We start from the raw sequence: 55,907 nt of genomic DNA on the forward strand, positions 1-55,907 counted from the left end.
TTCCCCACGATGTAGGCGACACTCACCACCGCACGGGTGATCGCCTTCGCCTGACAGATTTCTAAAAAATTCCATTTTTGCCGGGAACCAACTGGCTATTGGCGCGTTTGGTGGGGTTCGATCGAGCGCATTGCGGTCGACCGGGAGGAAGCGATGGATCAATTGCATTTCTTTTCGCCCGTGCGGATTTCGCGCGGGCAGGGACACCCTTTGGAAGAAATCGATAGTGTTGCCGAAGCCATGATGTTCTTGCGGAAATGGCCGACGGGACGGCGCGGTCCGGTTTATCAGTGCGCGCTGAATTGTTGCTCGGCCGCCTTGTCGGGCCAGATGTCGGCCGAGGAAGCAAGGAAAGCGTTCACCGGCTTTGCCCGCATCACGCGTCTTCTCGATGACGACATGGCGTTGCCGGTGCCCGGCGAAAGCAAGGCAAGCGTACACGCGTTGCGGCGATAGGCTGTTGTCCTGACGGTCCCCACAAGGTCCCGCGCTGCAAGGCGCGGGACCTTGTGCCGCGCTCGGTTTGACGCATCGAAAGTTCGTCCTGCATGGCACACTTTCACAGCGGACGGTCGTTCATGCTTACTTCGGTCACGAGCTTGCGGCGAAGCGCCATGGTGTAGTCGTCTGGCCCCTTTGGCGTCATGACGAAGGCTTGGGAACCGCCAATCACCGATTTGGCAAAATAGGATGCCAGAGGTTCGCCGGGATTCTCATCCTCCGTCGGGATGGCGATGGCGTTGATCGTATATCCCTTGGCTATGGCGTTCGACCTGCTCGGCTGGACGGGAAGCCCGTCGTTGTTCTCGCCGTTGGAAGAGATATCGATGACTTTCTTGGCCGCCTTTCCCGGGAACCGGTCGAGCAGGAGACTGCCGATGTCGATAGCCGAGGAAACGGATGTTCCGCCACGCCCTCTGCGGATGAAGCCGGTATCGCCTTTCCTGCTGATCACCGCTGCCGCCGCTTTGGCATCTTCCAGTCCGCAGATGCTTGTCCAGGGCAGCACGACGCGTGCGTGTCCGGGGCTCGACCATTCAAAATAGGCAACGCCGATGCAGCCAACGTAATTCCGGCTGATAGCGGCGATGATCTCTGGCGAGGTGAGTGCCGCGGCATGTCCCTCGCGTTGCATATCGGCGATCTTTGGATCGATCGACGACGAGAAGTCGACCGCGAACACGATGGCGACGTCAACGTTCGCGGCATGGGCAGAGATCGCCCAAAACATCGAAGCTGCGACTATTCCTGTCACTCTCGAGATTGAACTGACCGGCGTCAGAATGCCCCAACCTTTCGTCCGTACCCGTTCACGAAAGGATAGGGGGGCGGCGTCCTGATGATATACACTGCCAAACATGTCATTCTCCATCTCGACATCCGGTCGTTTCAAAAAGCGAGCTCAACATGTGGAAATTTGGCGGGGCGCCTTGGCATCCACCCCGAACAGCAGCAGATCGGCCTTGGTCCACAAAAGATAACAGCCGAGCAAGGTCAGCGGCATGGCGAGTGCCGCGAAGGACCCGCCCGACCAGACCTCCGGCAGAGCTCGGCCGAGGGCGACGGTCGTCGCCAGCATTGCCGGCAACCGGCTGGCGAGCACCGCACTGCGGAACGGATCGGGCCAAGCGGCCGGCCACATCGGAATTGGCGTGCCGGGCCTGTGGAAGGTGCTGCCGAATTTGCCCAGGGCATGGAGCAGGCCAGAGGTCGCCGCAAGCAATGGATCGCCGAGCAGCAACAGGGCAATACCGAGTCCGATCGCACCCAGACCCGACAGGAAGTCGCCCAGACGGTTGAGGGTGGGATCGGGAGCATCCGGCCTTGCCCAGGCCCGGTGATAGGCCTCGCCGCCCCAGAAGAAGACCAGGGTGGTCAAGGTCAGCGCAACAGTGCCATGGCTGCCGGCGAAATATTCGATCACCGCCATGGTGACGCTGCTTCCCTCATGCAAGCCGACCGGCGCGGTAGCAATCTGGATCGCGAGACCGACAATGAGGCCGAGCGCGTTACCGCTGTTGTAATAGCCGCCCGGTCCCTTCATGCGGGCGCGAAGCGCCGAAACCAAATGTGCGATAGGAAGAAGGATCGTCCGCGCGTTCATCACTGCGCCCCCACGACAAGTCCTGCCGCCATCGGCAAGGCCACCGCCGCCTGGCTGATCGACGCCACTGGCCCCGTGTCGGGCGGCAGCCGGGGCCGGAATAGGTTTCGCATCACCGGCAAGGGTCATCACATTCCTCCACTGGACCTGAATTGTTGGGGTGACGATCGCCTGCCCAATTTGCGGCGGCAGCTGCAAAGGCAGGGGCCCCGTCGGAGGGTTGAACCGAAGCGGTTCGCAAGGACGTGCGTGCCTGCGGCGCTCGGTTCGACAGTGCCACGGACAGGATCGCACCCAGAATGATGGCGGCACCCAATGCGCTCGCGGACGAGCTCCGCTCGCCGAGAAAGATCGCCGCGCCCAGCGCCCCGAAAACGCTTTCTGCGCTGACGATCACGGCGGCGTGGCTGGCCGGCGTAAAGCGGAGGGCAACCGTCTGTATGCCGAAGGCAATCGCAGTGGAGAACACGCCGAGGATCGCCAGTTCCGGGCCGGCTGCGAATGCGGCGGCCAACGACAGATTGCCTTGCATTGCGCCGAGCGGCAGGGCGAAGGCTGCGGCGCCGAAGAACTGTGTCGCGGCTGCGGTGAACGGCCGCGCATGCACCTGCATGTGCCGGCCCAGCTCGACTGCCCAGAGCGCATAGCAGGCAGCCGAGAGGACAGCGGTGAGATCGCCACTGCTGAACCCGGCAATCCCATCCGACAACAGCAGGGCTCCAACAACGGTCAGCCCGGCGGCGACCGTGAGACTCGGCGTCGGACGTTCGCCTATGAGAAACCAGGCGGCCAGCGGTGTCATTACCGTTGCCGTGCTGACCAGGAAGCTCGCATTGGTGACGGAGGCGCCGAGATAGCAAAGCTGCTGGAGCGTGATGGAGATGGCAAACAGCGCGCACACCTTGGCCAAGCTGGAAAAATAGTCCGGCCCGAGCGGAAGCCGCCTCTCCATCAAGACAAAGGGCAACACAAGCAGGCCGCCGATCAGGCAGCGCAGACCCACCGCACTCAGCGCGTCGAGATGCACAAGCACCATCTTTTGCGAGACATTGCCGAAGCCCCACAAAGCGGCTGCGAATAGCAGCAGCAAATTGGCTCTTGTCCTGGACACGCGTCCCCCTCGAACCAAGCCTTTCGTTGACTTGGTCACTTTAATTTAGCAAAGCCTAAACAGCCTGCCGTTACGGCAGCGCTTGAGCGCGAAGGCCGACTGTTGCGAAGCGTTAGTTTTGAGTTAGGATTTCGTCAGGCTGGGATAGCAAATGCAAAGTGAGGACAGGGGCGCTGCAAATAGAATCTCACTCTTCGGCGGTTTCCGGATTGAAAATGAAACGGCCGGTCCGCTTCGGCTGACCGGGAAACGAGGGCCGGCAATCATCGCCTATCTGGCCCGGTGTCCGGGCATGGCGGCGACGCGGGAGAGGCTGGCTGACCTCCTATGGGGCGACAGTGACGGCGAACATTCGCGCAACAGCCTTCGGCAAGCCCTCAGTGTCCTGCGTCAGGATCTGGCGCGAGAAGGGGTGGATCTCATCCATTCCAGCGGTGAGCTGATCGCCCTGAGGCCAGAGGCCTTTCAAATCGACGTGGAGAAGTTCGAAACGGGTCTCTCGGCCCGTTCCGCTCAGGACCTCGCGAAGGCCTTGGCGAACTACACCGGGCCCTTCCTCGACGGGCTTTATCTGGGAAGCAATGCGTTCGATGACTGGATCACATCGGAACGCGACAGGCTGCTCGGCCGCGCGCTTGAGTCCTTCGAAAAACTGGCCCGTCTCGTCGACCCCGATGCCGGGCTGATCCTGGCCGATCGTATTCTGAGCATGGAACCGACACGGGAAGAATCCTATCGGCTCAAGATGGAATTGCTGCTCGCATGCGGGCAACGCGACAGGGCAATCAGGACATACGAAGCTTGCAGAAGCATGCTGAAGAAGGAGTTCGGCGTCGAAGCCGGCCCTGAAACGCGGGCGCTTTGGCAATCTCTGTTGCTTGCCGCCGATGACGCTTCAAATGTGCAGTCGACAAGTGGTGTTCCGGCCAGCCAGCGCCTTGGGCGTCCGTCCATCAGCGTTGCCGACTTCGTCAATCTGACTGGAAAGCAAGGCGACGACTTTTTCGCCAAGGGACTTGTCCAGGACATCACGACGGCCCTTTCCGAAGTGGCCGATTATGTCGTGCTCGCCGCGCTTCCGCCCGAGAAGAGCGGCCCAGGCGAAGAAGCCAAGACGCCAGGGACACTCCGGGCGCGATATATGCTCAGCGGCAGCGTCCAGAGATCTGGCAATGGGTTGAGGGTAAATGTCCAGCTCGTCGACGCCGCCGGCGGCCACCACGTCTGGGCCCAGAAGTTCGACGGCCACTCCGAGAACGCGCTCGAATTCCAGGACAGGATCGCACAGTCTGTTGTTCTTGCCGTGATCCTCGAACTTCAACTGACCAACTGGAAGGTTCGAGACAAAAGCCCGCCGGGGACCCCTGAAGTGCGCAGGCTGGTCAACGAAGCCCTCATGAAATATTTTGAGATGACTCGGGACTCACTTTTGATCGGGATTGAGCTTGCCGAGAAGGCCTTCTCGATAGGTCCCGACAACGCTCGTGCAAAGCGGACGCTCTCGATCGTAATATCCATGGGCGTGGCGTTTGGTGCGCTGCCTCGGGAGCGAGGGGTGATCGAGCGTGCGGTCGAGCTTGCGGAAGCTGCGGTGCGCGCGGTGCCGGACGATGAAATTGCCCGATGTATCTTGTCGTTCGCTCTCGAAAGTTGCGGTCGTATCGACGAGGCGATCGCCGAATGCCGCCACGCGATCAGCCTCAACCCAAGCTACCCGACTGGCCACGGCGATATTTCGATGCTCTTTGCGTTGCGCGGACAGGTCGACGAAGCGGTGCGCGAGGCCAACGAAGCAATCCGGCTCGGAACGCACGATGTGATCGACTTCTGGCGCCACCACGGCCTGGTTGTGGCGCTCTTCGCTGGCGGAGACAACCAGCGGGCGCTCGAAGCCGCCCGCAAAGTGGTCAGGACAAAGCCGGGCTTCGTTCGCGGCGCCCTTTATTGGGCCGCGACCGCGTCGGCCACCGGAAACAACGAAGAAGCGTCCCGGGCCATCCACCATTGCCTGTCACAACTTCCGCATCTCAATCTGAGCAATGTCTGCCCTGGCTTTGTGCCGCGCTACGTGAAGGATCATCATCATTCCCGGTTCCTTGAGATGCTGTCGAGGGCTGGCCTTCCCAGTTCCTAGCCACATCATTGGCGTAGACACCGTCATACGAAGCTGGAGGGTTCCGTCCTCCGCCCAGGCATCGAAAGCAGATGACGCGTTGGCAATTCCGGTCAGGTCGACCTATAAGCTACCTTGCGATTGAGGTATTCGGCGCCGCACGCCGTCGCGCCGGCCAGGTCATCCGGCCGATTTGCGGCGGGGGCTTGTCATGGCACGTGATAGCGTTCACTCGACGCGTGTCCAACTTATTGAAGCTATAAAAGATGCAAGATTATCAAAGGCTTAGGATAGCCATAGCCCCCATGATGGATGGGGCGGAGACCTAAATAAAATCAGTTAGTTATGAGATGCCGTGTGCAAAAATCGCACACGAAAGTTCTGCTTCTCTTCTTTTTTCGTTCCCACGACTTAGCCTCCGACAGCCGCATTCGGGCGCTCGTCTGCCGCCGATTTCGACCGCTCCTTTGCGGATTTTCGCCGGGATATCCGTGAACCTCACTGTGCTCCGCGGCGTCCAGCTTGCCCACCGGGGTGAGCGAGTCCGGAGAGCGCTTCCGCCTTTCCCCACTCACTGAACTGACAGTTCCGGCTTCGCTGCTACGGCTGAGTCGTGTCGGCAATTCTCACAGCGGCGGGAGTTTCCCGCCTCGGCATTTGACAGACTAAATTTGCGCTGGGTCAAAGCTCGTCCCGTCCATCTGACTACAAGATGTTTCGAAGGATGGCAGTTGGCCATTCGACGATGGAGGCGATTCTGATGAAACTGATGGCATCTCTGTCCCTGGCAACCTACCCAGAAGCGAACTCCGCGAAAATCGCGGCGAACGCGGTCGCTGTCGTCAAGAAAATCGACGCGGCGCTGCACGCCGTTGCCATCGACGTCGACATTCCCGACGTTTCGAACGCGCTTTCAAATTATTTGCTGGACCTTCCCTACAAGATACAAGAGGCCGAGGCGACCAGTCGCAAGCGCGGTAAAGTTCTGCTCGAGGCAATTAACCAAGAGGCCGAGCGCGCCGGTGTGACCCTCACCACGCAGGAGTTGACCGCACCACCGGCCTTGATGGGCAATGTTGCCGCAGAGCACTCCCGCTATTTCGACATCTGCCTGGTCGGCTGGGCCCCCGCCAACCAGACCGCACGGATTCTGGCCGAGGCGATACTGTTCGGCTCTGGTCGACCGACCCTGCTTCTTCCCGACTCCACGGACGTCGGGGTGCTTGGACATGTCGTTATCGCCTGGGACGGCAGCAGAGTGGCCGCACGGGCGGTCGCCGACGCGTGGGCGTTTCTTGAACGTGCCGCGACGATCACTGTTGTGACCGTGACCGACGAAAAGCCGCTTCCGGGACAGGGCATCGGCGAACGCCTTGCACTGGGCTTGAGGACGCGTGGTCTGGTGGCGGAGGCTGCCTCTATCCAGGTAGGGGACAGTTCAATCGGAACAGCGCTTCAGCAGCATGCTCTCAAGATCGGCGGCAACCTGCTCGTCATGGGCGGATACGGCCACTCCCGCGTCAGGGACTTCGTGCTTGGCGGTGCCACCGAAGGCATTCTCGCGGATCTGCGCCTGCCTGTCCTCCTGTCGCATTAGGTCGTGGCGAGATGAGACGTGGCACGGATCCAATCTTGCGTTTCCACGGCGCGGCCCACGGCGTCACCGGCTCATGTTATGAGATCGAGACGCCGCATTCGCGCATCCTCATCGACTGCGGCCTGTTCCAGGGGTCGAAGTCGGAACGGGAATTGAACTACGGTGCGTTCCCGTTTCCCCCGGACGCGATTGACGCTGTCATCCTGACGCACGCGCATATCGATCACAGCGGCCTTCTGCCGAAACTGGTCAAACACGGCTTTTCTGGTCCCATCCATACGACCCGCGCCTCCATCGATCTTTGCTCGGTCATGCTGCCGGATTCGGCGCACATCCAGGAAATGGTGGTCGAGCACCTGAACCGTCGCAACGCGCAGCGCGGTCGCCCGCCCGTCGTGCCGATCTACAGTCAGCAGGATGCCGCCGCGTGCATGGCCTTGTTCCGAGCTTTGGAATATGGCGAATGGACCACGGTCGCCGAAGGCCTTCGCGCCCGCTTCTGGAATGCTGGCCACCTCCTTGGTTCGGCATCGGTAGAGCTTGAGATCGACCGACATGATGCGCCGCTGCGCATCATGTTTTCGGGCGACATCGGTCCAGGCCACAAGCTGCTTCAGACCGATCCCGAGGGGCCGGCCGGCGTGGACTATCTGATCTGCGAATCGACCTATGGCGACCGCGACCGGCCGGACGTCTCGCCCGAACAGCGGCGATCCCAGCTTGGTGACATCGTGCGTGGCGCCGCCGCGGCAGGCGGCCCGCTTATCATTCCGTCCTTCGCTGTCGAAAGGACGCAAGAACTGCTGGTCGACCTGTATTTGCTCATGAAAGCGGGGGAGGTGCCGTCAGCTCCGGTCTTCGTTGACTCGCCGCTGGCGACACGCGCCAGTGCGATTTTCGAGCGCCATGCCAACGAGATCGAACATGGTGACGTGCTGCGCCAGGCCCTCAACTCGAAGGAACTCCGCTTCACGGAGACGGTGGAGCAGAGCAAGGCGATCAACCGCCTCACCGGCTTCTTCGTGGTGATCGCCGCCAGCGGCATGTGCGATGCGGGGCGTATCCGCCATCATCTCAAGGCCAATCTCTGGCGCCGGAACGCCACGGTGCTGATGGCCGGATATCAGGCCCAAGGGTCGCTTGGCAGGATCCTGCTCGACGGCGCGCAGCGCGTGCGCATCCAGGGTGAGGAAGTCGAGGTCAAGGCACGTATCAGCTGTTCGACCTCTATTCCGGCCACGCCGATGCCAGTGAACTGGTTGCCTGGCTCAAGGCCCGAACTCCAGTGAAGCAGCAGGTGTTCCTGACGCATGGAGAGGAAGCTGGACTCGGGGGCCTGCGCGTAAGGCTTGCAGGACTGATACCCGACGACAAGATCATCATCCCGAGGCTGGACGATGCTTTCCAATTGACCCCCGGTCGCAGTTTGCCGGTCGAGGTCAACGAGCCCCGCCGTTTGAGGCCGGAAAAGATTGCCCGCCTGGACTGGCACAATGACCTTTCGAAGCTTCTGCTGGATGTAAACGAGGCGGTCAGCGCCGCGGCCGACGAACGGAGTCGCGCAGCTGTCATCAGACGCATGCGCAGGGCGCTCGACACCGGCGACAGCAGCATCTGAGCAAATGAAGGAGCCTGATGGCCAGCAGTGCGCTGGCGATCAAGAAAGCCAAAATGTCTCAAGCCACCTCATCGACCATTGCCTTGACCGGCCTCAGCGAAGCCGAGGCACAAGCTAGGCTTGTCACCGAAGGGTTCAACGAGTTGCCCAGATCCAACCGTCGGACGCCCTTGCGAATTGCTATCGAGGTCTTGCGCGAGCCGATGCTTGCCCTGCTGTTGGGTGGAGGCTGCGTCTACCTGCTTCTTGGCGATCTTCAGGAGGCGTTGATACTGCTCGCATTTGCCACCTTGTCGGTGGGGATTACCATCGTTCAGGAGGCGCGGACGGAGCGTGTTCTCGAGGCGTTGCGCGACCTGACAAGTCCGCGCGCCCTGGTAATACGCGATGGCGAACGCAGGCGGATTGCGGGTCGCGAGGTGGTGCGCGGCGATACGGTCGTGCTGGGCGAGGGGGATCGGATTCCGGCCGATATCTTGCTCATTCAGAGTCGAGATATCCAGACCGATGAGTCCCTGCTGACAGGAGAATCCGTGCCGGTGCGAAAGATTGCTGCCGGGCAAGGCGATCTGCCAGCCGAATGCAGGCCGGGGGGTGACGACCTGCCTTTCGCATTTTCTGGATCACTCGTCGTTCGCGGTTCAGGCATCGGCGAAGTTCTGGCAACCGGGCCGCTAAGCCAAATCGGTGCGATCGGGCAATCGCTTAGCACAATGGAGACCGAAGCACCCCGCCTGCAGCGACAGACAAAACGCCTTGTCGCCATCTTCGCGCTGGTCGGCGGCGCGGTCAGTGTTCTCGCGGTCGTGCTTTATGGCCTGCTGCGTGGCGGATGGCTCGATGCGGTGTTGGCCGGTATTGCGCTCGGCATGTCGATGCTGCCCGAGGAATTTCCCATGGTGCTGACAATCTTCATGGCCATGGGCGCATGGCGCATCTCGCAGGCGCGCGTGCTCACGCGTCGTGCAGCAGCGATCGAGACGCTCGGCTCGGCAACGGTCCTTTGCACCGACAAGACCGGAACGCTGACCGAGAACCGAATGACAATTGCAGAACTGAGAACGCCCGATGGCAAACTGTTTCGCTTGCTGAACAATTCAAACACAGAGATGCCGGCGGCATTTGGGGAGTTGGTCGAGATCGGCATGCTAGCCAGTGCCGAGATCCCCTTTGATCCGATGGAAAGGGCATTTCACAAACTCGCGCAGGAGCGATTGCCCAAGCGCGCCGACAGCGCCGATCGGAAACTGGCCCGCGCCTATGGGTTGCGTCCTGACCTGTTGGCAATGTCGAATACCTGGCAATCGTCGTCTGGAGGTGGCGACTGCCTGATTGCCGCCAAAGGTTCGCCGGAGGCCATCGCGGCACTCTGCCGTCTACCTGCGGATCGTGTCGCTTCGGTCAAGGATGTTGTGGACGCCATGGCAACGGAAGGACTGCGCGTCCTAGGCGTTGCGCGTTCCAGCCATGCTGGCGATCAACTGCCGGACAAGCAGACTGGTTTCGAGTTCGAATTCATGGGCCTGGTCGGACTTACCGATCCCCTACGTTCAGGGGTTCCGGACGCGGTGAGCAATTGCCGCTCCGCCGGAATTAGAGTGATCATGATAACCGGGGACTATCCCGCGACCGCGACAGCAATCGCCAGGCAGGCTGGGCTCGATTTCAACGATGTCGTCACCGGTGAAGAGCTCAAGACACTGGATGACGCAGCCCTGTCGGCGCGTGTGAAAACTGCAGCGGTGTTCGCGCGGATCATGCCCGAGCAGAAATTGGCAATCGTCAGAGCCTTGAAGGCCAACGGCGAGATTGTCGCCATGACGGGAGACGGCGTCAACGATGCTCCGTCGCTGAAAGCCGCAAACATTGGCATTGCCATGGGCGGTCGCGGCACGGATGTCGCGCGGGAGGCGTCGTCCATCGTCCTCCTCGACGACGATTTCGGGTCGATAGTCAAAGCCATCCGGCTGGGCCGCCGCATCTACGACGCCTTGCACTGGGGAATGCCGGAAGACGAGATTCGAGCCCTGACGTTCTTCTCGCTGGTGCTGACGATCGTTGGGTTGATTTTCGTCAACCGTACGTTCAGCGAGTTGCTGCTGACTGCTCTTTTCCGGCCAAATCGATCGCTTGCTTTTGTCGTCGTGGTGGTTGCAGCGGCGCTGGGCGGGACGCTTCTGTGGCCGCTCGCGAGTAATCTCTTCCAGTTCGGACCGCTGCACCTGGACGACCTGGCCGTGACGCTTGCGGCCGGGTTGGCAGTGCTGGTCTGCCTTGAGTTCCTGAAACATTTCTGGCGGGAGCGGCTGAAAACCTGATCATTGATGCAAGTCTGCCCGCGATTCCGACCAGGGCGAACGCCCAGCTTGCGGAGTGCGCGCTTTGACGGTCGGGCCGAGCAGTGATGAACCGAAAGGCGAACGATGCGTTGGTGCCATGTCTGAGGCGCAATCCGCAGGCTTTCGCAAAATGAGCAACGGAGTCAAAATCAGATGACCGAACATTCGGCAACATCAGTCAACACCAAACGGTTGTCCGAACAGGAGTTGCGCGACATTGACGCCTATTGGCGAGCTGCGAACTATCTGACGATCGGCCAGATCTACCTGCTCGACAATCCGCTGCTGCGTGAACCGTTGCGGTTGGAGCACGTCAAGCCGCGTCTCCTCGGCCACTGGGGAACGTCGCCCGGCCTGAGCTTCATCTATGCGCACCTCAATCGCGCGATCCGGCTCAGGGACGCAGATGTGATCTATGTCTGCGGCCCCGGCCATGGCGGCCCGGCAATGGTGGCCAATACCTATCTGGAAGGCACCTACGGCGAGCTCAATCCCGACATTGCGATGGACGAGCAGGGGATTCGCAAGCTGTTCCGGCAGTTTTCGTTTCCCGGCGGTATACCGAGCCATGCCGCACCAGATGTGCCCGGCTCGATCCATGAGGGTGGCGAGTTAGGCTATTCGCTGTCGCACGCCTATGGCGCAGCCTTTGACAATCCGGATCTTGTGGTTGCCTGCGTCGTCGGCGACGGCGAGGCTGAAACGGGGCCACTGGCGGCCGCATGGCATTCCAACAAATTCCTCAATCCCGCGCGCGACGGGGCGGTGCTGCCGATCCTGCATCTGAACGGTTACAAGATCGCCAATCCAACCATTCTGGCCCGCATCCCCGAAGATGAATTGCGCGCGCTGTTTGCCGGCTACGGCTATGAGCCGCTGTTCGTGGAAGGCCACGAGCCGACCCTGATGCATCAGCGAATGGCGAGCGTGCTCGACGATGCGCTTGATCGGATCCAGGCTATCCAGCATGCCGCACGCAACGGTCCTGCGGCGACCGCGTCACGACCAAAATGGCCGATGATCGTGCTTCGCAGCCCCAAGGGCTGGACCGGCCCGAAAGAGGTTGACGGTTTGAAGACCGAGGGTTTCTGGCGCTCGCATCAGGTTCCCTTGTCAGGCCTTGCGGAAAACCCCGCGCATCTCAAACTGCTCGAGGAGTGGCTGAAAAGCTATCGACCGGAAGAATTGTTCGACGCCGCTGGCGCCCCTGTCGCCTCGATCCGCGCCACCGCACCCCAGGCGACGCGGCGCATGAGCGCCAACCCGCATGCCAATGGCGGCCTGCTGCGCAGGTCACTCGAATTGCCCGCGTTGCATGACCACGCCGTTGCGCTCGAGCGCCCTGGCGCCGTCAAGGCTGAGTCGACGCGGGTCATGGGCAGTTTCCTGCGTGATGTCATGCAGTTGAACGAGGCCGCGAAGAACTTCCGGATCGTCGGCCCGGACGAGACTGCCTCGAACCGCCTTCAGGATGTGTTCGAAGTGACGGAGCGTGGCTGGATGGAAAAGATCCTGCCCGAAGACGTTCACCTCGGGCGCGAGGGCAGGGTTCTGGAAATCCTCTCCGAGCACACCTGCCAGGGCTGGCTCGAAGGCTACCTGCTCACCGGGCGGCACGGTCTGTTCTCCTGCTACGAGGCATTTATCCATATCGTAGATTCCATGTTCAACCAGCATGCGAAATGGCTGGATGCCTGCCACGATATCCCATGGCGGCGGCCGATCGCATCGCTGAACTATCTGTTGTCCAGCCATGTCTGGCATCAGGAACACAATGGCTTCAGCCATCAGGACCCTGGCTTCATCGACGTCGCCCTCAACAAGAAGGCCGACATTGTGCGGGTCTACCTGCCGCCGGACGCCAACACCTTGCTGTGCGTGACCGACCACGTGCTGCAGACCTGGAACCGCATCAACATCATCGTCGCCGGCAAGCCGCCATCGTGGCAGTGGCTGTCGATGGACAAGGCAATCGTTCACTGCCGGGCAGGGATCGGCATCTGGGACTGGGCGTCAACCGACGATGGGGCCGAGCCCGACGTCGTGATGGCTTGCGCCGGCGACGTCCCGACCCTCGAAACGCTGGCTGCAGTGCAGATCCTCAGGCAACAGGTTCCCCATCTCAGGATCAGGACGGTCAACGTTGTCGATCTGATGACCCTTCAGCCTAAGGAATATCATCCGCACGGCCTGTCGGATCGCGAGTTCGATGCGCTGTTCACTCCGGACAAACCGGTGATCTTTGCCTACCACGGCTATCCCTGGACCATTCACCGCCTCACCTATCGACGTACCAACCACGACAACATCCATGTGCGCGGCTACAACGAGGAGGGCACGACGACAACGCCCTTCGACATGACGGTGCTCAACGGTCTCGACCGTTTCCATATCGTCCAAACCGTCCTTGACTGGGTCCCGCAACTCAAAAGCGTTCGTGTCGCCTTAAAGCAGGCGATGGACGGCAAGCTGCTTGAACATCGAGCCTATATTCGCGCCCATGGCCAGGATATGCCGGAGATCCTTGACTGGAGGTGGGGACAGGATCCTGATGCGGCGCCGAAGCGTCCAGATTGAGCTGATGCCCGTCCGCAAGCACATAGGACGCAAACATATCGGATGGCTTCATGACTGATGCGATCCTTGTCCTGAACGGCGGTTCTTCGAGCCTGAAGTTAGCCGTCTTCGAAGGACGTGACCGACTTCCGCTGCTGCTGCGCGGCAATGTCTCTTCTCTCGGCCATCAACCACGGCTGCGCGTCGAGGCTGCGGCCGGCAGGTCCAAGATCGAAAGGAGCCTGGGCGAAGCACCGATCGATATGGACAAGGCGTTCACGGCGGTCGCCTCTGTGCTCGCAGACAACCACCTCCTGCCTCGCATCGGCAGGGTAGGGCACCGGATCGTTCACGGCGGGCGTGACTTCACAGAAGCGACGCTGCTTGACGAAGACACGCTCAAGGCACTGAGCTTGCTCGAGCCGATGGCGCCCATCCACCAACGGATCAATCTCGAGATTGTCGCGCTGGCCACGAAGCTCTTGCCGCAGGCCCTCCAGATAGGATGCTTTGATACGGCGTTTCATTCAGCCCGGCCGGAGCTCGCCAAAATCTACGGGCTGCCGCGCGCGGTGACCGAGGCGGGCATCATTTCCTACGGGTTTCATGGGCTGTCATACAGCCATATCGCATCGAAGCTGCGTGACCGTTGCGGCGCGGGCGCCGGCGGCCGCACGATCGTTGCCCATCTCGGCAGCGGCGCCAGCCTGTGCGCCATGGACGCCGGACGAAGCATCGCCACGACGATGGGGTTTTCGACCCTGGACGGCCTGGTGATGAGCACGCGTTGCGGTGCGCTCGACCCGGGAGTCATCCTCCACTTGCTGCGGGAACGGCGGCTGTCTGCGGAAGAACTGATCACGCTTCTCTACGAGCAATCCGGCCTGCTCGGCGTGTCTGGAATATCTGGTGATATGCGGACCCTGATCGGCTCAGACGACCCTGCCGCAGCCGAGGCGGTCGACCTTTTCGTCTATCGGATCGGACGCGAGATAGGATCGCTGGCCGCTGCCATGGGAGGTCTGGACACGCTGGTGTTCACTGCCGGCATTGGCGAAAACGCGCCGTTGGTCCGCGAAAGGATCAGCGCGGCCGCGGCCTGGCTTGGCGTCGGTCTCGACGAGGAGCGAAACCGACGAGGCGATGTGGTGGTCAGCGCTGCGGATTCCCGCGTTGATGTGCTTGTCATTCCAGCGGATGAAGAAAGAGCTGTGGCCACCGAGATACTCGACTTTCGACCTGCCGCGCGCGAAACGGCCCGGGAGGGAGCGCGGTAGCTAAGCGGCTGATCGCGCCCCCAACTCCCGCCGCACCAAGACAAGCGTCGCATCGTCGGGATCGGTTGTGACGGTGAAGCCCATGTCGCGCTCGACCTCGATCGCAGCACGGTTTTCACGGCTTTCGATTGACTCGATGGCTTTGAGGCCGAGTTCCTCGGCATATTTCGCAACATAGGCGAGCAGCTCCCAGCCAACGCCCAGATGCTTGCGATCCTGGCGAAGGCAGATCGCGACTTCGCCGTTTCGATCGGCTCGATCGCTTGCCAGCGTCGCAACCGCGATCAGCATCCCGTCCGCCGAGAATGCTAGAAAATTATGGATATGGGCGTCGTCTGAACGCGTCATCGCGACCAGCCGTTCATGCGAGACCTCCTTGACCGCGCCGAGAAAGCGGAAGCGCAGGTCGTCCGGGGTCACATGCGTGAAGAACTCGGCCAGTGTTGGCTCATCCTCAGGGCGCGCGCGGCGCACTTCGAAGCGAAAGCCGGTATGGGTGGTAAGTGTGTTGTCCATCATTATCTGGTCCTTGAACTGAGGCCGGTTCTGCGGCGTCATTGTCGTCTCTCTGCGCAGGCAGGCACCTTCATTCGCTCATGCAGTGGAGCGCGTCCTGCTTGACGATTTCGATGCTGCGCAGGTTGAGCAGGCGGATGACGCCCTTGTCCTTCAGCCGGGTGAAGACCCGCGATACGGTTTCGATGGTCAGGCCGAGATAGTCGCCGATGTCCATACGCGACATTGGCAGTTCGACCTGCCGCAAACCACCCTGACGCTCCGCCATGTCAACCAGGAAGGCGGCTACGCGTTCGATGGCGTTCTGGCGGCCGAGAACCAGCAGGTGTTCCTGCGCTCGGATCAAACCCTTCAGCGCCAAGGGCAATAGTTGGCGGGACATGTCCGCCCCAGCGGTGAGCCGCAAGACGCGGACAGCTGTGGCGTTGATTGCCTCTGCGAAGAAATGATGTGTCGCGTCTGCCTCGAACCCGAATGTCTCTCCGGCGAGGTGAAAGGCGCTGATCTGCCGGCGACCATCGGCAAGCAGACGGTAGATGCGCACGGCACCGAACTCGACTTGATAGAAGGCCCCAGCCTTCTCGCCCTGGGCATAGATTTCAGCGCCGGCGGGAAAAAAGCTCAGTGGCTGCAACGGTGCCGGGTCGAATGCATCCGGCAGGGTTGGCTGCACAGAATGCGACGGGAGTGAAATTCTGGAGGCGGTGTAGGCGTGCATAGCTGTGTTCCCGGTTGTTCCGTGACACAGCAATCGCGCGAATCTGGGGGCCGCGAAATTCGGTTATATCCCTACGGGAAACTACCTAGACGTGCGAATTCTTGATCCACATCAAGGGGCCGGGCGCGCCGGGCGCCTAAGTTCACCTTCGCTTTGGGCGATAGCAATAGGGAGTCGTTTCGAATTCTCGCATCGGAACGGCTGGTGGGCAGCGATGTATCTTCCGCAATTCCTGGTCGGAATGTTTGTCACCGCGACCGTAGTCGCGGTGTGGACCTACGCGGCAACGGGCTCGGTCTGGACAGCACTGGGCTGGGCGATTATCGACCTGGTCGTTCTGCAGGTCGGGTACTTCGTCTTTGTCATCCGCCTGGTTTCCAAAGGCGCGACGGCAGACGCTGAAGCAGACTCCGCGTCACTCAGCCATGTTGCACCGCCCCAAAGAGACGGCCCGTTGCTTTAGCCTATGATCGCGACGCTGCCGTATCAAAATCAATCGCGGCACGCGCCTTGCCATGTTTTGCCAATCTGGGACAAGGTTGAATGCGCATTGCAATCCTGTCTGACATCCATGCCAATCGCGAGGCGTTCGACGCGGTCCTGGAAGCTGTTCACGAACGCGGTAGTCCGGACGAGTTGGTATTGCTCGGCGATCTGGTCGGCTACGGTCCCGATCCCGTCTATGTGATCGAGAAGGTCGCACATCTGATGGCTGACGGCGCGCTTTGCATCAGGGCAACCACGACGAAGCCGTGGCGCTGAACCTGAGCAACATGACTGAGAATGCGCGGTTCGCCGTCCGGTGGACTCGCAAACGCATTGCCTCGGCGCATCTCGATTTCCTGGCGCGATTGCCGCTCTCGCTGCAATCCGAAGACCGCCTTTATGTGCACGCAAGTGCGGAGCGACCGGGAAAGTGGCCCTACATACGCGACGTGGACGCAGCGGAACGCTGCCTCTCGGCAAGCGACGCCCGCTTCGTTTTCTGCGGCCACACCCACATTCCCGCCATCTACTACGCGCTTCCCGGTCGCCGGCCCATGCATTTTCAGCCGTATGACAATGTGGCTGCACCCTTGTCGGAGATGAGGCGCCACCTGGTGATCGCCGGCGCTGTCGGGCAACCCCGCGATGGCAACCCGGCGGCGTGCTTTGTTCTTGTCGACACCCAGCGGCAAGAGGTCACGATGGTTCGTGTTCCCTACGATCACGAAGAAACCGCCCGCAAGATCCAAGCCGCCGGCTTGCCTGGATGGCTTGGCATGCGGCTGAAGATCGGCCGCTAGGCTTCAAGGAGACGTACTTGATGCAAAGGTTTGACGCAGGCGCAGTCATCGATGGTTTCGAGCTGGTCGAAAAGCTCCCCTCCGGCGGCATGGCGGACGGCGTGCCCCGCCTTTTCCGCACCCTCGCCATAGGCGTTTGCAGGGCCGCGGCAGAGCCGGTCCGGCGACGGATCGGGATGGCCGACCACAATCAGGATGCGTCGCGACATGGTCTACTCCCAGGGAGCCTGGCATTGCAGCGTCAAGGCCGTTCGACCCTTGCCACTTGATAGGTGTGCATGGCGCCGTTGCGCTCGATCGACACATACTCACCGGTCACGAACCGTTCGTCGCCGAGATGGAAGCCGATCTCGTCGTCGCGATCGCCATCGGCATAGTCGAAATACCACTGTCCGCCGGGCTTGCGCCTCAGCCGGCCGATCAGATCCTGCTCGCCGGTGCGAAACCGACGAACACGGCAGGAGGCCCTGTGCGATTTCCACTCTTCCGCATCGATCTTTCCTTCGCCGGTCAATGGAGCCAGCACGTCATAGCCTTCTTCACGGTCGCCTTCCGGGTGGCCCTTTTCACGCGCGAGTAGCAGCCGGACATTGCGGAATTTCGGGGTGAGGTCCTTCAAACTGGTCATGGCGAACTCCCTTTACGGAAGTTTCATAGAGCGGTGGCGGGACCTGGCCCTTGATCCGCATCAAAGAAGGCTCGAGAACAACACTTCTATCCAGGACCGAGCAACAGCAGGGCGCAGATACCCATGGTTGCGGCGATCAGGGTTGTGACGGCCAGTGGCAACCAGAACCGGACCGGGCCGGCAAATACTGCAAGCGACAGGCGACCGATGGCGTTTGCTGCCAGCGCCGCGAGCACGGCCTGGCCCACGGTCTCGACGGACACGGAATGCTTGACCAGGCGCAGCGCGCCAAGCACTGAGACATCGACATCGAATGCGCCGGCCAGCGCCGAACTCGCCAACAGACCGCGCCCACCGAATTGAGCGGCCAGCCCGGCACTTGCCGTCGCCACGATCGCAAAGAGCAAGGCGAAGAGCAGCAACGGACCCAGTTCGAATGGATTGCGCGCGATAGCGCTGCCTTCACCGTCCCCGCTGTCGCGAGTCATCAGCAACGCGCCGCAGACGGCGAAGGCGAGCGCCGCGGCAATCGCCGGAATGACGACCGATACGAGCACGCTTGGCTCGACGATCAGAACCACGGAGCAGACGCGGAGCACCGAAACCATTGCAGCCAGGGATGCCGCCCCGGCGAGCGGCAGCGGATTGCTTGCCGAGGTGGCATTGCGGGCAAGCGCCAAGGTCACCGCGGTGGAAGAGACAATCGCCCCGGCGAGCGAGCTGACCAGCAGACCACGCCTATTGCCCAGAAGGCGAACAGCCACATAGCCGGCGAACGATATGGAGGCCATCAGCACCGTCAGGAACCAGACTTCCCAAGGATTGAAACCGCCCCACGGGTCCATCGTCCGGTTTGGCAGCAGCGGCAAGATGATCGCGGTCATCACCGCAAGGATCAGCGCCGACCGGAGTTCGACCCAGGTCAGTCGCTTCAACAGACCGTGCAGGACCTCGCGGCTGGCCAGGATTGCCGCCAGTGCCGCCCCACCGGCGGCAGCAGCCCGATAATCGCCGGCGACGGAAAGCGCGCCAAGGGCAAAAACGCCCAGGCCCGCGATCACGCTGGTGACACTGAAATCCTCGTCATGGGCAGCCTCGCGCGCCTTGTACCAAGCGAAGATTGAGGCAAAGGCGATGAATCCGCCGACCAGCACGGATACCGCGCCGAGTGCATTGGCGAGTGCGGCGAGCACGCCGCCGAGCAGGCCAGATATACCGAATGTCCGGATGCCGGCCGTCCGGCTGCGATCGGGAGCGTCCCGCTCCTGCCAGCCACGCTCCAAGCCGACGAGGAGACCTATTGCGAGGGCCAGTCCGAGCCGGGCGATGAGCGGATCCATTGGCGCGGCGACTTCAGGCGCCGACCGTCGGCAGGCGGTCGCGAACCCACCTGACGATCTGGCCTGCCGTCATTGCACCTGATGTGCGCGCGATTTCGCGCCCGCCGTGAAAAAGGACCATGGTCGGGATGCTGCGAATGCCGAGCCTGGCCGCAACAGCCTGCTCATTGTCGGAATTGAGTTTGATCAGGCGGACATGCGGCTCCAGTTCATTTGCTGCCGCTTCGTAAGCCGGCGCCATCATCTTGCAGGGGCCGCACCACGGTGCCCAGATGTCGACGACAACGGGAAGGCTGCTGCGCGCAATCTGATTATCGAAGATCGCGGCATCGACATCTTCGGGATGCCCGGAAAACAGCCGGTTCCCGCACTTTCCGCATTTCGCCTCCATGGCATTGCGGACCGGCGGCAAGCGGTTGACTCCACCGCATTTGCTGCAAACCACTAGATTCTGCTGTGCCATGGTCATTTACCGATTTTGCTCTCGACCACTATGCGCGCCGCAGATGGCCATCGCCAAGGGTGCGCAACGCGTTCAGGATGACCGCCACGTCAATCCCTTCCTGAAGCAGCGCTCCGGCAACCGGGGTGATCTGCCCCATGGCCGCCGCGATCATTGCCAACCCCGACAGGGCCAGCCCGGCGATGATGCTTTGCAAGGCGATCGATCGCGTTCGCCGTGCAATCCGAACTGCATCGGCGACGGGCTCCAGCCTGTCGGTCAGCACGATAACATCAGCTGCCTCGGAGGAGGCGGTCGCACCGCGTGCGCCCATGGCGATACCGACGGTTGCGGCCGCCAGGGCAGGGGCATCGTTGATGCCGTCGCCGATCATCATCGTCGGCGCCGAGGCTTTCTCGGCTTCGACTTTCGCGACTTTTTCAGCAGGGGTCGCATCGGCGACAATGGCGTCGAGGTCGAGCCTGGCGGCGATGCGCTTGGCTGCTACGCCGTCGTCGCCCGTGAGCATGATCATGCGCGCAATGCCGGCGGAGCGCAGCTTGCCGAGTGCATCATGCGCATCAACACGCAGGGCGTCCCCGAACGTGAAAACACCGGCAAGGCGTCCGCCGAGCGCTACAAAGACCCTGAGCACCGGCTCATCCCGGTATTTTTCCTCGCCGCTTTTCGCCCAGCCGGGCAGCGGCTTGTCGGCGAGAACGAATGCCCGCGATCCCGCCGTGACCGCCATGTTGTCGACCTGGCCCTTCAGGCCCGAACCGCGATGCTCATGAACATCCCGCGGATGCGAAAGCATCAGCTGTCTGCCGCGCGCCGCCCGGATGATCGAGTCGGCGAGCACGTGGTGCGAGGCTTGTTCCAAAGACGCGAGTAGCAGCAGCAGATTGTCGGAGTAGCGACCGGTCGCCACTTCGATTCCGATGAGTTCGGCGCCGCCGATGGTCAAGGTCCCCGTCTTGTCGAAGATCGCGGTTCGGACTTGCGCAAGCGCCTCCAGAGCCGCGCTGCCTTTCATCAGGATGCCGGCGCGCGCGGCGCGGGACACGCCGCCGATAAAGGCAACCGGTGCCGCAAGGATGAGCGGGCAAGGTGTCGCAACGACCAGCACGGCCAGCGCCCGGATTGGATCGCCGGAAATGTACCAGGCGGCACCTGAGACCAGCAACGTGGCTGGCAGCAGGAACAGCGCAAAGCGGTCGGCCATGCGGATGAACGGGGATTTCGCCGTCTGCGCTGCAGCAACCATGCGCACGATCGCGGCATAGGTGCTCTGCTCTGCCAACGCAGATGCCTGCATGCTGAAGGTCTCGCCCGCATTGATGGTGCCGCTGCGCAGCAGATCGCCCGCAGTCCGCCGTTCCGGCAGCGGTTCTCCGCTCACCGCGGACTCGTCGAGAGAGGCCGAAGCATCAAGCAGGATGCCATCGACGGGAAGCAGTTCGCCGGCCCGGACAAGAAGCTCGTCGCCGACGGCAACGTCTTCGACGGAGATGGTCTCGGTCCCCAGCTTTGACGTTCGATGGGCGACACGCGGTGACCGGCCGGTCAATGCCTTGAGGTTCCGTTCCGCACGGCCCCGGGCGAAATCCTCAAGCACCGTGCCGCCGGCATACATGATCGCCACCACCACGGCCGCCAGGGCCTGTCCTAGCAGGAGCGCGGCGGACATCGACACCAAGGCAATCGCATCGACGCCGAAGCGGCCGATCCAGAAATCACGCAGAATGGAAACTGCGAGAGCCGCCACGACGGGCAAGGTCGCCACCGTCCAGATTGTGTCGGCTTCAAGGGGACCGAGCCCGGTTCGCCAGGCTCCTAAACCAACGGCGAGACCCAGAATGGCGATGACCAGCAATGCGCGTCGTAGAGCAGACTCGTTCATCCGATGTCCCTCAAGCTTGATGGCCCCCTTTGGCGCTAGAGTTCGCGGACCGTCTCCTCGAGCAGGCGCCGCACATCATTCGCGACCTGCGCAAGCTCGCGATTGCCGATAGCGCCCATTGAAGCGACCGGATCCACCGCTGCGACCTCCACCTTTCCCGGTCCGACCTCCGTGAAGATGACATTGCAGGGCAGCATGGTTCCGATCTTGTCTTCGGCCTGAAGCGCCCGCCATGCGAAATGCGGATTGCACGCGCCCAGGATCACATAGGGCCTGAATTCTGCGCCAAGCTTGGCCTTCATGGTCTGCTGGACATCGATCGAGGTCAGAACGCCAAACCCCTTGCTTGCGAGCTTGTCGGTCACGTGGTCGATTGCCGCTGTGAACGGCATGGCGACGATCTTGCTGAAATAGTAACTCATCCAACTCTCCAATCGTTGATCGCTACAGCTCGTCGCCACTTTGCGAGCGACCTCGCGCAACAGCTAATCGCGATAACCGGAGAACGCTTTGATCCAACGCAACGAACAGGCAAGATCGACTGGCGATGATCGCCATGAACAGGAGACACTAGGAGTGACGATCCGAAATCTCGACCATGCGTTCGCCCCGAAGTCGGTTGCCATCTTCGGTGCATCAAGGCGTGAAGGCTCGGTCGGCCGGGCCGTGTTCGACAACATCGTCAGCGGCGGCTTCGCGGGCGAGATCTGGCCGGTCAACCCGAAATATTCGCAGGTGGCTGGTAGACGCTGCTACGCGAAGGCGGCCGACCTGCCGGATGTTCCAGATCTTGGTGTCATCGTCACGCCGCCGGACACGGTTCCCGGCATCGTGCGCGAGCTCGGTGACAAGGGCACGCGGGCGGCTGTCGTGATCACCGCCGGGCTTACGCGCGAGAACGGCCTGCGTCAGGCCATGCTCGACGCCGCCAAGCCCAATCTTTTCCGCATCATCGGGCCGAACACGGTCGGTCTGATGATCCCACCTTTGGAAACTCAATGCCGGATTTGCGCATATGGCCGCCAAACCTGGCAATATAGCGCTGCTGTCGCAATCCGGCGCCATTGCCACGTCGCTGATCGACTGGGCGGCCGACAACAATGTCGGCTTCTCGCGGATCGTCTCTTTGGGTGACATGGCGGACGTCGACGTGGGAGATTGTCTCGACATGCTGGCCGGTGATGTGCACACGCGCGCCATCGTGATGTATCTCGAAACTATCCCCAATCCGCGCAAATTCATCTCGGCCGCCCGTGCGGCGGCGCGGGTCAAGCCGGTGATCGCAATTAAATCGGGCCGGCACGAGCAATCGGCCAAAGCGGCTGCAACCCACACCGGAGCGCTATCGGGGGCCGATCGTGTCGTCGATGCGGCATTGCTGCGGGCAGGCATCCTGCGCGTCAAAGGCCTGACCGAGCTGTTTGATGCCGCTGAAACGATCGCCCGCTTCACCCCGCTTAAACGGGCCCGTGTCGGCATCGTCACCAATGGCGGCGGGGCAGGGGTATTGGCCATCGATCAGCTCATCGACAGCAAAGGGAGCGCCTGTGTGAAAACATGGCTGGTGGCAAAGCCGGCCTCGTTGATGTCGAGCACGCCAGCCAGATTTGAAGAGCCGCTGCCATTGTGGACTGTCGGCGCGGCACGGTGGTAGCTGACGATCATGCGCGCAACCGCGGTCATCACCGCCGGCGTCAATTCTCCGGCGGTTGCCATACGATCGAGGAGCTTCGACTGGTCGAAGCGGACCATCTCGATTGCCGCATCGACCATTTGGCCGGTGCCATCGAAAGCCAGTTTGCCGTCTGCTTCGCACGTTATTCGACGCACGCCCAAATAGAGGCCGGGCGCAGTCTTCGAGTTGAGTTCCACCTCTTTTTCGCAAGCGGCAAGCCTGAGGGTCGGCGCCGAGAAATCGACATAGGGCAGCTTGACCGCCCGCTTCATCTTGTAGGCGCGTTCGCCAGTCAGAAAAATGCGCGAGATATGGGTTTCGATCGCCTCGACAGGTCCGGCCGCACCATATGAGGAAGGATCAAGCAGAAACGCGACGGCGGCTTGCTGGTCGTCAACGATCATTTCCGTCTCCTTCGTGTCTGCACCACGCAACATTCGCCCTTCGGGAGCTATTGCTGCAGCGTCTGGATATAACCGGTCAGCTCATGGATCCGTTCCTCGGTGACGATTTCTCCAGCGTTTGGGCCGTATTTTCTGACGTCATCGGGGAGGAACTGGCGGCCCCAGACCGGCATGTCGCGATCGCCATGCTCCGGCACCATGGTGCGGCCGTCGATCATGGCGAAAACGCGCCAGTAGGGGAACGCGCCGCCATTGTCTTTCGAAAGACGCGTGAGGTCAGCCGGCCGCTTCATCAATTCGTCGCCAAGCGGTCCATCGCCCTTGCCTTCGGGACCGTGGCAGACGGCGCAAGAGTTTATGTATTCCGTCTTGCCGTTGCCGAGTTCCTGGGCGGCAGCCGTATTGAAGGTCAAAACTGCCAAGGCCGCTGGGATCAGGAACTTCATCTGCGCTTTCCCGAATGATTGCGGGGACTCTACAGCCCTGCTTTGCCAGCGCGTTGATCCCGATCAAATGCCGGCCGCACGCAAGGTATTTGATTCAGCGCAATGAACGTACCAGCTGCCCTGGCTTACGCTTCAGCAACGATTGGACCTTCACTCGAAATGAGGAGTTGTTGCCGTGACTTTCAAGACACTGCTTACGGTTACCGGACCGAACCAGGGCGAGGGCGATCTGAAACTCGCCGCCGGCCTGTGCGAACAGGTCGGTGCCCATCTCTCCGTGCTCGTTCTCGAGCTGGCCATACCGCCCTCAGGCGGTGCGCATGTGGGCGTCGTTTCACCAGCCTGGTTCGAGGAGCGTCAGGTCGAGGTCGAGAGGCTCAAGAAGCGAATCTCGGCAGTCGGCGCGTTTCTTTCGCAGAGCTCGGTATCGGCTGATCTGAGCGACGACTACCCCGATACAGCCTGGGCGGACGAAGTCATCGGAAGGCGCGCGCGCTACGCCGATCTGACCATTCTTGGCCCGGATCTCCTCACAAGCCCGAGGCTGAGGGATAAAGTCATCCAGGGCGCGTTGTTCTCATCGGGAAAACCTATCCTGCTCGTTCCCGAGGGCGCGCAGCCAACGCTGAAGCCGAAACGCATCCTGGTTGCCTGGGACGCCCGCCTTGAGTCATCGCGCGCCGTTCGCGAGTCGCTCGACATGCTGAAAAGCGCCGAACAAGTTCACCTCGTTATGGTCGACCCGATCGAGGACGAGTTCCATCACGGTGCGGAACCCGGAGCGGATGCCGCGACCTATCTTGCCCGGCACGGCGTGAAGGTTACGGTCGAGCGTCTGCCGAGCGCAAACCATTCGGTCGCCGACGTGCTTCGCCAGCATGCGGGCGACGTTGCAGCTGAGCTGATGGTCATGGGCGCCTATGGTCATTCCCGGCTGCGCGAGCGGATTTTCGGTGGCGTCACCAAGTCAATGCTTGAGGGGCAATCGCTGCCTGTCTTGATGGCTCGATAGCAAACGACGGAAGGAAGAACGGGCCGGCGCGGGGTGCGCCGGCCCGTTCCGTCTCTTGCAACGATTCGTGGCGAACTACTCGCTCGCTTCTCGTCCGGACACCTGTTCAACGAGAATCCGGAAGAAAACGTGCGGTGCGCTGTCAGTTGCGGGAGGGACGAGCGGCTTGAGTGCGCCAGGCTCCCACCAGTCGGAATGCTTGCTCAACACCGACCAGGCATGATCCCGCTGAAGCTTGTGGCCGATGTGATCCGGCAGTTCTTCGTAGCGGCCGTCGGCAACGACGCTTCTCCATCCTCGCCCCTGGCCATGCTCATCCACCTGGACGGACACCAGCGGATTGGCCCGCATCCATTCGATCTTTTTGCCCGGCATGGAAAATGCGTAAAGATGAGCATCCGAATGCGCGTAGTAGAGGGGCACGACGTAGGGCTGCCCATCCTTTGCGCATGCCAGGCGGCCCACGCGATTGGCCGTCAGGATTTTCGTGCATTCCAAGGCAGAAAGAGCGCGGACCAGCATGACGTGATCTCCTATTTCTCTCGGTTATTCCGTGGCGTTGATTTCGTGGCGGTTTTTGAATCGGGGTCGGCTACGTGTTGTCCACTTCGGTGTTGCCCGGCCGTTTGCGACCGGCCAGCCTCGTCGATCGCCGCGACGACATCGCTGTCCGAGAGCTGCGGAAACCGCAGGTAGTGGTAGCTCAGCGCACGGAACTGTCCTGGCTGACTTAGGCAAACCACACGATCCGCTTGCCGGGCCAGTTCAGCGACCGTCTCTTGCGGTGAAACAGGAACAGCCACGATGATTTCTCTCGGTGACCGGCGCTTGAGGGCCCGGATCGCCATTTTCATGGTCGTACCGGTCGCGGCCCCGTCATCGACGATGATCACGGTCCTTCCCGCGATCGAGATTGGTCTGTTCTCGCCTCGATAGGCAACGCGCTGACGTTCGAGTTCGGGACGCTCTTTGGCAATCAAGACACGTAATCCGTCTTCGTCGAGCGCATAGGTCTCGACAATCTCACGGTTCAACACGACCTCCCCGGGGTCGCCATCGACGATTGCGGCAACAGCCAGCTCGGGATTGCCCGGCGCGCCGACCTTGCGGACGATAAGCAAGTCAAGAGGAGCATTGAGAGCTCTGGCCACCTCCACCGCGACAGGCACGCCGCCACGCGGCAATGCCAGCACAACAGGCCGATGCAGATGAAGGTTGGTCAGCTCCAGGCCGAGCTTCACGCCAGCGTCTTTCCGGTCTCGGAACATGGGTCAATCCACCGGCCACAATTTTCTAAGCGACTTCTTCATCGAGTTTCTGACCTGCACGATCTCGCCATGCGAAATATGACGGTCGAGAAGCTTGAAAACCGCGTTGATCGCGACATCGAAATCGATTTCCTCATCGTAGCCGAAACTGTCTCTGACTATGAGAACAAAGTCGCGTTTCGTGCGCTCATGCGCAGGCGCCGATGGATTCCAGCCTTCAAAGTAGATGCCGCGGACCAAAACAGGCAGTTGCGCCGAAAGATCGGCCATTTCCGCTTGCGACAGCCAATCCCGCACCGTGTGCAGAACGGATCTCAGGAGGCGGCACGCGCTCGGTTCGCTCCAGCAAAGATCCTTGGCAAGCTCGTTGACCCACTGCTGTGCCTGTTGGGCAGCGTGCGTGAAGTCAGCAAAGGACGTGTGAGAACTATGACCCATGGCGATGCTCCTCGAAGATTTGAGCTCCATTCTTAGGGCGTCGAAAAGCTTCGAGCCTTGAGCCGGATCAAATTGCTCATAGCCAAAGGGGATGAAGACCGTTTGAGCAGGCGGCGGCTTTAAGCCGCCGGACTTCTGCACCAGCAGGGGAATGATGCGGTCGCTCTTGGCGACCGAAGGCCGACCTGCCGAACCGTAGGGAATGCCCAGCGCATCCCATGTCTCGACCAGCGCGTCCTGCAGTCCCGCGATCAGCGCATCGGTGTGGAACGGCGTCGGGGTGATGCGCAGCCGCTCGGTGCCGCGCGGCACGGTCGGGTAGTTGATCGGCTGGATGTAGATGCCGTGCACGCCGAGCAGGCGGTCGCTGGCCATCTTGCAGGCCTCGGGATCGCCGACCAGCAGCGGCACGATGTGGGTCGGCGAGTCCATCACCGGCAGGCCGGCGGCCGACAGGATCTGCTTGGTTCGGCTCGCCTGCTGCTGCTGGGCGTCGCGCTCGGCCTGCGAGCGCTTGAGATGGCGGATCGACGTGGTGGCGGCGGCCGCGATGGCCGGCGGCAGCGCCGTGGTGAAGATGAAGCCCGGCGCATAGGAGCGCACCGCGTCGATGATGGCGCTGTTGCCGGCGATATAGCCACCCAGCGTGCCGAACGCCTTGGCCAGCGTGCCTTCGATGATGTCGATGCGGTCGGCCAGCCCCTCGCGCTCAGTGATGCCGCCGCCGCGCGGTCCGTACATGCCGACGGCATGGACCTCGTCGATATAGGTCATGGCGTTGTAGCGTTCGGCCAGTTCGACGATCTGCCTGATCGGCGCGATGTCGCCATCCATCGAATAGACGCTTTCGAAGACGATCAGTTTGGCGCGTTCGCGGCCCGCCGCCTGCAGCAGGCTTTCGAGATGCGCGACGTCATTATGGCGGAAGATCTTCTTTTCGGCGCCCGAGCGCCGCACGCCTTCGATCATCGAGGCATGGTTCAACTCGTCCGAAATGATCAGGCAGTTGGGCAAAAGCCGCGCAATGGTCGAGATCGAGGCCTCGTTGGAGACGAAGCCGGAGGTGAAGACCAGGGCTGCTTCCTTGTCGTGCAGGTCGGCCAGTTCGACTTCGAGTTCGACCAGCGGGTTCGAGGTGCCCGAAATGTTGCGGGTGCCGCCGGCGCCCGAACCCATCTTGCCAGCGGTATTCTGAAACGCGGCGATGACGTCGGGATGCTGGCCCATGCCGAGATAGTCGTTGGAGCACCAGACGGTGATTTCCTCGGCGCGGCCGTTGGAACGCCATATTGCGCGCGGAAACTTGCCGACAATCCGCTCGAGATCGGCGAAAACGCGGTAGCGCCGCTCGGCGTGGAGCTGGTCGATCGCTTCCTCGAAGAACCGCTGATAATTCATGTCCAATTTCCTTTGCCTGTTGAGCAATCGTAGGGGCCGCCGCACCGTCCCCGCTGACAGCGCGGCGGCCCCTTACCAAGTCTTGTCGCCTGCATGACATATCGCTCGGCACGCCCGCGTTTGCTCGCGGTTTCTTACGCCGCGCGTCATCAGCTACGCTCAACTTGGCAAGGGTTAACGTAACCGTTTGCGGGAAAAGCCGGCCTTGATTCATGTCAAGATCAGGGCCCCTGAGATGTCATTTTGCTCAGTTCGAGATGAACCGGTGCAATGATCCGTTGCGCAGGACAGAACGCGTTACGCCACCAAAGGTCATTTCCCGGACACGGCTGTGGCCATACCCTCCCAGAACAATCAGATCAGCCGCAATTTCCTGACCAATCCGGAGGAGCAGCTCCGCCGGCTCGGAGTGGCGCGCATCCAAAACTTCCGATCGCGCCTTTACGCCGTGTCGTGTCAGGAAGAACTCGACGTCCGCAACATTTTCCCGAGGTGCGGTATCCCCATTGTCCACGGTGGCGATCACAACATCTCTGGCGTTGATGAGGAGAGGCATGGCGTCGACGATGGCGCGTCGCGCTTCCCGCGTGTCGTTCCATGCTATCAGGATGCTTTCGGCCTTGATCGGGGCAAGAATTTCCGACGCCACAAGTATTGGGCGGCCGGCTGCAAGGATGAGACTTGCCGTGTCCAGGGTGCGGTGATGGTCAACCGCCAGATCGATCGCCAGCGAGCCGGTAACGATCAGGTCGGCGGCGCGTGCGTTGATCGCCAGCTGCCGGGTCGGATTTCCTATTTCGCCGCGCCACGAAGCGCGATTGCTGCCGTTGACGGTGCTTAGAAATTCCTCTCTCAAGCATCTGAGGCGACCTTCAATCTCCTCCACCTGAGACCAGATCGCCTTCGTTGCGGCCTGGTCATCGGTGCCAGTCGGCATGACAAAATGCGGCTCGGCTGCACAGAAGCCGATCAGATCGGCATCATGTCGTTGCGCAAGATCCCAAGCCATGGAGATGCGTGGCGCGGCGATTGTGTCCACGTCCAGTTGAACCATGATCGATTTGAAAGCCATCGCTGCAGCCCTTTTGCGTTAGAGCGAGCTACCACGCAGAGCGGGCAATGACCTTGATGCGTGTCAAACGCGGGAACGATATCGGTGGCGGCCGATAGCATCTGTTGATCAGGATCAACGACCTAGCGACGAACAGTGTTAGCGTCGTATGGCGAACCACTTTTGTTTGCCCCCTCACAATGGAGTATCGATCATGCAGACCCATCCCCCACCGTCGCAATTTGGCATGCAACTATTACCGATGGTTGAGAATGGCCAGAAGGTCGTCCTCGCTGCGGCGTCTCTTCAGGCGCATGCTTTCAAGGCAATGATGCGCTATCACATCGAAACGCTGGGGTTTTTGAGACATCGCTACGAGCAGGATGTAAAGCTGGCCGGTGACCTGATCGACGGCGCTGAGTTCAACGACGCCTTCGACATCTTCTCCACTTTCCTGCAGAATGCGACATTGGAATACACGACCGAAGCCGGCAAGGTCGCGGACCTGACCTCCAAGCTCGCGTCGGAAACGGCCAAGCGCGTGCGCAAGGAAGCCAAAACCGCACTCGAGGACGCAGCGGCGAAGTCAGTCGCGTAGATCGAAAGGCGGAGGCCTGCAGCCATGGGCAGCTATATGGGCAATGAGCGTCGCCGGCGGTGGTGTAGATGGGTTTGCGCACTTGCGGCGGTGCTGCTTGGATCCGTGCCTGCACAGGCCAACAGCCTGACGGAACGCGGCCAGGCATTGGTTGAGTTCAATTGCGCCCGCTGCCACGCTATTGGAAAAACCGATAAAAGCACCCATCCCGACGCGCCGGCATTTCGCACCTTGTCGAAGCTCTATCCGATCACGGATCTCGAGGAAGCCCTCGCCGAGGGCATTTCGACCGGCCATCCGGACATGCCCGAATGGGTTGCGAGCCCTGAGCAGATCGAGGAGATAATCGCTTACATCAGCAGCTTGCAGCAACCGTGATCGAGGTCACAGGCGCAGCGGCCGACCGAGCCTCACGGTTCGCTGCGCGATTGGAGTTCATCCAAGCCGCTCTGTAAGATGCAGTCGACTTCGCAGCCAATCGCGGCAGATCAGAGCAACTCCAGGCTGATCTAGGGCAACATCCGGTCAGCGGCACGGAAGAACGTCCGCGCGTGCGCCACAATCTGGGCCTGGGTAGGATGATCCGCTGGTTCAACGCCGACGATGCGATCCTTCAAGTGGGGATGGTGGTCGCGGATATGCTTGGCCAGTTCGTCCTTTGCCGATCCCGGCCCCATGATAAGCCATTCCTTCGCTGGCCGCAGGGCGTCGAGGACATCGTGATAGAAGGCCGCGTTTTCCGGTGCGCGCTTGCCGTCGACGGTGCCTGCCTTGTTATGGGTCTGATGATGCGCCAGCGTGGTGGCAAGCCTCACGCTTTCGGCTGCCTCACGGTTGAAGAAAAACACCTTCGCTTCGCGATGGTCGAGCCAGGCGACGGCATGTTGGGTCTGCATCTCTATACGTCCTTGAGTGATTGTTGATGAACGCAATTGTCGCGGTGTGCCGTCGACTGCCTCACGCGGATTGGAACTCCAGCGTTGCCAGGATCGAGCCGGGTTCGATAACGGCATTTGCTGTGGCGACAATCGTCGCGCGGCCACCTGCCGGCGCGACAATCTCGTGAAGCGCGTCTTCGACCCGAACTTCGGCTATTCGATCGCCGGCCTTGATTGTGTCGCCGCTGGCAATGAACCAACGCTCCAGGATGCCCTCGGGCAGCATGCTGGACGCCCATAGCGCTTCGTCGACCTTGATGTACTGCATGGCAATCTCCTTCCGCTTCGAATGATAAGCGCTTCGCCAAACTGGGCATTGATCACGATCAAACAGCAGAGGGGACGCAAGCATGCACACGGCGGCCGGCTGTCTTGCAACTCGCACAGTGGCCGGCCTGGCATGGCCGGTCGCCCAGCGGCGCGCGCTTAACGCCTACACAACCAAATGATTGGAACTCGTCCGTTTGGAACGGCCGAAACGCATACTTGCCCACAATCGCATCGCGCAATTTCAGAAATGATCCAGGTCAAAGCGCGCCGCGCTGTTTCCGTCAAAGCTAAGATAATGTGGAACTCTATCCTAAGCGCACCGTATGGTCGCGACCTCGAACTCGCCGTCGTCGACGAGGAGGGGACGCATGCGCTCGTATTTCCGTGCGAAAGGAGTCGAGAAGGCTGGAAGAACGCCACCACCGGCGCCCGTGTGGACATCCGGCCGACGCACTGGCGCGATTGGAAGCCGGAGCAGGCCCAGGCCAAAACTGGCAACTCTCTCGAAGGGTCTCCCTAGGGTCTGGATTCCACGATCAACGCCATGCGCACAAGATGTGACAGGCTGCCCGCGGCCATCTTGCTCATGACATTGGCGCGATGGATCTCGACCGTTCGCGGGCTGATTCCAAGGTCATAGGCGATCGTCTTGTTCGGCAGACCCGACACAAGCCCGTCAAGCACCTGCCGCTCGCGCTCCGACAAGGTTGCCAAACGCCCGCGGATATCCGCAGACTGCGGATGCGCTGCATTGGCCTGGTTGCGGTTGGCCAACGCGGAGTGGATGGCGCCAATCAGCATCTCGTCGTCGAATGGCTTTTCGATGAAATCGGAAGCGCCTTCCTTCATGGCCTGAACGGCGAGCGCCACATCGGCATGGCCCGTCATGACGATGACCGGAATTGTATGACCGCCCGCTCTGAGCTGGCGGAGGAACTCTATGCCATCTATGCCCGGCATGCGGACGTCGGTGACTATGCAGCCGTCGAGACTGCTCGTCGCCGTCAACAGAAAAGCTGTGGCCGATTCGTGCAGGCGTACAGCGAAGTCTGCTGTGGCCAGAAGAAAACCGAGCGACTTGCGAACGTCGACGTCGTCGTCAACCACGTGCACCAGATCACTGTCGGCCATTTGTGACCTCATCTTTCCCGACGATGCGCAAGGTGAACCGGAACGCGGTTCCACCGGCCGGCACCGCCTCGGCCCATATGTGACCGCCATGTGATTCAACAATGGTGCGGCAAATGGAAAGGCCGACACCCATGCCTTGCTTCTTGGTGGTCACAAATGGCTGGAAAAGTTGCGCCGAGACCTCCGGCGCGAGACCTGGGCCTGTATCGATCACGCTTACCTCGGCCATGCCATCGTCCCGGGCAACAGTGGTGACTTTTAGTTCACGGCGCGGCGTGTCCTGCATGGCTTCCACCGCGTTGCGAAGCAGATTGAGCAGAACCTGCTGAATCTGGATACGGTCGGTCAAGACCAGTTCGGCGGCAGGGTCAAGCTTGTAGCTGACGAGGACATTTATCTCCCTTGCACCAACCAAGGCGAGCGACGACGCTTCCTCGATCAGTGCCGGCAGTCGTTCGACCTGGCGCTCGCTTTCGCCTCTTGCAACGAAATCCCTCAGGTGACGGATGACGTCGCCTGCCCGCAAGGCCTGCTCAGCTGCCTTTTCCACGGCATCCCGAAGCATGGGCGCATTCTCGTCTCGACTCATCTCAAGCAGCCGACGACTGCCTTTGAGGTAGTTCGTGATGGCGGTGAGCGGCTGGTTGATCTCATGAGCAAGCGTCGAGGCCATCTCGCCGAGTGCGGTGAACCGCGCCATGTGCAGCAGCTCCTGCTGCTGCTCCTGGATTCTTGCTTCTGCCCGGTGGCGTTCAGTCAAGTCGCGGCAGAAGCCGGTAAAGAAACGTCCGGTCCCCGGATGCATCTCGCCAACGGAAAGCTCCATCGGGAAAGTCGTGCCATCCTTGCGTGCCCCGGTCACGGTGCGGCCGAGCCCGATGATCCGGCGCTCTCCCGTCGTGAGGTAGCGAAGCAGATAGGCGTCATGCTCGTCGCGGTAGGGCGAGGGCATCAGCATTTTCACGTTTTGACCGATGACTTCGCCTGACTGGTAGCCGAACAGCGTTTCGGCAGCGGTGCTGAAGGATTGAATCCCACCCTGTTCGTCGATGACGACCATCGCGTCCGGCACTGTTGCGAGGATCGACCGCAAATGGTCCTCACGCAGCCGAAGTGCTGCGTTTGCAAAGGAGAGTTCGCTGACATCAGTACCTTCAATGAAGATCGCCGTGATCCGGCCATCGTCAGCCTTGACTGGTTGATAGACAAAATCAAGGATGCGCTCTTCGACCGGGCCGTCGGCTATGTTGCGAAGGCCAACCTTCACCCCGTGGCCAATGTAGGGCTCGCCGGTCGTGTACACATGGTCCAGATGTTCGAAAAACTCATTCCCTTCGAGCTCGGGAAAGGCTTCCCGCACCGACTTTCCAATCACTTGCCTGTGGCCAGTCAATCGCTGGTAGGCGGCATTGGTCAGCTCGAAAATGTGATCTGGCTCGCGCAGCAGCGCTATAAAGCCTGGAGCCTGATCGAACATTTGAGACAACAGTGATTTCAGTGTCGTCCCGCCGGGTGATAAACTGAGCGCTTCGTCTTTGATCACCTGAAGTTCCTAGGTTCGAGACGGTGCTACCGGGGCTAACTATCACTTCTCGCCGAACACGCAAAACGGATCGAGCCGAGGTTTTCGAACGCAAATGCAGTTGTCGGGCCTTTGATGCGCATCAAGGCATTGGACGCTGTCGAATGCAATTCATCACGCATTCCATCGTTCAGCGAAAGGCGCCCGCAATGTCTTACAAGTCAATCATCGTCAACCTCGCAATCGATGCGCCTCCCGCACCTATTGTAAAGGTGGGGATCGAGCTCGCGGAACGGTTTGGCGCCCGTCTCATCGGTCTGGCGGCTGCAGATGTCCCGCCACTGGTCGCGACCGGCGACGGTATGGTCTACGAAGGCGAGATCATGCAGATCCAGCGCACGGAAATCGAAAAGCGGCTTGCCGAACTGCAAACCGAATTCGAGAGGCTGGTTCCTGCTTCGATCTTCAGCGAATGGGGGCAAGCCGTTTGCAGCCCGACCCGCTTCCTGAGCATTTCGGCTCGATCTTCCGATCTTATTGTCACCGGCAGCGAGAAAGGGGGAAATGTCTTCCGTGCAGTGGACGTCGGGAGCCTGGTACTTGGGATTGGCCGGCCAGTCCTGGTTGCCGCGAGCAATGTCGAGCATGTCATGGCAAAAACCGTTCTTGTTGCCTGGAAGGACACCAGGGAAGCGCGGCGCGCGATCGTAGATGCGTTGCCCCTTCTGGCCACGGCCAACGAAGTCGTCGTTGCCACAATGGATGCCGACCGCGACAAGAGCATCCGCGACAGCCTTGCCGATGTCGCGATTTTTCTCGAACATCACGGCATCATGGCAGGAACCGAAATGATCGCCGGCGACGCAGACGGCGACCGGTTGCTGACATTTGCGCGGTCGATCCATGCGGACCTGATCGTCTCGGGTGCCTATGGGCACAGCCGTCTGCGGGAATGGGCGTTCGGCGGGATAACCCGCTCGCTGATTGAGGAAAGCGGCATCAACCGCTTCATGTCGTATTGATCGTCGGTCGCATCGGGAATTTCAAATCCGACGCTTGCAGTTCCAGGCTGGAATGATCGCTCTTCGCGAGTCGACTGTTGATCGAGATCAACGCCACCAGCCGCCAACATGGCAATCATGGCCAGCAGGCAGGAGTGATCAACATGACCTTTCTCGATTACCTGATTTCAGTGGACGCCAGAACCGCTTTAATGGGTCGCATGATGCAGAAGCTCGGCGTCGATAGACAATTGAAAGTCGTAGCCGACCATGCCGCCGTCACCAGCCGGGCCGTGGACCGCTGCCGTTCCTGCGGGCATCAGGACGAATGCTCGGTCTGGCTCGATGAACACCAGCAAGCCGATAACCCGCCAGACTATTGCCGCAATGGCGACCTGATCGCTCGACTGCAGCATGCGGCCGGACAACAGTAGTCTTCCGAGTACTCAGCCTGGACGATATCGTGCTGTCCGTGTTTTGACGAGAGTCAACGCGAACCAAGTTTTGCAGTTGATAGGTTTACATTCCACGGGACCAGGGCAGTTTGGACAATCTATTTTTCCTAGAAGCTTTCCTGCTCTTTGTCGCACCAGGGCCAACCAACGCTCTTTTGATGGCGGGGTCGGTCAAGCGAGAGAATGCACTCAAGCTTTTGGCCGCTCAGGCATGCGGATATGGGATCGCATCCGCATGTTGGTTTTCGCTGCGTCCCTTTGTGTCACCCGATGCCATCCAAATCCTTAGGCTGGTTGCAGCCGGATGGCTCGTAGTTCTTGGCCTGCGTCTGACAGCGAGCGCCCGGATCAACGCTTCCAAAAGCGGCGACGCCATTTCTGTTGCGGCGACCAGTGCTCTCAATCCGAAGGCCTTTATTTATTGCTTGGCTATCGTGCCGATGAACACCGAGCCGCGCGCGCTGGGGGTCTTCTGGATTGCGCTCCTGGTGATGACAGCTGCCACAGGATCGTTGTGGCTTTTGCTGGGTCGGCGCTTTAGCGGAGGCAAAAGGATGGCAGAAAGGGTTGTGGGCACAGCGCTTATTGCATTCGCCCTGCTGCTCCTTGGACCATTGATACCTCTGGTCGCGATCTGAGCGCGGCGAGGCCTGGGGGAGAACGGGCAGCTCACCGTGGCAATGGTGCCTCGCTGTAGATCAGTGTCATGCGCGGCGACGAGTGCCTTAGCGCAGGCGAGGTGCTTTTGCGTTGCCACTGGCGACCCTAATTCGGGGGTGGTCGGCCAGCACTAAGAAACCAGGAGGACGGACACGGGATCCGCGCAGAAGAGACCATCCTCGACCGCTTTGACGCCGGCGACGTTTTCGGCCGCAACAATGACCGCCTGGCGCTCACGTTCGTCAAAGATGGCGCCGCGAAGTTTCGCCACGCCATTTTTCACCGTCACGTTGATCAAGTCCTTGCCTGCCCATTTCTTTGTTGCCAGCTCGGTCATGATGTTCTGACGAATCTGTTCGTCATCGATGGCTGCAGGGACTGCATCAGGAAGCACGCTGAGCAATGTTCGCAGAAGGTCAGAGCGGGTGATGATGCCGACGACTTTGCCTGCGTCGACGACCGGAATGCGTTTGACATGGTGACGGGTCATGAGCTCGACGACCATGGCGAGCGATGCGGCAGGGGATGCCGTGATGACATCTTGCGACATCACCTCCTCGATTCGTCGCCCATTGGCGTGGACATATTCATCGGCGACCTTTCCGGGGCTGACGAGAAACTCCAGCCAGCGTGGGCGCTTGCGCTGAGTGCCCAACTCGCCGCGGCGCAGGAAATCACCCTCGCTGATAATGCCCACCAAGGCGCCGTCGCTGCGAATGACGGGAAGCCCGCTGATCTTGCTGGAGAGCATCAATCCGGCCGCTTCGGCGATCGACGCAGACGGATCTATCGCGACGACCGGCGCGGTCATTATGGCTTTGGCTTGCATGCCAACCTCCTCAGACACTTTATCCCTTTGCTTACCGAGGTCACGCGCGCCGTGTCTTGATCTGAATCATTTTCAGATTGCGAAAGCGCAACGAGAGCGGTCCGAACGCGATTTATGAAGAGGCGTCGCAAATCGCGGAGACTTCATCGTGAAGCAACCCAGTCCGATCGACCCCGACATGGTCGTTGACGAAATCATGAGGAAATGGCCGGCAACGGTGGCTGTGGTGCTGAGATACAAGATGCTGTGCGTCGGCTGCCCGATCGGCACATTCCATACAGTGGCTGAAGCGTGCCTTGAACACCACGTCGATGAAAGCCGTCTCATCGCCGACTTGGAAGCGACTGTCCGCAGCAGAGAATGAGATCAGCGCTTGTCCCGGTTCTCGGCCAGAACCACAAGGCGATGCGCATCCTTCACGGTGACCTTCTGGCGTCCGCTGACGATTATCCCATTGTCTTCCCACTTGCTGAGCAAGCGGCTGACGGTGTGCAGCGTCGTCCCCGTCATCTCGGCAATGTCCTGCCTGGAAATCGGGAAATCGATTTCGATGCCGCTGTCGGTCTTTCGGCCGGTCTGGTTTGCCAGTCGCAGCAGCGCATGCGCAACCCGCTGCTCCACCTGCTCGGTGGACATTTCCACAACCCGCGTCTGCGTCTCCTGCAGCCTGGTTCCAACCGTCCTGTATGTGGCCGCCCCAAACACGGGAAAGCGTCCCGCCAGGTCCGGCCACAGAGCATTTGGCCAGGCGAGCACCACGCAGTCCACCGCCGCAATTGCGCTGGCTGGGTAGGTCGTTCGGCCAAGTGCCGCGGCGACGCCAAAAATCTCGCCTTCGCTGATGTATCTGGCGATGACCTGTTGTCCGTCCGGTGTGGTGCGAACGACACGGATATGCCCGGCGATCAGCACGAAGAAGGAATGAGCCTCGGCTTCCTGCTCGAAGATCGCAGTCTCCTTGGCATAGCGAGACGACCGCGCATCCCGCAGGATCTCGCTCTGCTCGTCGGGCGTCAGACCCTGGAAGAGGAGGAGTCGCGAAATCAGCGATCGGTCCAGCGCAGCCAAGCGGATTCCTCACGGCCCTACGGCTCCGCATCAGTCGTGCGGAAGACCTTTCTTATCTTGAGTTTGCGCCAGCGCAAATTGTTCTCAGCCGCGTCAGGCTAGATGGCATGGAACGGCGCAATGCCGCGAAGACGAAACAAAGGACAAATTGATGAAACTCTCCATCCTCGCTGCCGCAATCTCCCTCCTCGCGCTCGCCGGCGGCGCAAGCGCCGAAGAGCATGTGGTGCAGATGCTCAACAAGGGCGAAAAAGGCGCCATGGTTTTCCAGCCCGCCTTCGTCAAGGCAGCACCCGGCGACACCGTCAAGTTCGTGCCGACCGACAAGAGCCATGACGCGGAGTCGATCAAGGGCATGCTTCCGGACGGCGCCGAAGCCTTCAAGGGAAAGCCCAACGAGGAGATCACCGTCACACTGACCCAGGAAGGTGTGTACGGCGTCAAATGCGCGCCTCACTACGGCATGGGCATGGTCGCCCTGATCGTTGTCGGAAAGCCGGTCAACCTCGACGCAGCCAAGACGGTCAAACATCCAGGCAAGGCAAAGACGGTGTTCGCCGACCTGTTCAGCCAGGTCCCGGCCAACTGACCGGCAATCGATACAGCCATGCCTGCCGCATGAAGGGCAGGCGAGGGCCGGACGGACCGAGGGCGGCGGTTCATCCGGCCCTGTTCATTTGGAGACGCAAATCATGGGAATTCCACGCCTGCGGGCCTACACCGGACCCGCATTTCTTTCCTACGGATTCAGGCCCTTCTTCTTGCTCGGGTCGTTGTATGCCGCGCTCTCCATTCTGCTTTGGCTGCCGATGTATCCGGCGAACTCGATGCTCACAGTGCGTTCGTTGCCGTCGACTGGCACATTCACGAGATGCTGTTCGGCTATCTGCCGGCGATCATTACCGGGTTCCTGCTGACCGCCATCCCGAACTGGACCGGCCGGCTGCCCGTGCAAGGCCTGCCGCTGCTGACGCTGGTGGTCCTGTGGCTTGCCGGCCGTGTCGCGGTCTTCTTCTCGGCGGATATCGGCTGGGAAGCGGCAGCCGTGATCGATGGCTCATTTCTGCTTGCGGTTGCTGCCGCGGCGACCCGCGAGATCGTCGCGGGACGCAACTGGCGCAATCTCAAGGTGCTGCTGCCGCTTGCCGTTCTGGCGTGTGCCAACGGCGCGTTCCATATAGAGGCGCACGGCCAAGGCATATCGGACATCAGCCGCAGGCTTGGTATGGCTGCGGCGATCGTGCTCATCTCGCTGATCGGTGGGCGCATCATTCCGAGCTTCACGCGCAACTGGCTCGTTCGCGAAAATCCTGGCAGGCTGCCTGCGCCGTTCGACCGTTTTGACATCGCGTCAATAGCCATCTCAGCCATCGCGCTGGGAGCATGGACGTTCGCTCCCGTCAACAGCTCCTCGGGAATGCTTATGGCCGTCGCCGCAATCTGCCAGGCGTGGCGTCTGTCGCGCTGGGCTGGCGAGCGCACACTGCGGGATCCGCTGGTGCTCATCCTCCATCTTGCATATGCCTTTGTGCCTCTCGGTCTTGCCTTCGTTTCGGCGTCGATCTTCTTTCCTGCCACGGTGCCGGCCGCTGCAGGGTTCCACGCACTCGGAACTGGTGCGGTCGGCGCCATGACGCTTGCTGTGATGACCCGCGCAACGCTCGGGCACACCGGGCGAGAGCTCAAGGCTGGAAGAGGCGCCTCGTTCATCTTCGCAGCCGTCCTGCTCGCGGGATCATTGAGAATCCTGGCCGCCTTCGTCCCCTCTGGGGCGATGATCGACATGGCGGGTGCTGCCTGGGCGGCGGCATTTAGCGGCTTCATCCTGGTCTACGGAACTGCATTGATGACGCCAAAGGAGCGGTGAGGCGGCCGGAGAGCAGGCGATCGTCAAAAACGCGAATGGAGCAGCCGCTTCTGATTTGTCAGGCAATGCCGAGGTAGCCCAGGATACGGTTCGCCCATCCCCGATGATCCCGGACCAGCCTGAATCCAAGATTGTCGGGAGGCGTGCCAACGGCACAGCCTCCGCTTTTCCCGTCACTGACGAAGTTCGACATATAGGCTCTGTGAAGCCCTTCAAGGACGTGGACGCCGCAATTGTCGACCGAACTTACCACACCGTTTCCATCCGCAGCCAATGTGGTGCGGATGTAGCAGGTCGAAGTCCACTCCCAGACGTTGCCGGAAAAGTCGGCGAGGCCCAGGGAATTGAAACCAAACGAGCCACGACCCTTGGGCAAAGGATCCGGTTTGCGATTGAGGTCCACCTCGGCCTTGTAACTGCTGAGCCAACGTCTGGCGGGGTTGTTGGCGTCGTTTTCGACACCCTCGAATTCGCCTGCGAACCGCTCCGCCGCGGCAAATGCCCATTCCTCGTCGGATGGCAGCCGCCAGTCGTCGCCGGTCGCCTTCGAATACCATTGCGCGTAGGCATTGGCATCGAGATAGCTCACTCCGGTCACGGGAGCATTGCTCGGGATCGCGCGCGTCTCCTGTGCCGGCTGACAGGCGCCAGCCGCTACACAATTCGCATAATCGGACACGCTGACCTGATAGGCCATGATTTCGATGGATTTGTTGAACTGTCGCCTGAGCCGGGGATTGGCTTGCGGGCGTCCATCGCTCAGGAACTCCCCCGGCAGGGGATAGGTGATCGAACCGGGGACCAAGGTGACCGTCATGGCGGCAGGGTGGGATTGCCGATGTCCGCTCCAGCCGATGGCGGCCAAGCCCATCGGAACCGTTGCGGCCGCCATGGCGACCAAGGCAACCTTGAGGATGAAAGGAGACATGGCTCTTGTCCATGCCCGGACAGCGACGCCGTCCGGGCAAATTGGAGTGCCGTCAGTTGGTGGCGATGGGTTTAGGCGCCTCGACCTGCGTCATCAGGTCGTCGTTCCACTCGCCCTCGACCATGAAGTGAGCGGTCGCTCCGAGTTCCACAGCCTCGATCAGATTATGATTGACGTAGGCGTAGACACCCGGCTGCAAGAACGTATAGAGCGCCGAGCCCGCCGAGCCGCCGCGGATGAACCAGGTTTCCAGGTCCTTGGCCGGCGGGTTGGCGAATTTGCCTTGTTCCCAGACATAATCGCCATGACCGCCGATCAGATGCGGCCGCGTATCGCGGTTGGCTTGTGAATGGACGATCAACACGGTCTCGCCGACCTTGGCTTTCATCGCGTTGTCGCCGGTCAGGGAACCGACCTTGCCGTTGAACACGACATGCGTCGGGATCAGTCCGCGCATGACCTTGACGATGTCGTCGTACCCGTCACCGGCCGATTCGTAGTTCTTGAAATTGCCCTTCTCGTCGCGCGGAACATAGAAGTCGTTCTCGCCGATGTAGAAGATCTTGTCGTACTTTACCGGTTCGCCCTTGTCGTTCCTGAGCCCATCGCGCGGCAAGACCATGATTGCGCCGCTCATGCCGGAGACGACATGCCAAGGGATCATCGCGCCACCGGGCGCGCAGTGATAGACAAACGTCCCCGAGCGGGTCGCCTTGAAGCGTAAGGTCACCTGTTCGCCGGGATTGATCAGCGTGAGCTCGCCGCCGCCCAGAGCGCCGGTCGCGGCGTGGAAGTCGATGTTGTGAGCGAGTGAGTTGGTGTCGGGATTGATGAGCGTCAGCTCGAGATAATCGTCCTGATGCACGACCATCAGCGGGCCGGGGATCGAACCATTGTAGGTCATAGCATTGAGCGTCGTGCCGTCGGAGTCGATGACGACAGGCTTCTCCTCGATCGTCATGGTGAACTCGACGATTTTCGGTCCGCCCTTCGCGACTTGATCGTGCGGATGCACGAAGGGCGGTGCCACGAGCTTGATCTTTTCCCGGGGGAGCGCGCTGATGTCTGCTTGAGGGGCCGTTGCGGAAAACGCCGGCATCGCCGCCACGGCGGCAGCGCCGATGGCTACTCCGAAGAGGGCTTCGCGTCGCGTGAACATGTCAGTCTCCTGTCTATCAACCGTTGCGGATGAATAGAATTTACCTGACCTGACGCGGCGTTTCTTTGCGCTGGCGCAAATTGAAAGAGTTAAACCCGGCAAGCTGCGACTTCGGACACGGCAATGTTGCGCTTTATTCCAGCTTTGGGTCTATTCTAGACAGGGACATGCGGCGGTGTAGTTTTCTGCCTCACCGCCATTATCGGGGCTACTTGGCTTTCGATCAGCAGTCCAGCTTGTCTTCCCGATCGATAAGGACCCGCTCGGCGGCGCCGTCAAGATCTTCGTACTGGCCACTCTTTAAAGCCCACAGGAAGCCCCCCAGTCCAAGCGCACCAAGGAAGAGGGCCACAGGTATGAGGTAGGCAAGGGTTGTCATGAGGACTGTGCCAATTTGGTGATGTCGGAACGCCTGTCGCGCCGAACATTCTTCGCCGGCGAACTTTGCCTGGAATTCTGCAGACGCAGCGCGTTTCCGATCACGAGGAGCGAGGAAGCAGACATGGCGATCGCTGCGATAAGAGGGGTGACGTGGCCCAGGATGGCGATCGGCACGGCGACGGCATTGTAGACGATCGCAATCGCAATGTTCTGGCGGATCAGGTGACCCGCCTTGCGCGAGACGTCCAGCGCGAGAGGCACAGCCAGCAGGCTTTCGCGCAGGAATACGAAGTCGGCCGCGTTGCGGCCAATGTCGGCTGCGGTGGCCGGTGCGATCGAGACATGCGCCGCGCTCAGTGCAGGCGTGTCGTTGAGGCCGTCGCCAACCATCAGAACCTTGTGACCGTCTCTCGCCAGGGTCTCGATGCGTTCGACCTTGCCGGACGGCAGCAGGCACGGAACGAAGTCGTCGACACCCAGCATTTTTGCAACTTCGCCGCAGGCGCCCGCAGTATCGCCCGACAGCATTTCCACCGACACCCCGGCATGGTTCAATTGCCCGATCGCCGCCCTGGCGTCGGCGCGCAGAGCGTCCTCAAAATCGAAGGTCGCGACAATGAACCCGTCTTTCGTCAAGACCGTTCCACCATAGCCATGTTTGCCTTCACCACCGGTCCGGGCCTTCCATCCAGCCCATCCGCGTCGACCTAGCCGCCAGGTGCTTCCGGCGTCGGTGGCTTCGATGCCAAACCCTGGATGCTCGGTGACGGCATTGAATCTGTGCTCCCCGCCAGGGGCGGCAAAACCGGCTATGGCCTTTGAAAACGGATGACGCGAATGCGCGGCCATGTCGGCCGCGATTGCCAGCATGCCCGGATCAATTGAGCCCGCATTGACCAGCCGGGGCTGGCCGAGCGTGAGCGTTCCGGTCTTGTCGAACACCGCTGCATCAATCGTCGACAGGCGCTCCATCGCCGAACCGTCCTTGACCATGATGCCGTTCTCGAACAGGCGCCGCGCGGCGACAACCTGAACGATCGGTACGGCGAGGCCGAGCGCGCACGGGCATGTGATGATCAGAACGGCAATGGCGATGGTTATCGCCCGGTGCCAATCGCCGGTCGCCGCCATCCAGCCAAGGAACGTCGCGAAGGCTGTGAGATGAACCACCGGGGCATAGAGCGCCGAAACGCGATCGGCGATCCGGCGATAGTGCGCGCGGCCGCCCTCCGCAGCTTCCATGAGCCGAACCATTTCCGCCAGAAACGAATCTTTCGCGGCGGCTGTCGCCTCAATCGTCAGCGAGCCGGTGAGGTTGAGGACACCGGCCTGCACGGCTTCGCCTGCTGCCACGTTTCGAGGCGTGCTCTCGCCGGAAACCAACGAGCAGTCCAGATCCGAGGCCCCTTGAATGATCTTGCCGTCGACGGGGATTCTTTCACCGGCCGCGATCAACAGCAGCATGCCGGGTTCGATCTCGCCAACCGGCAGATAGTCGCGTGCGCCGTCGCCGCGCAGCACCATGGCGCCACGTGCGGCCAACTGGGACAGGCCTTTCACGGCGGTCCGGGCACGTTCGCGCATCACGTGATCCAACGTGCGACCGATCAACAGGAAAAACAGCAGCGATACCGACGCGTCGAAATAGGCGTGATCGCCGTGGTTGATCGTCTCATAGAGGCTCATGGTATAGGCGAGGGACACCCCGACCGCGATCGGAACATCCATGTTCATGCGGCCGTGACGTAGCGCGTTCCAGGCCGAGCGGAAGAAGATGCCGCCGGCGAAGGCCAGTGCCGGGATCGCGATCAGCGCCGAGACCCAATGAAACAGGTCCCGCGTCGCGCCTTCGGCGCCGGACCAGACCGAGACTGAAAGCAGCATGATATTGCCCGCCGCAAAGCCGGCCACAGCAACGGCGCGGATCAACTCCGGAAGCGTCTTGTCCTTGTTGTCGACCTCGGGGTCGAACAAATGCGCCTCGTAGCCCAACCGTCCCAGCGCGGCGACAAATGGTGGCACTTGGTTCCCACGCCAGCGGACCGCGACCCGTTTCGTCGACAGGTTGACACGCGCGTCTTCGACATTCTCGAGCTTTCCCAGCGCTGTCTCAATCGCCTGGATGCAGGCCGCGCAATGAACTGTGGGGACCGAAAGGTCGGTCTGGCGGAGATCATCGCCAAGCGATCGGCTCGCCAGCCTGATCTCCCGGGTGGACGGCAGGACCGATCCGGTGTTGACCAGATCCAGCGCCATTTCGGCGCCCGGTGCACAACAACTCATTTCAGCGCTCCATGGGAAATCATGACCCTGCGGACGTCGCGGTAGGGCTCGGCCGAACCGGCGTCGGCGTCGACTTCGACGATCCAGACGCCGTCCTTCGGCACGTGCTGCGCAGCAAATTCCTGGCCCGAGGCGAGAGCAAGCGTGACGGCTTCGTCCTCCTTTTCGTAGGCGGGATGGCGAAACAGCACCCTGACGCCATGCAACGCAACTGGCTTGCCGGCGCCGTCTGCAAGGCTATAGCGGACCTCGCCCCATGCGATGGTCAGTTTCCCGGTCCAGCCGAGCGCTGCCTGCGCCCGCCCTTCCTCAGCCTTCTTGTTGAACTGCTGGCTCGCCACATAGGTGTTTTCGACAACAAGGCCGGTCCAGCTTGTGTTGGCGAGCGTCGCCATCGTCAGGTTGACCGCGATGACCACCCCGAAAAAGGCAAGGATGATGGCCAACATGTGCCTGCCGGTGAATTCCCGGGGCTTTTGAGCTTTGGCGGTCATCTGGCGATCTCCGGCGCGTTGAAAGTGGCGGTGTATTCGTCCGCCTCGAAGCTCGCTCTGTCCTCGACCCGGAACGTGAAGATCTGCGCGGTGCCCCGGATCTGCTCCGCCGGCTGGCGCACGAAGACCTTCAGCATCTTCAGGCGGTCGGGCTCGACTGGAATGGCGAAGGAGCGGCCTGCCGGGATGTCGTCGCCGACGACGCTCATGTCAGCCCCTTGCAGCCCCTGCATCGTGACGACGATCGTCCTTGGCTCGGGGATCATGTTGAGCAGCTTGACGGTGTAGCCATTGCGGATCGAACCGTCGGACAGCGTCACGAACTGCGGATTGCGGTCATGCAGCACGTTCACTTCGAGCCGGTCGCGGGTCAGCAACGAATAGAGCAGGCCGAGGCCAATCAGCGACCACATACCCATGTAAACGTAGGTGCGCGGCCGAAAGATCTTGCGGATATGGAAATGCGAAACCTTATCGGAGAACAGGCCATCAGCCGTCCTGACCAGCGACGGATTGACCGAATTGGCGCCGCCCGCGGTCGCCAGCATCATGTTGGCGTTGTAATCGGAGAGCGTTGCGTAGGAGATCAGCCCACGCTCCTTGCCGAGCTTGTCCATGACGCCGTCGCAGGCGTCGATGCAAAGCGCGCAGGTGATGCATTCGAGCTGCTGACCATCGCGGATGTCGATCCCCATCGGACAGACCGCGACGCAGGCATTGCAGTCGACGCAGTCGCCGACGGACTGTCCTGTGGCTTGCACCTTCTTCGCATGACGCGAACGCGGTTCGCCGCGCCAGTCGTTGTAGGTGACGGTGAGCGAACTTTCGTCCAGCATCGCTGCCTGGATGCGGGGCCATGGGCACATATAGGTGCAGACCTGCTCGCGCATCAGCCCGCCGAACGTGTAGGTGGTCGCCGTCAGGACGGCGACGGTGATGTAGGCGACGGGCGCCGCAGTGCCGGTGAAGAGCTCGCCGAGCAGTGTCGGTGCATCGGCAAAGTAGAAGATCCAGGCGCCGCCAGTCGCCGCGCCTATGACCAGCCAGATGGTGTGCTTGAACACGCGCAGCATGAGCTTGCGCGCGGTCCAGGGACCTGCATCGAGCTTCATGCGGGCGTTGCGGTCGCCCTCTATCGCACGCTCGACGACAAGGAACAGATCGACCCACACCGTCTGAGGGCATGCATAGCCGCACCAGGCACGGCCGACAGTCGAGGTGATCAGGAAAAGTCCAACGCCGGCCATGACCAGGAGACCAGCCACGTAAAAGAATTCCTGCGGCCATATCTCTATGAAGAAGAAGTAGAAGCGCCGATTGGCGACATCGAGCAGCACGGCCTGGTCGGGCGCAAACGGACCACGGTCCCATCGCAGCCATGGCGTCAGATAGTAGATGCCAAGCGTGATCGCCATCACCAGCCATTTGAAGCGTCGAAAATTGCCCGAGGCGCGTTTTGGAAAGATCTTCTTGCGCGGAGCATAAAGGGGCTGACGGATCCTGGCGGAATTGACCGCCTCGGCTTCCAGCCGTTCTACCTGCGTCTTGTCCAGCAACGACTTTTCTCCGCTCTACACGCAGACGGTGATTTGACTGCGTCAGGCAACAATGCCGCCGGATGGACCTGCCCGCGTTGATGCAGGTCAATCTGCGCGCTCCGGAAAAGAGTCGAGGCCCGGCCGGGCCGGGCCGCGTCGCCTGGAAGGTGAAGGGTTGAGAATAGGTCCCCGCTTCCTATTCTCCACCGCCAAGCGAATGGATGTAGACCGCCAGTTCCTTGACCTTGGTTTCGCCAAGACGCGCTCCCCAGGCTGGCATGACGCCCTGCTTGGGTGCTCGAACCTGGTCGGCGATCGCCGTCTCGCCTGAGCCGTAAAGCCAGATCGCGTCGGTCAGGTCGGGTCCGCCCAGCTCCTTGTTGCCTTTTGCGTTGTCGCCATGACAGGCAACGCAGTTGTCGGCGAAGACCTTGGCGCCCGGCTGGATCAGACTTGCATCGTGGACCTTGCCTGACAGGCTGGCGACGTAGGCGCTGACCTGCGCAATCTGGTCGGCGGTGATGATGTCGCCGAAAGCCGGCATTTCCGACAGCCGCGTTTCCGCATCAGTCGCAAAGCGGATGCCATGCGTGATCGTCTGCTGGATCTGCTCGGCCGTGCCGCCCCATAGCCAGTCGTCGTCGTTGAGGTTGGGAAAGCCGGCTGACCCCTGGGCGCCAGAGCCGTGGCACTGCGTGCAGTTGACCTTGAACGCGGCGCCGCCAGCGGCGACCGCGAATTCGCGCAAGGCATCGTCCGCGGCGATCTCCGAGACCGTCTTCGACTCTACGGCCGCGACATACTTGCCCTTCGACACTTCTGCCGCGGCCAACTCGTTCTTGACGTCCTTGCGGCTCGAATAGCCGAGCACACCGGTTGTCGCGGAGTGCAGCAGCGGCCATGCCGGATAGGCGATCATGTAGCCGATCGCCCAGACGATGGTGACGTAGAAGGTTATGACCCACCAGCGCGGAAGCGGATTGTTCAACTCCCGGATGCCGTCCCATTCGTGGCCCGTGGTTGATACGCCGGAGATTTCGTCGAGGTGCTCGTCGCTCATGATCACTCGTCCTCAAGGGGAATCCGGGCAGCTTCGTCGGCCAGCTTGCGGCTGCCAGGGCGCAGCGCGAAGGCAACCGCGCCGACAAAGAAGAGCGCCATGGCGACCAGACCCCAGCTGTCAGCAAACTCCCGCATCAAATTGTATTCCATGGATAAAGCTCCTCAGCGGTAACCGGCGGCCTCGTCGTAGTTCTTGAAATCCACCAAGGTCCCGAGCATCTGCAGATACGCAACGAGAGCATCCATTTCGGTCACCTGTTGCGGATTGCCGTCGAAGTCACCGACCTTGGCTTTGGGATAGCGTTTCTCAAGGCCGGAGGTGTCCGCATTCGGGTCGGCCTGCGCCTTCAAGTCGGCATTGGCATTGGCGATCATGTCATCCGAATAGGGAACACCGACGCGCGCGTTCGCAAGCAGATGCGTCGAGAAGTCCTTCACCTCGATGGGCGCATCGTTCAGGAAGGCATAGCTCGGCATGACCGATTCCGGCACTACCGAGCGGGGGTCGGCAAGGTGCCCGACGTGCCAGGCATTCGAATAGCGGTCACCGACGCGGGCGAGATCCGGCCCGGTGCGTTTGGATCCCCACTGGAAGGGGTGGTCGTACATCGACTCCGCAGCCAGGCTGTAGTGGCCGTAGCGCTCCACTTCGTCGCGAAACGGCCTGATCATCTGGCTGTGGCAGAGGTAGCAGCCTTCGCGCACATAGATGTTGCGCCCGACAAGTTCGAGCGGCGAGTAGGGGCGCATGCCTTCCACCTTCTCGATCGTGTTGTCGAGATAGAAGAGCGGTGCGATCTCGACGATGCCGCCGATTGTCACAACAAGAAGGGAGCCCACAAGAAGAAGCGTGGCGTTCTTCTCGATAATTGCATGTCTATCCATCAAGCCCATGTTCTGGCTCCTTATTCGGCAGGCTGAAGGGCGGGAACGGAGCCGGGCATTGGCTGCTCCTTGCGCTGGTATCCGAGGATGGTCATGGTGATGTTCCAGGCCATGATCAGGGCGCCCGAGAGGTACATGGCCCCGCCGATGGCACGCATGACATAGTAGGGGTGCATGGCGGCGACGGTTTCGGCGAAGGAGTAGACCAGGAAGCCCTGCTCGTCGTACTCGCGCCACATCAGGCCCTGCATGATGCCGGACACCCACATCACCGCGGCGTAGACGACGATCCCGAGCGTCGCCAGCCAGAAGTGCCAGGTGACGAGCCTCAGTGAGTAGAGCCGTTGCCGGTTCCAGAGCTTCGGCACCATGTAGTAGATCGCGCCGAACGAGATCATGCCGACCCAGCCGAGCGCACCGGAGTGCACGTGGCCAATGGTCCAGTCGGTATAGTGCGACAGCGAGTTGACCGCCTTGATTGACATCATCGGACCCTCGAAGGTCGACATGCCGTAGAAGGCGATGGCCATCACCATCATGCGGATGATCGGATCGGTGCGGAGCTTGTCCCAGGCGCCTGACAGCGTCATCAGGCCGTTGATCATGCCGCCCCATGACGGCATCCACAGCATGATGGAGAACACCATGCCGAGCGTCTGCGCCCAATCGGGCAGGGCGGTGTAGTGCAGGTGATGCGGCCCGGCCCAAATGTAGAGAAAGATGATCGCCCAGAAGTGGATGATCGACAGCCGGTAGGAATAGACCGGCCGGTTCGCCTGCTTGGGCACGAAGTAATACATCATGCCGAGGAAGCCGGCGGTGAGGAAGAAGCCGACGGCATTGTGGCCGTACCACCATTGCGTCAGGGCGTCCTGGACGCCGGAAAAAGCCGAGTAGCTCTTGGAGCCGAGGAACGAGGCCGGCATCGACAGGTTGTTGATCACGTGGAGCATCGCGATGGTCACGATGAAGGAGAGGTAGAACCAGTTGGCGACGTAGATATGCGGCTCCTTGCGCCTCAGGATCGTGCCGAGGAACAAGATGAGATAGGCGACCCAGACGATGGTCAGCCAGATGTCTACGTACCATTCGGGTTCCGCGTACTCGCGGCTCTCGGTGATGCCGAGCAGATAACCGGTCGCGGCCATGACGATGAAGAGCTGGTAGCCCCAGAACACGAACCAGGCCAGATCGCCGCCGAACAGCCGCGCGCGGCAGGTGCGCTGTACGACGTACATGGACGTGCAAAGCAAAGCATTGCCGCCAAAAGCAAAGACGACGCCGGATGTGTGCAGCGGCCTCAGTCGGCCGAAATTGAACCAGGGCTGGATGTTGAGGTCGGGGTAGGCGAGCTGCAGCGCAATGACGACGCCGACCAGCATGCCGACGACACCCCAGAACATGGTGGCGATGGCGCCATACCGGATTGGACCATCCATGTAAGCGGATGGGTCGATCGGAGCGGCCACTTCGAAACTCGTGTTGCGGAGGAGGATAGCGACAAAACCGAGCAGCACAAAAAACAGCACCCACATATGCTGCCGGAAAGGCTCATCCACCCCAAAGCCTGCGGCCACAAGAGCTGCAAATGTGAACAGGCTCAAAGCGAAGATTTGAGTGCCGAACTTCATGAGATGTCCCCGACCCGGATTGTTATGCGCGGACGCCAATCCGCATCGACACCAATTCCGCAGTCGCCGCGTCGCCGCCTTGATCCATGTCAAGGCTAGTTCTTTTTGAATTGGGCAGCTTCGATCGCGCAAACGATCAGGAGGCTGCCGTTGAACAGGGAGAAGGAGCTGGGATCGTCACTGAGCGAAACAAGCCGCGAAAATTCGATACTGGCAGCTCGATCTGGCCGAGAGGTGGTTCCGGCGGCGGTGATGAAGCGCGCGCATCTGGAAAAGCTGCTGCTCTGCGAGGCCCTCGAAAAAATCGCCGACACGCTGCCAAAGGTCGATCGTTTGAAATGCCTGAGCACGGCAAACGCGATCGTCCCGCTGTTGCGAAACATCCATCAATATGAAGAGACGGTCATCTTTCCGGCCTACGAGGCTGCGTTGAGCAGCAGCGATGCCAACCTTGCTTCAACCCGGCGACTGCGTGCCGAACATGTCGAGGACGAATGCTTTGCCGGCGAGGTGACTGAAATCCTGCTGGCGATCGGCCATGGCGAGACGGTCGAGAATGCCGAAGCTGTCGGCTTCATGCTGCGCGGCTTCTTCGAAAGCTTGCGCCGGCATATCGCCTTTGAACGCGAGCACGTCTTGCCAATGATCGGGGTCGTCGATTGATCCTAGACGCCAGAGCGTCGCTGCAGCCGGGTCAAATTGTCGACGGTGACTTCCCGGTTGTTCTCGATCCGGATCACCCCATCCGATCGCAGCCTGGTCAACTGGCGGCTCACCGTCTCGATCGTCAGACCCAGGAAATCGGCGATGTCGGCGCGGGTCAGCGGCAAATCGAAACGTGTCGATTTGGCGGTTGGGTCAAGCGTCGGCTCGATGTTGCTGGCGATCATCAGGAGAAAGCTCGCCACCTTCTCCGAAGCACTTTTGCGCCCCAGCGTCACCATCCAGTCGCGGGCTTCGTCGAGTTCGTTCAGTGTCTGCTTGAGAAGTCGATGCTCGAGTTCCGGTGATTCCTTCATCATCCGTTCGATAGCGGCCTTTGGAAACGAACACAGGGAAACGGCGGTTGCAGCTTCGGCGTTGATTGCGCTTTCCACCTTGAACGGCCGCCCCAGAAAATCGGGGGCGAATTGAAGGCCGACAATCTGCTGGCGTCCGTCCGACAGGCTCTTTGTGAGCTTCACCACGCCTGAAAGCACGTTCGAATAGCTGTCGACAGCCTCGGTGTCGCCTATCAGTTCTGCGCCCGGTTCAACGGTATGCTTCGATGAGGTCTTGGCCAGGCCCATCAGTTGATCGGGATCGAGCGCGCCGCAAACGCCATGATGGCGCGCTTCGCACGATTGGCAAAGCACGGGAATGCCGGAACTGTGAACGTCTTGGCGCACCGTCATCTTGATCGTCCAAAGGGTTCCATGTGCCCGCAACGTAACCATCTGCGGACAAAAAAACCTTGTGGCAGTTTGTCCGGGGGCGGCTTTGACCGAAATCAAGGCTGCCGGCGTCCAATTTGACCAATGTCGCGCCATGCAAAGTGGAGCGGATAGGGACATGCGGCCAGAATTAGTTGCCAGACTTGGCGAAAACGTGCCGCGCTATACGAGCTACCCGACAGCGCCGCATTTTAATGCAAGCGTTGACGCTGCCGTTTGTCGTGACTGGCTGCAGGCGCTCGACGAGGGCGACGAGATCTCGCTCTATCTGCACATCCCCTACTGCGACAAGCTTTGCTGGTTCTGTGCCTGCCATACCAAGCAGACACGCCATTACGAGCCGGTGACCACCTATCTTCGTTCCCTGCATGCCGAAATCGCCACCGTCGCCGGTCTTGTTGCAGGCAGGGGCCGCGTGCGTGCTGTCCATTTCGGCGGCGGTTCGCCGACCATGCTCAAACCCGAAGATTTGGTGACGCTGGGAGCTGTCTTGCGCAACAGCTTCGCCATTCTTCCCGACGCCAAGATCAGCGTCGAAATCGAACCCAATGATATGGACGGTGCCCGCCTCGACGCGCTTGCCGAAATCGGCATGACAAGGGCGAGCCTCGGCGTCCAGGATTTCGATCCGAAGGTGCAGAAGGCAATCAACCGCGAGCAGAGCTTCCTGCAAACCAAGACGGTCGTTGACGGCGTTCGTTCGCGCGGCGTCGAATCCGTTAATCTGGATCTGCTCTACGGCCTGCCGCACCAGACCAGGGAGAGCGTCGCGTCTACAGTCGCGCAGGCACTGACCCTGGAACCGGACCGGATCGCGCTTTTTGGCTACGCCCATGTTCCGTGGTTCAAGAAACATCAGACGATGATCGACGAGGCCTGGTTGCCCGGTCCGGCGGAACGGTTTGCCCAATCGCAACAGGCCGCGCAGGCGATCGTGGACCAGGGCTACGAAGCAATCGGGCTCGACCATTTCGCCAAGCCGGGCGATGCGCTGGCGCTTGCGGCCCGCGCCGGGACCTTGCACCGGAATTTTCAGGGCTACACCGAGGATCGTTGCGAAACCTTGATCGGCCTCGGCCCATCGTCCATCAGCCAGTTTCGGCAAGGCTATGCACAGAACATGCCTTCAACCGCCGAGTACGGGCGTATGGTCGCAGACGGCGGGTTGGCCGCTGTCCGGGGGATTGCGTTTTCCCAAGACGACCGCGTTCGCGGTTGGATCATCGAGCGCCTGATGTGCGATTTCGGCTTCTCCGCAATCGACCTGGTGGAGCGCTTTGGCGAGGCCGGCCAAAGACTTCTCGTCAAGGCGAGTTCCACAGCCCTCCACGATCCCGCGCGGTTGCTTGAGCTCGATGGTGACCGCTTCGTCGTGCCGGCGGAAAGCCGTCCCTTTGTCAGGGGCATCGCGGCAAAGTTCGACAAGTATTTTGAAATCGGCAAGGCTAGGCATTCGGTAGCGGTCTGAGCATCGGCTGCAGTCGGATGGGAGGCCTACATCCCGATCTGAACAGCGCAGATCGTCGACCGCGTCAGGAATCGCTTCTCCGCCCGTTGTCTAGTGAGAACATGCCGCCGCGGCCTGGCACCACGTCGATAATGAGATCGGTATGCTTCCAGGCCTCGAATTGCGAAGCTCCGATGTAGAACGGCGCGTTACCGATATGGCCGAGCAACACATCCTGATCGCCGACGATAAAGCCAGCACGCGGATAGCACATCGGCGAAGATCCGTCGCAGCAGCCGCCGGATTGATGGAACAGCACGGGTCCATGCTCGGCAACAATCTCGGCGATCAGTTCAAGGGCTTCCGGCGTCGCCGTGACTTTTGCATGCATAGTCTAATTCGGTTTCCAGTCATCATGGGCGCGGCCCCGTGGAGCCGCGCGCATGAGCGAAGTGATCAGAAGAAGCCGAGCTTCTTCGGGCTGTAGCTGACCAGCATGTTCTTGGTCTGCTGATAGTGGTCGAGCATCATCTTGTGGGTTTCACGGCCGATGCCGGACTGCTTGTAGCCGCCGAAGGCCGCATGCGCGGGATAGGCATGGTAGCAATTGGTCCAGACCCGCCCAGCCTGGATTGCCCGTCCGAAGCGGTAGGCGCGGTTGGCGTCGCGTGTCCAGACGCCGGCGCCGAGACCGTAGAGCGTATCGTTGGCAATGCTGAGTGCTTCGTCGTCGTCCTTGAAGGTCGTGACCGAAACCACCGGCCCAAAAATCTCCTCCTGGAAGATGCGCATCTTGTTGTGACCCTTGAACACCGTGGGCTGCACGTAGTAGCCGCCCGCCAGGTCACCGGGCAGGAGATTGCGCGCGCCCCCGGTCAGCAACTCGGCGCCTTCTTGGCGGCCGATGTCGATATAGGAAAGAATCTTCTCCATCTGCTCCGACGAGGCCTGAGCGCCGATCATCGTCGCCGGATCGAGTGGATCGCCCTGCGCGATCGCCTCGACGCGCTTGAGGGCGCGTTCCATGAATCTGTCGTAGATCGATTCATGGATGAGCGCGCGGCTCGGGCAGGTGCAGACCTCGCCCTGGTTCAGCGCGAACATGACAAAGCCTTCGATCGCCTTGTCGAAGAAATCGTCGTCTTCGGCGACGACATCCTTGAAGAAGATGTTGGGTGACTTGCCGCCGAGCTCGAGCGTCACGGGGATCAGGTTCTGGCTGGCATACTGCATGATCAGCCGGCCCGTCGTAGTCTCGCCCGTAAAGGCGATCTTGGCAATGCGCGGCGACGATGCGAGCGGCTTGCCGGCCTCGAGGCCGAAGCCGTTGACGATGTTGAGCACGCCCGGCGGCAGCAGATCGCCGATAAGATCGGCCCAGAGAAGGATGGCGGCCGGTGTCTGCTCGGCGGGCTTCAGCACCACGCAATTGCCGGCCGCAAGCGCGGGTGCAAGCTTCCAGCATGCCATCAGCAGAGGGAAGTTCCAAGGAATGATCTGGCCGACTACGCCGAGTGGCTCGTGGAAATGATAGGCAACGGTATCATCGTCGATCTGCGAAAGGCTGCCCTCCTGGCCGCGCACAGCACCGGCGAAATAGCGGAAATGGTCGATAGCCAGAGGCAGGTCGGCCGCTGTCGTTTCCCGGATCGGCTTGCCGTTGTCCCAGGTTTCGGCACGGGCGAGGAGATCGAGGTTCTCCTCCATGCGGTCGGCGATGCGGTTGAGGATAAGCGACCGCTCTGCCACGCTGGTGCGTCCCCAGGCATCCTTGGCGGCATGTGCTGCATCCAAGGCCGCCTCGATATCCTGAGCGTCCGAGCGTGCCACCTCGCACAGCAATTGACCGTTTACCGGCGAATAGTTCTCGAAGTAGCGGCCGGACCGCGGCTCGGCCCATTCGCCGCCGATGAAATTGCCATACCGCTTGTCGAAGGGCGCCTTGACCGAGCGTGAGAATTCAACCTTGTTCATTTGTCTTCCTCCCGAAGCTGACGTCGCGGGATGCGACGCTTCGGAAGAGACTTGCGATTTCCGCCGGTGGTTGTCACCGCGCCGGTCACGGTGGTCGGGTATGATGTGTCGCAGAATTGCGACAGTCATGAGAGCTTGGGCGTCAGTGTGACCGGTGGACATCCAGACGGTTGAGCTTGCGGTGAAGCGTCGCGCGGCTGATCCCAAGCGCTTGAGCTGCGGCTGAGACATTTCCGCCAGCCCGCGCGAGCGCACGCTGGAGGGCTCCTCGCTCGGCTTCAGCGAGAACTTTAGGGCCAATCTCGGCCCAGCCGAGTAGATCGGCGGCGGGCATCGGTTTGTCGAGACACTGCTGCGTAATTCCAAGCGCCAGGCGCGCTGAGCGGGTCGCGCCGACCACGAGATCGTCCGCATCAACGGCGATCAGCGCGCCGGAACCTTTGTCGGTCACCGGCGCGAGCAGAATGCGCGCCTTTGGAAATGCCATCTTGAAGTCCTCACCTTCGATCCGACGCACCGCGTCGACCACCGCCATCGAAATGAGATTGGCGAAGGCTTCGGTCAGATCAGCCCGGCAGGACGACACGTCAAGCGCGGCTAAAAGTTTCCCTTCATGGTCGTAGATCGGAGCGGTTGTGCAACTGAGCAGCGTGTTGCGCGTATGGAAATGCTGGTCACGGTGAATTGTCAGAGCGCGCCGCTCGACCAGACAGGTGCCGATCCCGTTGGTGCCCTGGCTTTCCTCGTTCCATACGGAGCCAGTCCACAAACCCCAGGAATGAAATGTCTCGTCATCGACAGGCGCACCACGCCGTTCGACCGGCACGCCGTCACCATCGGCAAGCAGGACACAGCATCCGACGCCGCATACCGCAAGATAGAGACGATCCAGACACGCTTGGGCAGCGTGGACGAGAGGTTCGATGCGTTGCCGGGCCTGCTCCAGTTCGGCCTCCGTCAGATAATGTGGAGGGCTGCGGTCAGCTGGATCGAGCCGATGCAAATTGGAAGAGCGACGCCAGGAGGCAACCAGTGCGGATTTCGCCGCAGCGTCCGACGCAATCGCCGCCTGGACGCGGGCAGCATGATGATCATATAGACCCTCGCGCATTA

55 protein-coding genes and 6 pseudogenes (1 of these 61 only partly in view) are annotated in these 55,907 nt (G+C 61.0%); 23 read left to right on the plus strand and 38 right to left on the minus strand.

All coding sequences use genetic code 11. The annotated features are described in order from the left end of the window. Together NKJ04_RS16485 and NKJ04_RS16490 are read left to right on the plus strand one after the other, a co-directional pair. Positions 1 to 15, plus strand: the final stretch of a protein-coding gene (locus tag NKJ04_RS16485) for an ABC transporter ATP-binding protein (RefSeq protein ID WP_502897935.1). 972 nt of this gene lie to the left of the window's left edge; 15 of the gene's 987 nt are visible here — the last part of the coding sequence; its start codon lies beyond the left edge, outside the window; it ends in the stop codon at positions 13 to 15. 138 nt (positions 16 to 153) lie between these two features. Continuing rightward, positions 154 to 456 carry a DUF982 domain-containing protein gene (locus NKJ04_RS16490; protein ID WP_352442414.1) on the plus strand — a complete coding sequence of 101 codons (303 nt, stop codon included), beginning with the start codon at positions 154 to 156 and terminating at the stop codon, positions 454 to 456. A gap of 103 nt (positions 457 to 559) precedes the next feature. On the opposite strand, the gene NKJ04_RS16495 is transcribed toward NKJ04_RS16490, so the two are convergent. From NKJ04_RS16495 to NKJ04_RS16505, 3 genes are all read right to left on the minus strand, one after another. Further along, positions 560 to 1,231: a DUF1194 domain-containing protein gene (locus tag NKJ04_RS16495; RefSeq protein WP_164892905.1), complete on the minus strand. Its 672-nt coding sequence runs from the start codon at positions 1,229 to 1,231 to the stop codon at positions 560 to 562. Positions 1,232 to 1,402: 171 nt separating this feature from the next. Then, positions 1,403 to 2,233, minus strand: coding sequence for a hypothetical protein (locus NKJ04_RS16500; RefSeq protein ID WP_352676386.1), 831 nt, complete (start codon positions 2,231 to 2,233; stop codon positions 1,403 to 1,405). Beyond that, the gene (locus NKJ04_RS16505; RefSeq protein WP_352676389.1) at positions 2,217 to 3,215 is read right to left on the minus strand and encodes a DMT family transporter; all 999 of its coding nucleotides are present in this window, start codon (positions 3,213 to 3,215) and stop codon (positions 2,217 to 2,219) included. Before NKJ04_RS16505 ends, NKJ04_RS16500 begins: the two co-directional genes overlap by 17 nt. A gap of 151 nt (positions 3,216 to 3,366) precedes the next feature. Here NKJ04_RS16505 and NKJ04_RS16510 point away from each other — a divergent pair, with 151 nt between their 5' ends. The 6 genes and pseudogenes from NKJ04_RS16510 to NKJ04_RS16535 all read left to right on the plus strand — a co-directional run bounded on the left by NKJ04_RS16510 (position 3,367) and on the right by NKJ04_RS16535 (position 14,715). Further along, positions 3,367 to 5,349, plus strand: coding sequence for a BTAD domain-containing putative transcriptional regulator (locus NKJ04_RS16510; protein ID WP_128303643.1), 1,983 nt, complete (start codon positions 3,367 to 3,369; stop codon positions 5,347 to 5,349). A 739-nt stretch (positions 5,350 to 6,088) separates the two neighbouring features. Next, on the plus strand, positions 6,089 to 6,925 hold the full coding sequence (locus NKJ04_RS16515) for a universal stress protein (protein WP_352676392.1): 837 nt from the start codon (positions 6,089 to 6,091) through the stop codon (positions 6,923 to 6,925). An 11-nt stretch (positions 6,926 to 6,936) separates the two neighbouring features. Next, positions 6,937 to 8,543 (plus strand): annotated as a pseudogene (locus NKJ04_RS16520) (MBL fold metallo-hydrolase). 53 nt (positions 8,544 to 8,596) lie between these two features. Next, positions 8,597 to 10,861 carry a cation-translocating P-type ATPase gene (locus NKJ04_RS16525; RefSeq protein ID WP_352676590.1) on the plus strand — a complete coding sequence of 755 codons (2,265 nt, stop codon included), beginning with the start codon at positions 8,597 to 8,599 and terminating at the stop codon, positions 10,859 to 10,861. Positions 10,862 to 11,035: 174 nt separating this feature from the next. Then, entirely contained in the window at positions 11,036 to 13,459 is a 2,424-nt protein-coding gene (locus tag NKJ04_RS16530; RefSeq protein WP_352676395.1) for a phosphoketolase family protein, read from the plus strand. Positions 13,460 to 13,509: 50 nt separating this feature from the next. Next, entirely contained in the window at positions 13,510 to 14,715 is a 1,206-nt protein-coding gene (locus NKJ04_RS16535) for an acetate/propionate family kinase (RefSeq protein WP_352676398.1), read from the plus strand. Here NKJ04_RS16535 and NKJ04_RS16540 read toward each other — a convergent pair whose 3' ends face one another. Both NKJ04_RS16540 and NKJ04_RS16545 read right to left on the minus strand, forming a co-directional pair. Beyond that, entirely contained in the window at positions 14,716 to 15,231 is a 516-nt protein-coding gene (locus tag NKJ04_RS16540; RefSeq protein ID WP_352676592.1) for a GNAT family N-acetyltransferase, read from the minus strand. 70 nt (positions 15,232 to 15,301) lie between these two features. Then, positions 15,302 to 15,949, minus strand: a complete 648-nt coding sequence (locus tag NKJ04_RS16545) for a helix-turn-helix domain-containing protein (protein ID WP_352676401.1) — start codon at positions 15,947 to 15,949, stop codon at positions 15,302 to 15,304. Between the two features lie 214 nt (positions 15,950 to 16,163). On the opposite strand from NKJ04_RS16545, the gene NKJ04_RS16550 reads away from it, so the two are divergent. The 3 genes from NKJ04_RS16550 (at position 16,164) to NKJ04_RS16560 (ending at position 17,235) form a co-directional block, all read left to right on the plus strand. Next, positions 16,164 to 16,412, plus strand: a complete 249-nt coding sequence (locus tag NKJ04_RS16550; protein ID WP_352676404.1) for an exopolysaccharide production repressor protein — start codon at positions 16,164 to 16,166, stop codon at positions 16,410 to 16,412. An 80-nt stretch (positions 16,413 to 16,492) separates the two neighbouring features. Continuing rightward, positions 16,493 to 16,711: a metallophosphoesterase family protein gene (locus NKJ04_RS16555; RefSeq protein WP_352676406.1), complete on the plus strand. Its 219-nt coding sequence runs from the start codon at positions 16,493 to 16,495 to the stop codon at positions 16,709 to 16,711. Further along, complete coding sequence (locus tag NKJ04_RS16560) at positions 16,702 to 17,235, plus strand: metallophosphoesterase family protein (protein ID WP_352676409.1); 534 nt, start codon at positions 16,702 to 16,704, stop codon at positions 17,233 to 17,235. The genes NKJ04_RS16555 and NKJ04_RS16560 overlap by 10 nt, the downstream gene beginning before the upstream one ends. Here NKJ04_RS16560 and NKJ04_RS16565 read toward each other — a convergent pair. From NKJ04_RS16565 to NKJ04_RS16590, 6 genes are all read right to left on the minus strand, one after another. Beyond that, a complete protein-coding gene (locus NKJ04_RS16565; protein WP_352676412.1) occupies positions 17,232 to 17,444 on the minus strand; it encodes a hypothetical protein in 213 nt (70 codons plus the stop codon). The two genes, NKJ04_RS16560 and NKJ04_RS16565, sit on opposite strands and share 4 nt — an antisense overlap. A gap of 32 nt (positions 17,445 to 17,476) precedes the next feature. Beyond that, positions 17,477 to 17,863 carry a hypothetical protein gene (locus tag NKJ04_RS16570; RefSeq protein WP_352676415.1) on the minus strand — a complete coding sequence of 129 codons (387 nt, stop codon included), beginning with the start codon at positions 17,861 to 17,863 and terminating at the stop codon, positions 17,477 to 17,479. Between the two features lie 86 nt (positions 17,864 to 17,949). Beyond that, the gene (locus NKJ04_RS16575; RefSeq protein ID WP_352676418.1) at positions 17,950 to 19,203 is read right to left on the minus strand and encodes an MgtC/SapB family protein; all 1,254 of its coding nucleotides are present in this window, start codon (positions 19,201 to 19,203) and stop codon (positions 17,950 to 17,952) included. Between the two features lie 13 nt (positions 19,204 to 19,216). Beyond that, positions 19,217 to 19,666, minus strand: coding sequence for a thioredoxin TrxC (trxC, locus tag NKJ04_RS16580; RefSeq protein ID WP_352676421.1), 450 nt, complete (start codon positions 19,664 to 19,666; stop codon positions 19,217 to 19,219). Positions 19,667 to 19,694: 28 nt separating this feature from the next. Further along, positions 19,695 to 21,548, minus strand: coding sequence for a heavy metal translocating P-type ATPase (locus tag NKJ04_RS16585; RefSeq protein WP_352676424.1), 1,854 nt, complete (start codon positions 21,546 to 21,548; stop codon positions 19,695 to 19,697). Between the two features lie 35 nt (positions 21,549 to 21,583). Then, positions 21,584 to 21,970, minus strand: coding sequence for a DUF302 domain-containing protein (locus tag NKJ04_RS16590; RefSeq protein ID WP_352676427.1), 387 nt, complete (start codon positions 21,968 to 21,970; stop codon positions 21,584 to 21,586). Between the two features lie 154 nt (positions 21,971 to 22,124). Between NKJ04_RS16590 and NKJ04_RS16595 the strand changes: the two are divergent. Further along, a pseudogene (locus NKJ04_RS16595) lies at positions 22,125 to 23,079 on the plus strand (acetate--CoA ligase family protein); the annotation flags it as partial. A gap of 11 nt (positions 23,080 to 23,090) precedes the next feature. Here the strand turns inward: NKJ04_RS16595 and NKJ04_RS16600 are convergent. Continuing rightward, positions 23,091 to 23,627, minus strand: a pseudogene (locus NKJ04_RS16600) (bifunctional aminoglycoside phosphotransferase/ATP-binding protein); the annotation flags it as partial. A gap of 47 nt (positions 23,628 to 23,674) precedes the next feature. Further along, positions 23,675 to 24,073, minus strand: a complete 399-nt coding sequence (locus NKJ04_RS16605; RefSeq protein ID WP_352676430.1) for a c-type cytochrome — start codon at positions 24,071 to 24,073, stop codon at positions 23,675 to 23,677. Positions 24,074 to 24,248: 175 nt separating this feature from the next. Between NKJ04_RS16605 and NKJ04_RS16610 the strand changes: the two genes are divergently transcribed. Next, on the plus strand, positions 24,249 to 25,085 hold the full coding sequence (locus tag NKJ04_RS16610) for a universal stress protein (RefSeq protein WP_352676433.1): 837 nt from the start codon (positions 24,249 to 24,251) through the stop codon (positions 25,083 to 25,085). A 75-nt stretch (positions 25,086 to 25,160) separates the two neighbouring features. Here NKJ04_RS16610 and NKJ04_RS16615 read toward each other — a convergent pair whose 3' ends face one another. The 5 genes and pseudogenes from NKJ04_RS16615 to NKJ04_RS16635 form a co-directional block, all read right to left on the minus strand. Next, positions 25,161 to 25,607: a pyridoxamine 5'-phosphate oxidase family protein gene (locus NKJ04_RS16615; RefSeq protein ID WP_352676435.1), complete on the minus strand. Its 447-nt coding sequence runs from the start codon at positions 25,605 to 25,607 to the stop codon at positions 25,161 to 25,163. An 11-nt stretch (positions 25,608 to 25,618) separates the two neighbouring features. Beyond that, complete coding sequence (locus tag NKJ04_RS16620; RefSeq protein WP_352676438.1) at positions 25,619 to 26,326, minus strand: phosphoribosyltransferase; 708 nt, start codon at positions 26,324 to 26,326, stop codon at positions 25,619 to 25,621. 30 nt (positions 26,327 to 26,356) lie between these two features. Further along, a complete protein-coding gene (locus NKJ04_RS16625; protein WP_352676594.1) occupies positions 26,357 to 26,821 on the minus strand; it encodes a DUF2267 domain-containing protein in 465 nt (154 codons plus the stop codon). Between the two features lie 93 nt (positions 26,822 to 26,914). Then, positions 26,915 to 28,189: pseudogene (gene hemA, locus NKJ04_RS16630) on the minus strand (5-aminolevulinate synthase); the annotation flags it as partial. 247 nt (positions 28,190 to 28,436) lie between these two features. Beyond that, positions 28,437 to 29,261 (minus strand): universal stress protein, encoded by an 825-nt coding sequence (locus NKJ04_RS16635; protein WP_352676441.1) that lies wholly within the window; start codon positions 29,259 to 29,261, stop codon positions 28,437 to 28,439. Positions 29,262 to 29,454: 193 nt separating this feature from the next. On the opposite strand from NKJ04_RS16635, the gene NKJ04_RS16640 reads away from it, so the two are divergent. Next, entirely contained in the window at positions 29,455 to 29,838 is a 384-nt protein-coding gene (locus tag NKJ04_RS16640; protein WP_352676443.1) for a phasin family protein, read from the plus strand. 24 nt (positions 29,839 to 29,862) lie between these two features. Then, positions 29,863 to 30,216 (plus strand): c-type cytochrome, encoded by a 354-nt coding sequence (locus NKJ04_RS16645; protein ID WP_352676446.1) that lies wholly within the window; start codon positions 29,863 to 29,865, stop codon positions 30,214 to 30,216. A gap of 131 nt (positions 30,217 to 30,347) precedes the next feature. Here the strand turns inward: NKJ04_RS16645 and NKJ04_RS16650 are convergent, their stop codons facing one another. From NKJ04_RS16650 to NKJ04_RS16665, 4 genes are all read right to left on the minus strand, one after another. Next, the gene (locus NKJ04_RS16650; RefSeq protein ID WP_352676449.1) at positions 30,348 to 30,770 is read right to left on the minus strand and encodes a translational machinery protein; all 423 of its coding nucleotides are present in this window, start codon (positions 30,768 to 30,770) and stop codon (positions 30,348 to 30,350) included. 25 nt (positions 30,771 to 30,795) lie between these two features. Next, a complete protein-coding gene (locus NKJ04_RS16655) occupies positions 30,796 to 31,044 on the minus strand; it encodes a lipoyl domain-containing protein (RefSeq protein ID WP_352676452.1) in 249 nt (82 codons plus the stop codon). Between the two features lie 518 nt (positions 31,045 to 31,562). Beyond that, positions 31,563 to 32,177 (minus strand): response regulator FixJ, encoded by a 615-nt coding sequence (gene fixJ, locus NKJ04_RS16660; RefSeq protein ID WP_352676455.1) that lies wholly within the window; start codon positions 32,175 to 32,177, stop codon positions 31,563 to 31,565. Next, on the minus strand, positions 32,164 to 33,720 hold the full coding sequence (locus NKJ04_RS16665; protein WP_352676458.1) for a PAS domain S-box protein: 1,557 nt from the start codon (positions 33,718 to 33,720) through the stop codon (positions 32,164 to 32,166). The genes fixJ and NKJ04_RS16665 overlap by 14 nt, the downstream gene beginning before the upstream one ends. Positions 33,721 to 33,908: 188 nt before the next feature. Here NKJ04_RS16665 and NKJ04_RS16670 point away from each other — a divergent pair, with 188 nt between their 5' ends. From NKJ04_RS16670 to NKJ04_RS16680, 3 genes are all read left to right on the plus strand, one after another. Continuing rightward, positions 33,909 to 34,721 carry a putative universal stress family protein gene (locus tag NKJ04_RS16670; protein ID WP_352676597.1) on the plus strand — a complete coding sequence of 271 codons (813 nt, stop codon included), beginning with the start codon at positions 33,909 to 33,911 and terminating at the stop codon, positions 34,719 to 34,721. A 77-nt stretch (positions 34,722 to 34,798) separates the two neighbouring features. Then, positions 34,799 to 35,134 carry a DUF6455 family protein gene (locus tag NKJ04_RS16675; protein ID WP_245270207.1) on the plus strand — a complete coding sequence of 112 codons (336 nt, stop codon included), beginning with the start codon at positions 34,799 to 34,801 and terminating at the stop codon, positions 35,132 to 35,134. Between the two features lie 110 nt (positions 35,135 to 35,244). Beyond that, a complete protein-coding gene (locus NKJ04_RS16680) occupies positions 35,245 to 35,793 on the plus strand; it encodes a hypothetical protein (RefSeq protein ID WP_027035463.1) in 549 nt (182 codons plus the stop codon). Positions 35,794 to 35,945: 152 nt separating this feature from the next. Here NKJ04_RS16680 and NKJ04_RS16685 read toward each other — a convergent pair whose 3' ends face one another. Continuing rightward, the gene (locus NKJ04_RS16685; RefSeq protein WP_352676462.1) at positions 35,946 to 36,644 is read right to left on the minus strand and encodes a CBS domain-containing protein; all 699 of its coding nucleotides are present in this window, start codon (positions 36,642 to 36,644) and stop codon (positions 35,946 to 35,948) included. 148 nt (positions 36,645 to 36,792) lie between these two features. Between NKJ04_RS16685 and NKJ04_RS16690 the strand changes: the two genes are divergently transcribed. Next, positions 36,793 to 37,008, plus strand: a complete 216-nt coding sequence (locus NKJ04_RS16690; protein ID WP_027035461.1) for a DUF1858 domain-containing protein — start codon at positions 36,793 to 36,795, stop codon at positions 37,006 to 37,008. A 2-nt stretch (positions 37,009 to 37,010) separates the two neighbouring features. Here NKJ04_RS16690 and NKJ04_RS16695 read toward each other — a convergent pair whose 3' ends face one another. Then, entirely contained in the window at positions 37,011 to 37,712 is a 702-nt protein-coding gene (locus NKJ04_RS16695) for a Crp/Fnr family transcriptional regulator (protein WP_027035460.1), read from the minus strand. 151 nt (positions 37,713 to 37,863) lie between these two features. Here NKJ04_RS16695 and NKJ04_RS16700 point away from each other — a divergent pair, with 151 nt between their 5' ends. Together NKJ04_RS16700 and NKJ04_RS16705 are read left to right on the plus strand one after the other, a co-directional pair. Continuing rightward, on the plus strand, positions 37,864 to 38,301 hold the full coding sequence (locus tag NKJ04_RS16700; RefSeq protein WP_352676465.1) for a pseudoazurin: 438 nt from the start codon (positions 37,864 to 37,866) through the stop codon (positions 38,299 to 38,301). Positions 38,302 to 38,404: 103 nt separating this feature from the next. Further along, positions 38,405 to 39,579: pseudogene (locus NKJ04_RS16705) on the plus strand (NnrS family protein). 58 nt (positions 39,580 to 39,637) lie between these two features. On the opposite strand, the gene NKJ04_RS16710 reads toward NKJ04_RS16705, so the two are convergent. From NKJ04_RS16710 to ccoN, 10 genes are all read right to left on the minus strand, one after another. Further along, complete coding sequence (locus NKJ04_RS16710) at positions 39,638 to 40,450, minus strand: SUMF1/EgtB/PvdO family nonheme iron enzyme (protein WP_352676599.1); 813 nt, start codon at positions 40,448 to 40,450, stop codon at positions 39,638 to 39,640. 109 nt (positions 40,451 to 40,559) lie between these two features. Further along, entirely contained in the window at positions 40,560 to 41,666 is a 1,107-nt protein-coding gene (nirK, locus tag NKJ04_RS16715; RefSeq protein WP_027035456.1) for a copper-containing nitrite reductase, read from the minus strand. A 223-nt stretch (positions 41,667 to 41,889) separates the two neighbouring features. Then, a complete protein-coding gene (gene ccoS / locus NKJ04_RS16720) occupies positions 41,890 to 42,045 on the minus strand; it encodes a cbb3-type cytochrome oxidase assembly protein CcoS (RefSeq protein WP_027035455.1) in 156 nt (51 codons plus the stop codon). Next, on the minus strand, positions 42,042 to 44,330 hold the full coding sequence (locus tag NKJ04_RS16725) for a cation-translocating P-type ATPase (protein ID WP_352676470.1): 2,289 nt from the start codon (positions 44,328 to 44,330) through the stop codon (positions 42,042 to 42,044). Before NKJ04_RS16725 ends, ccoS begins: the two co-directional genes overlap by 4 nt. Then, on the minus strand, positions 44,327 to 44,824 hold the full coding sequence (locus NKJ04_RS16730) for a FixH family protein (RefSeq protein WP_027035453.1): 498 nt from the start codon (positions 44,822 to 44,824) through the stop codon (positions 44,327 to 44,329). The genes NKJ04_RS16725 and NKJ04_RS16730 overlap by 4 nt, the downstream gene beginning before the upstream one ends. Then, entirely contained in the window at positions 44,821 to 46,380 is a 1,560-nt protein-coding gene (gene ccoG / locus NKJ04_RS16735; RefSeq protein WP_352676473.1) for a cytochrome c oxidase accessory protein CcoG, read from the minus strand. The genes NKJ04_RS16730 and ccoG overlap by 4 nt, the downstream gene beginning before the upstream one ends. Positions 46,381 to 46,558: 178 nt before the next feature. Then, positions 46,559 to 47,422: a cytochrome-c oxidase, cbb3-type subunit III gene (gene ccoP, locus NKJ04_RS16740; protein ID WP_352676476.1), complete on the minus strand. Its 864-nt coding sequence runs from the start codon at positions 47,420 to 47,422 to the stop codon at positions 46,559 to 46,561. Between the two features lie 2 nt (positions 47,423 to 47,424). Then, positions 47,425 to 47,574 carry a CcoQ/FixQ family Cbb3-type cytochrome c oxidase assembly chaperone gene (locus NKJ04_RS16745; RefSeq protein WP_027035450.1) on the minus strand — a complete coding sequence of 50 codons (150 nt, stop codon included), beginning with the start codon at positions 47,572 to 47,574 and terminating at the stop codon, positions 47,425 to 47,427. Positions 47,575 to 47,586: 12 nt separating this feature from the next. After that, complete coding sequence (gene ccoO, locus NKJ04_RS16750) at positions 47,587 to 48,318, minus strand: cytochrome-c oxidase, cbb3-type subunit II (protein ID WP_352676479.1); 732 nt, start codon at positions 48,316 to 48,318, stop codon at positions 47,587 to 47,589. A gap of 11 nt (positions 48,319 to 48,329) precedes the next feature. Next, positions 48,330 to 49,940 carry a cytochrome-c oxidase, cbb3-type subunit I gene (gene ccoN / locus NKJ04_RS16755; RefSeq protein ID WP_352676482.1) on the minus strand — a complete coding sequence of 537 codons (1,611 nt, stop codon included), beginning with the start codon at positions 49,938 to 49,940 and terminating at the stop codon, positions 48,330 to 48,332. A gap of 252 nt (positions 49,941 to 50,192) precedes the next feature. Here ccoN and NKJ04_RS16760 point away from each other — a divergent pair, with 252 nt between their 5' ends. Then, a complete protein-coding gene (locus tag NKJ04_RS16760; RefSeq protein WP_352676601.1) occupies positions 50,193 to 50,603 on the plus strand; it encodes a hemerythrin domain-containing protein in 411 nt (136 codons plus the stop codon). A gap of 2 nt (positions 50,604 to 50,605) precedes the next feature. Here the strand turns inward: NKJ04_RS16760 and NKJ04_RS16765 are convergent, their stop codons facing one another. Continuing rightward, positions 50,606 to 51,334 carry a Crp/Fnr family transcriptional regulator gene (locus tag NKJ04_RS16765; protein WP_352676485.1) on the minus strand — a complete coding sequence of 243 codons (729 nt, stop codon included), beginning with the start codon at positions 51,332 to 51,334 and terminating at the stop codon, positions 50,606 to 50,608. Positions 51,335 to 51,491: 157 nt separating this feature from the next. Here NKJ04_RS16765 and hemN point away from each other — a divergent pair, with 157 nt between their 5' ends. After that, on the plus strand, positions 51,492 to 52,841 hold the full coding sequence (gene hemN / locus NKJ04_RS16770) for an oxygen-independent coproporphyrinogen III oxidase (RefSeq protein WP_027035445.1): 1,350 nt from the start codon (positions 51,492 to 51,494) through the stop codon (positions 52,839 to 52,841). Positions 52,842 to 52,867: 26 nt separating this feature from the next. On the opposite strand, the pseudogene NKJ04_RS16775 reads toward hemN, so the two are convergent. The 3 genes and pseudogenes from NKJ04_RS16775 to NKJ04_RS16785 form a co-directional block, all read right to left on the minus strand. Beyond that, a pseudogene (locus NKJ04_RS16775) lies at positions 52,868 to 53,211 on the minus strand (DUF779 domain-containing protein). Positions 53,212 to 53,276: 65 nt separating this feature from the next. Further along, positions 53,277 to 54,794, minus strand: coding sequence for an aldehyde dehydrogenase (gene adh / locus NKJ04_RS16780; RefSeq protein ID WP_352676488.1), 1,518 nt, complete (start codon positions 54,792 to 54,794; stop codon positions 53,277 to 53,279). Positions 54,795 to 54,936: 142 nt separating this feature from the next. Continuing rightward, positions 54,937 to 55,905 (minus strand): helix-turn-helix domain-containing protein, encoded by a 969-nt coding sequence (locus tag NKJ04_RS16785; protein ID WP_352676490.1) that lies wholly within the window; start codon positions 55,903 to 55,905, stop codon positions 54,937 to 54,939. Between the last annotated feature and the right edge of the window lie 2 nt (positions 55,906 to 55,907).

Source organism: Mesorhizobium sp. M0618 (genome assembly GCF_040320765.1).
GTDB lineage: Bacteria > Pseudomonadota > Alphaproteobacteria > Rhizobiales > Rhizobiaceae > Mesorhizobium.

Bases quoted from the DNA above. Each gene is read 5' to 3' on its own strand.
- NKJ04_RS16490 (WP_352442414.1), top strand. From the start codon at position 154: ATGGATCAATTGCATTTCTTTTCGCCCGTGCGGATTTCGCGCGGGCAG.
- NKJ04_RS16495 (WP_164892905.1), bottom strand. From the start codon at position 1,231: ATGTTTTGGGCGATCTCTGCCCATGCCGCGAACGTTGACGTCGCCATC.
- NKJ04_RS16500 (WP_352676386.1), bottom strand. From the start codon at position 2,233: ATGACCCTTGCCGGTGATGCGAAACCTATTCCGGCCCCGGCTGCCGCC.
- NKJ04_RS16510 (WP_128303643.1), top strand. From the start codon at position 3,367: ATGCAAAGTGAGGACAGGGGCGCTGCAAATAGAATCTCACTCTTCGGC.
- NKJ04_RS16515 (WP_352676392.1), top strand. From the start codon at position 6,089: ATGAAACTGATGGCATCTCTGTCCCTGGCAACCTACCCAGAAGCGAAC.
- NKJ04_RS16525 (WP_352676590.1), top strand. From the start codon at position 8,597: ATGTCTCAAGCCACCTCATCGACCATTGCCTTGACCGGCCTCAGCGAA.
- NKJ04_RS16530 (WP_352676395.1), top strand. From the start codon at position 11,036: ATGACCGAACATTCGGCAACATCAGTCAACACCAAACGGTTGTCCGAA.
- NKJ04_RS16535 (WP_352676398.1), top strand. From the start codon at position 13,510: ATGACTGATGCGATCCTTGTCCTGAACGGCGGTTCTTCGAGCCTGAAG.
- NKJ04_RS16540 (WP_352676592.1), bottom strand. From the start codon at position 15,231: ATGGACAACACACTTACCACCCATACCGGCTTTCGCTTCGAAGTGCGC.
- NKJ04_RS16545 (WP_352676401.1), bottom strand. From the start codon at position 15,949: ATGCACGCCTACACCGCCTCCAGAATTTCACTCCCGTCGCATTCTGTG.
- NKJ04_RS16550 (WP_352676404.1), top strand. From the start codon at position 16,164: ATGTATCTTCCGCAATTCCTGGTCGGAATGTTTGTCACCGCGACCGTA.
- NKJ04_RS16555 (WP_352676406.1), top strand. From the start codon at position 16,493: ATGCGCATTGCAATCCTGTCTGACATCCATGCCAATCGCGAGGCGTTC.
- NKJ04_RS16565 (WP_352676412.1), bottom strand. From the start codon at position 17,444: ATGTCGCGACGCATCCTGATTGTGGTCGGCCATCCCGATCCGTCGCCG.
- NKJ04_RS16570 (WP_352676415.1), bottom strand. From the start codon at position 17,863: ATGACCAGTTTGAAGGACCTCACCCCGAAATTCCGCAATGTCCGGCTG.
- NKJ04_RS16575 (WP_352676418.1), bottom strand. From the start codon at position 19,203: ATGGATCCGCTCATCGCCCGGCTCGGACTGGCCCTCGCAATAGGTCTC.
- trxC (WP_352676421.1), bottom strand. From the start codon at position 19,666: ATGGCACAGCAGAATCTAGTGGTTTGCAGCAAATGCGGTGGAGTCAAC.
- NKJ04_RS16585 (WP_352676424.1), bottom strand. From the start codon at position 21,548: ATGAACGAGTCTGCTCTACGACGCGCATTGCTGGTCATCGCCATTCTG.
- NKJ04_RS16590 (WP_352676427.1), bottom strand. From the start codon at position 21,970: ATGAGTTACTATTTCAGCAAGATCGTCGCCATGCCGTTCACAGCGGCA.
- NKJ04_RS16605 (WP_352676430.1), bottom strand. From the start codon at position 24,073: ATGAAGTTCCTGATCCCAGCGGCCTTGGCAGTTTTGACCTTCAATACG.
- NKJ04_RS16615 (WP_352676435.1), bottom strand. From the start codon at position 25,607: ATGCTGGTCCGCGCTCTTTCTGCCTTGGAATGCACGAAAATCCTGACG.
- NKJ04_RS16625 (WP_352676594.1), bottom strand. From the start codon at position 26,821: ATGGAGCTCAAATCTTCGAGGAGCATCGCCATGGGTCATAGTTCTCAC.
- NKJ04_RS16635 (WP_352676441.1), bottom strand. From the start codon at position 29,261: ATGGCTTTCAAATCGATCATGGTTCAACTGGACGTGGACACAATCGCC.
- NKJ04_RS16640 (WP_352676443.1), top strand. From the start codon at position 29,455: ATGCAGACCCATCCCCCACCGTCGCAATTTGGCATGCAACTATTACCG.
- NKJ04_RS16645 (WP_352676446.1), top strand. From the start codon at position 29,863: ATGGGCAGCTATATGGGCAATGAGCGTCGCCGGCGGTGGTGTAGATGG.
- NKJ04_RS16655 (WP_352676452.1), bottom strand. From the start codon at position 31,044: ATGCAGTACATCAAGGTCGACGAAGCGCTATGGGCGTCCAGCATGCTG.
- fixJ (WP_352676455.1), bottom strand. From the start codon at position 32,177: ATGGCCGACAGTGATCTGGTGCACGTGGTTGACGACGACGTCGACGTT.
- NKJ04_RS16670 (WP_352676597.1), top strand. From the start codon at position 33,909: ATGTCTTACAAGTCAATCATCGTCAACCTCGCAATCGATGCGCCTCCC.
- NKJ04_RS16685 (WP_352676462.1), bottom strand. From the start codon at position 36,644: ATGCAAGCCAAAGCCATAATGACCGCGCCGGTCGTCGCGATAGATCCG.
- NKJ04_RS16700 (WP_352676465.1), top strand. From the start codon at position 37,864: ATGAAACTCTCCATCCTCGCTGCCGCAATCTCCCTCCTCGCGCTCGCC.
- NKJ04_RS16710 (WP_352676599.1), bottom strand. From the start codon at position 40,450: ATGGGCTTGGCCGCCATCGGCTGGAGCGGACATCGGCAATCCCACCCT.
- nirK (WP_027035456.1), bottom strand. From the start codon at position 41,666: ATGTTCACGCGACGCGAAGCCCTCTTCGGAGTAGCCATCGGCGCTGCC.
- ccoS (WP_027035455.1), bottom strand. From the start codon at position 42,045: ATGACAACCCTTGCCTACCTCATACCTGTGGCCCTCTTCCTTGGTGCG.
- NKJ04_RS16725 (WP_352676470.1), bottom strand. From the start codon at position 44,330: ATGAGTTGTTGTGCACCGGGCGCCGAAATGGCGCTGGATCTGGTCAAC.
- NKJ04_RS16730 (WP_027035453.1), bottom strand. From the start codon at position 44,824: ATGACCGCCAAAGCTCAAAAGCCCCGGGAATTCACCGGCAGGCACATG.
- ccoP (WP_352676476.1), bottom strand. From the start codon at position 47,422: ATGAGCGACGAGCACCTCGACGAAATCTCCGGCGTATCAACCACGGGC.
- NKJ04_RS16745 (WP_027035450.1), bottom strand. From the start codon at position 47,574: ATGGAATACAATTTGATGCGGGAGTTTGCTGACAGCTGGGGTCTGGTC.
- ccoO (WP_352676479.1), bottom strand. From the start codon at position 48,318: ATGGGCTTGATGGATAGACATGCAATTATCGAGAAGAACGCCACGCTT.
- ccoN (WP_352676482.1), bottom strand. From the start codon at position 49,940: ATGAAGTTCGGCACTCAAATCTTCGCTTTGAGCCTGTTCACATTTGCA.
- NKJ04_RS16760 (WP_352676601.1), top strand. From the start codon at position 50,193: ATGAAGCGCGCGCATCTGGAAAAGCTGCTGCTCTGCGAGGCCCTCGAA.
- NKJ04_RS16765 (WP_352676485.1), bottom strand. From the start codon at position 51,334: ATGACGGTGCGCCAAGACGTTCACAGTTCCGGCATTCCCGTGCTTTGC.
- hemN (WP_027035445.1), top strand. From the start codon at position 51,492: ATGCGGCCAGAATTAGTTGCCAGACTTGGCGAAAACGTGCCGCGCTAT.
- adh (WP_352676488.1), bottom strand. From the start codon at position 54,794: ATGAACAAGGTTGAATTCTCACGCTCGGTCAAGGCGCCCTTCGACAAG.
- NKJ04_RS16785 (WP_352676490.1), bottom strand. From the start codon at position 55,905: ATGCGCGAGGGTCTATATGATCATCATGCTGCCCGCGTCCAGGCGGCG.